This is a genomic window from Natronobacterium texcoconense (assembly GCF_900104065.1).
Taxonomy (GTDB): domain Archaea; phylum Halobacteriota; class Halobacteria; order Halobacteriales; family Natrialbaceae; genus Natronobacterium; species Natronobacterium texcoconense.
This window is the reverse complement of sequence record NZ_FNLC01000005.1, coordinates 55,302-110,824: the sequence shown is the minus strand read 5'-3', so window position 1 is coordinate 110,824 and position 55,523 is coordinate 55,302. Positions and strand designations below refer to the sequence as shown.

Sequence of the window (55,523 nt, the reverse complement as noted above, 5' to 3'; positions counted from 1 at the left end):
TCTACCTCATCGAGGAACCCGCCAACCCCGTCTTCGAGAAAATCGTCGTCGGCGCCGTCGAATACTCCGGCAAGAAGGACAAACTCGGCGTCGAGTTCCACGAACGCGACCCCACCGAACTCGGCCCCGACGAACTCGAGGCTGCCGAAGAAGCCGTCGACGCGAAAAACGACTTCCTGCTCGAGGCAACCGGCCGGGACGCCAAGGCCCGTCGGGACTCGATGAAGCGATCGGTCGAGGACGATCCGGACCACGACGTCGAGACGTAATCGCCGTTCTCTCCCTCGTTCGGGGCATTGCAGTACGTGACGCCGTAGCCGAGCGTCCGTCACTCGCTACGGCCGAACCGGGGGCCACTGTCGCTTCGAAACCGCTATTATCGCGACGTGAGATCGTCCGATTATGGATCTCGCTGCGTTCTTCCTCGCGACGCTGGTAGCGCACGTCGGGTTCGCCATCTTCGTCACCGCTCACGCGTTCCTGACGGACGAAGACGCCGGCAACTGGCCCTACATCACGCTCGCACTCGGACTCGCGGGCGTTGCGGGGTACTTCTTCTACGACGAACTGTCGGAGTCCGGCAGAATCTGACTCGAGAAAATAGATCGGCTGTTCAGGCCAGGAAGACGTGTCGTGGCCGGTCGGCGAGGATGTCGCGGCCGTAGTCGACCGTCTCGGAGAACTCGTCGCTGCGGAAGAACTGCATGGCGTCTTCGCGGGAGTCCCAGCGGCTGGCGATGAACATGTCGTTCTCGTCTTCGCGGTTGGCCAGCAGGTCGGTCTTGCGGTGGCCGTCCATATCGGCGAGAATCCCGGCGACGTCGCCGAACGTCCCGACGAAGTCTTCGCGGTGTTCGGGTTCGACGGTGTAGAACATCCCCATCGTCCCCCAGGAGTCGTCCTCGTCATCGCCTGCCTGCCGCACGACTTCGGGGAGGTCCGCGAGGAAGCCGGCGGCCGTGTCCGCGGCGCTTTCGGTCTCCCAGAGGCTGACGACGGCCGACTCGGCGTCCTCGTCACCGGATTCGGATTCGTACACCGCCGTCTTCACGTGGGTGTCGTAGTGGTCGAAGTTCGTCCGGAGGCCGTCGACCTCCTCGAACAGTTCGTCGGCGTCGGCTTCGGAGTAGAGCACGACCGCGTAGACGTCCTCGCCGTGGGGCTGGCCGGCGTAGACGCCGATTTCCTCGAGTTCGTCGCGGACGTCGTCCTCGTCGCTACCCGGCGGGCTGCCGGCGTCGCCGCCGTGTGGGTGGCCACCTTCGCTTCCGGAGTGAGCCTCGCCGTGTGGGTGACCGCTCGCGTCGTCTTCCGCCGGGACGGTCTCGCCGGCCATGTAGGCGTCCAGGTCGTGGGGTTCGAACCGGCGGCCGACGTAGAACCGGCCGAACTCGGCGTACTTCGACGTCGAGGGGTCGAAGCGCATCTCGGCGAGCAGGTTCTTGATGTTCGCGGGGTCGTCGGCGAACAGCGAGACGCTCCACTCGGAGTCGTCGAACCCGATGCTGCCGGCGGTGATCTGGCTGACCTTGCCGCCGTAGCTGCGGCCGATGTCGCCGTGAGAGCTCATGTGCTCCGATCGGTCCTCGAACGGCAGGTCGTACCAGTTGTACTCCGGATCGCGCCGTTTCTCCATCGGGTAGAAGTTGACGTACTCGGCGTCCGGAATCTGCGGGTAGAGTTTCTGCTCGAGATAGCGCGAGAGACCCGTGCTCTCGACCTCCTCGTCTTCCTCGAAGTAGGCGTCGGTCACGTAGTCCGACACCTCGGCGACCGAGACGTACGAGTCGGCGCGTTCGGTGAACTCGGCGAACGCCGTCTGATCGAACTGGCGGCCGAGCTGTTCGACGTCGGCCATCGTCGGTCGAATGTGCATGAAGAGCAGATCCGTCTCGTGACCGAGCATGGCGAACGTCGCGGAGTCACCCTCCTCGGCGTCGGCGACGTGCTCGCAGTCGGCGAGGAACTCTTTGCCCTCCTCGAGTGCGCGCTCGCGGACGTGATCGGGAGCGTCTCGCCACGCGTCCCAGTCGACGGTCCGGAAGTCGTGCAGGATGTACCAGCCCTCCTTGGTACGCGGTGGTGTCCGTCGTTCCATAGCGGGAGTTGGGAAGCGACCGATAAGAAGGGACTGCTTCGTTCCCAGTTTCGATCAACTGGACGGGTTGCTGGTGACCGAAACCCTTTACGTACGTCCGTTTGAATCACGGGTTATATGCGGAAAAGTGGGCCGCCGAAAGGACTCATCGCCTACCTCGTGCTCGAGTTACTCGAGGAGAAACCCAGGTACGGGTACGAGATACTCAAGGAGATCAAGGAGATCAGCGGCGGTCACTGGGAACCGTCCTACGGTTCGGTGTACCCGATCCTCTACAAGTTCGAGGAGAAAGGGTGGGCCGAACGGATCGAGCGGGAGGACGAACCCGATCGGAAGTACTTCGAACTCACCGACGACGGCCGCGAAGAACTCGAGGAGCGCAGGGAAGAGAGCGCGGAGAAAGGACGGGACTTCGCCGACGTCATCCTTGGATTCTTCCACGTGTACGCGGCGTTCTCGACCGACGAGCGGTTCGAGATTCCCGAACTCGAGGGCGAGTGGCGGTTCGACGAGGAGTTCAGTAGCTGGGTCGTCGAACAGGTCGTCCGTCACCACGAACACTACTTCGATACGGAGTTCGAACGGATCGAGGACAGACCCGAGGAGTTCTACGAGCGACACGGGATCGACCGCGAGGACTAATCGGATTGCTGTACCGATGTCTCGGCGCAACCGTCGCTCGAGTCGCGGCTGTGCCGAATGACTTACAGTAAACCGGGTGACCCGATACGCCGACGTCAGTCCCCGGACTCGACCGTCTTCTCCCGCTCTATCTGTCCGTCGGGACTGACTCGCTCGTCGGTCGCCTCCTGGCGCTCGAGTCGCTTCCGGACACGCCCCGTGAGATTTTTCGAGAGGACTCGCGCCGCGAACGGCACCGATCGACGCTGGTCCCGGTAGTAGAAGTCACCGAGTCGTTCGTCGGGGACGGACTCGGGTTCGAACGTCGGATCCCCCAGTCTGGTGACTCCCTCGGTCAGGAGCCGAATCTGTACCGTTGCGAGCCGATCGAACACGTCCCAGAGCGTGTAACACCCCTCGAGTGACACCTCGTCGTAAGTAACGATTTCGCCGCCATCGATCGATTCGTCTAACCGCTGGAGCGTCGAGCCAGCCCGATCCTGCCCGTCGTGGAAGATCGCCGGCGGCCCCATCCCTCGATACTTGCGGATGTCCGCGGGATGGAAGCTAATGACGCCGTGTTTCGGTGCCGTCAGGACGTCACCGCGAACGAGACCGAAGCCGAATCGGACGACGACGTCACAGCGGTCGGCGAGTTCGTCGACGACGTCGTCGGGAAGTTCGTTCCAGCCGTCTTCCGTCCGTGGTTCACACTCGAGGTGGTCGACGTTGGCCAGCGCATCGACGTTCTCGGTCGAGTGACGGTGCCAGAGCGGTTGTTCGTCTCCGAGCAGTCTACCGATGGTTCGTTCGGCGAGAACGAACGTCCAGGCTCGTTCCTGCCGGAACACGTCGAAAAACTCGAGGACGTCCTCGAGTGTAATTCGGTCCTTCGAGTTCCACGACTCGGCTTCGTGGTCTTCGTTCCCGGCGTTCTGGACGACGAGCGAGAGTTCGACCCCCGGTTCGTCACGCAATCGTTCTATCGCACGGACTTGCCACTCGTAGAGAAACGACTCCGTCAGGATCCCGACCGTCGTTGGATTGGCAGCGGACATCCGGTCGTCTAGCTACGTATCTCTCGTTCCTTAGTTAGCCAGCCACCTTCGTTTCCACAGCCCCGGTATCGAGCAGTTACAGTCGTCCGCCCGACCGGGGTCCCGTTGGAGCGTCGTGGATCACGATTCGTTCGGTGGCGACGAGAAACCACCGGTAATAATCCCGTACAGATTTCGTTCGGACCGATTTCGAACGAGCGGAGTCCTACCCAGCGAGCAGTCCCGGTGCGAACAGCATCACGAGGAAGCTAAACAGCATGGTCAGCCCGACGGAAGTCGTCACCATTCGGACCATCCGACGAGTGCTCTCGATTGGCAGTCGGGAGACGACCGCTTCCGTACTGGTCCGGAGAATGTGTCCACCGTCGAGTGGGAACGCCGGGATGCAGTTGAAGAAGCCGAGCTGGACGTTGATCCAGCCGGTCCAGAACAGCAGGTTCGCCAGGATAAACACCGTCGAGTCGCCGACGGAAGCGAGTGCTCCCTGGACCTGATAGAAGTTCTCGATACCACCCGTGAAGCCGGCGAAGTTGAACGGAAGCTGGCCGATGACGCCGATGATCGGTAACAGAATCGCGATACCGATTTTGCCGAGGAAGCTGTCGGCGAACGCACCGAAGCTACTCTCGCCGTCCCCGCCGAGGACTGCCAGGTACTCTTCGGCCGGATAGAGCTGGACGCCGAGCGGTTCGGCCGAGAAGCCGGAGACGCCCTGTAGGGCGTGGAAGCCGACGGTTCCGCCGCCGGTCACCTGGCTCCGATCGCCGAGGGTCACCTCGTACTCGACGCGGTCGCCGTCGAGATATCCCGCGACGGTGGCCTCGTCGCCGGGATGGGTCGTTGCGAGTCGCTCGTTCAGGATCTCCTGTGAGTGGACTCGCTCCCCGTCGAACTCGGTGATGATGAACTGCTCGCCGCCCGGCGCACCGGCGTTGGCGAGCGGTCCGTCGTCGGCGATTCCGACGAGCACACCGATCGGTATCTCGCGTTCGTCGGTCTCGCCGTCGTTGCCTGTATCGACCTCGAGCGTTGCGATTTCCTCGTCGCCGACCGCTTCGATCAACTCGCCTTCGGTCGCGACCTCTTGCCCTTCGACGGCGGCGATCGCATCGCCGGCCTCGAGGTCGATCGCGTCGGTCTCGATGGCTGTGCTGACGAGCAAGGATCGTTCGGCGTCGACCGTTCGTTCGCCGTTTAACTCGACCGAGACGCGGTCACTATCGGTCGCCTCGATCCGTTCGGCGAGTTCCTCGTTGTTCTCGACGGCGACTCCTTCGACCGCGGTGATGCGGTCGCCGGGTTCGATGCCCGCCTCCGCTGCAGGTGTCCCTGGCTCGACGCCGCCGACGGCGGCACCGGGTGCGACGGCGATCGAACCCGCAATCGGGCCGAAGAGCAGGGCGAAGGCCACGAGCGTGATCGCGAAGTTGTTCGTGACGCCAGCGGCGAACATCCGCGTTTGTCCGCCTCTCGAGGCGTCCTTGCTGCTTTTCTGGTCGGGTTCGACGAACGCGCCGAACGGGATGATCGCGAGCATCGCGATCCCCATCGACTCGATGTTGATATCTTCGACCCGACAGAGCAGGCCGTGGCCACCTTCGTGGACGACCAGTCCGACGAGGAGGCCGAAGACGATGCCGGGCGTGGCCGACAGCGGCAGGAAGTCGTTGACGCCGGGAATGACGAGGACGTTTCGCGGTTGCTGGACTGACGTCGGCTGTGGTGCAGAGAGTGCGCTGATGGCCGCAAGTAGGAGGAAGCCGAACATCGCGACCATCACGACCAGCGAGATGCCGATGCCGATATTGGCCCAGGCTCGCCAGAATCGTTTCGGCCCAGAGAGCCAGTCGAGAAACTCGCGGCCGCGCGTGGTGTGGAAGGTCAGAATGGGCCCTTGCGTGCCGACGAAGTCGGGGAGCAGATCGGCCTGCTTGAGCGCGATGATCGCGCCCCAGTAGAGAGCCAGGCCGACGACGACCCACGTCAGGAGTTCCGAACCGAAGAGTTCGGGCGGTGAGATGGCAGCAACGAGACCGTAATCCATTATGCTACCTGAAGGGGGGCGTTCTCAAATGGCTTTTGTTGGGCTACCGTTCGCGGCGCAGTCGGGCGACGACGAACTCCCGGTCGACCTTCGCGAGGAACGGACCGAGTTTCGGCCCCTGGTCCTCGTCGAAGAACAGGCGGTAGCCCGCCGAGAAGAACTCGCCGACGTCGACGTCGTGGCGCTTTGCCGTCTCGTAGATCTCGCCCTGGATCTCCTCGGGGCCGTGGCCCGCCTCGACGAAGTCAGCCAGTTCCTCGAGTGCGTCCTCCGTCGCTGTGTCGAACTCGTGGTCGGGAATCTCGCTGCGCTTGAGTTCGTAGTCGAACTCGTTGCCCGTGCGTCGCGCCCAGTTGCGTGCGCGTTCGACGCGGGCAAGCGCGCCCTCGACGGCCCACTCGGGCGCATCGTCGGGGATGTGACCTTCCTTGCGAGCGACGTCCTCGCGCAGGTCGGGGTCGTCGAACATTCCGAGTACCGCAGCGAAGGTGTAGGGGAGGCGAACGCGCTCCTCTCGCGGTTCCTCCACTACGAGCGGGATGACGCGTTCGGCAAACGCCTGCTCGTCCTCGTCGGCTTCGACCTCGCCGAAGTAGATCCGCTCGAGGCGGTCGAACTCGTCGACTAGCTGGTCGAGGCGTTCGATGCTGAAGTCACGAGCCTTCGAGGGGTCTTTCGCGAAGAAGTACCGCAGGACCTCGGGCTCGAGCAACTCGAGGACGTCCGAGACGAGGATGACGTTGCCCTTCGAAGAGGAGAACGGCTCGCCCTCGAGCGTGAACCACTCGTAGACCATCGGGACGGGTGGCTCAGTCTCGAAGACGTTGCGCGAGACGTCCTCGCCGCTGGGCCACGATCCTTCGGCGTGGTCCTTCCCGAACGGCTCGAAGTCGACGCCGAGTTCTTTCCACTGGGCGGGCCACTCGAACCGCCAGGGCATCTTGCCCTCGCGGAGCGTGGCGGTCCCCTCGTGGCCGCAGCCGTCGATCGTCTGATCGCCGGCGTCCATGTCGGTGCACTCGTAGTCGACTGTGGGCTCGTCGCCCTTGAGGTCCACGCTCGTGACCGTCTCCGTAACCTTCCCACACTCCTCGCAGATCGGGTTGAAGGGGACGTAGTCCCCGTTCGCGTCCACCTTGTCCTGGTACTTCGAGAGGACCTCGCGTGCTCGATCCCGGTGCTCGAGGACGAACCGGGTAACGTCCTCCAGGTCGCCGTTTTCGTACAGTTCGGTGTTCGAGAGCAGGTCGATCGGGACGTCGACGGCGTCGGCGCTGTCGGCGATGATCTGCGAGAAGTGGTCGCCGTAGGAGTTACAGCAGCCGAAGGGATCCGGAATGTCGGTGTACGGCGCGCCGAGATTCCGGCCGAGCGCACCAGCGTCGACTTCGCCCAGGTCGACGAGGTTCCCTTCGAGGTCACAGAGGGTCCGTGGAAGCCCGCGAAGCGGGTCGCGGTCGTCTGCGGTGAACACCTGGCGGACCTCGTGGCCGCGTTCTCGAAGGACCTCGGCGACGAAGTAACCGCGCATGATTTCGTTGACGTTGCCGAGGTGGGGAACGCCGGAGGGAGAGATGCCGCCCTTGATGACGATCGGCTCCTCGGGGTCGCGGGATTCGATGTGGTCTGCGACCGTATCCGCCCAGAACGCGTGTCGTGTCTCGAGGTCGTCGCGCTGGAGAGTGTACGGGCTGATCGCCGCGTCCGTGGCGTGGTCGTCGTCGGTCATTCCTCGAGATCGTCTTCGTCTCCGGCCCAGTAAGTCGGCTCCTCGCCGACGCCGTCCGGAATCACGTCGGTTCCCTCGTGATCGCCGTGGCGAACTGCGCGGGCGATCCGGTCGGGGTCGGTACCGTCGAGGACGATCGTTCGCATCCCCGAGCGCTCGATGATCTTCGCGGCGAGCAGGTCGACGGGTGCGGACGCGCCAGCGTTCATCTCGAGGCCGGCGATGGCGTCGACGAGGTCGCTCGCCGAGAGTTCTTCGTACTTCGTGGCGTCGTCGGACTCGTTGGGGTCGTCGCTGTAGACGCCGGGGACGCTCGTCGCGTAGACGAGCAGGTCGGCGTCGATGTACTCCGCGAGCGCGGCGCCGACGGCGTCGGTCGTCTGGGCCGGTGCGACCCCACCCATGACCGAGACGTCGCCGCGGCGAAGCGACTCGCCGGCCTCGTCGTAGTCCTCCGCGGGCGCGGTGACGGCGTCCTCGCCTAGTGCCGCGATGAGCAGGCGAGCGTTGAGCCGCGTGACGTCGATCCCCAACTGATCGAGTTCGATCTCGTTTGCCCCGAGATCACGGGCTGCTCCGATGTACTCGCGTGCGACGCCACCCCCGCCGACGACGGCGCCGACCCGACAGCCGTCCTCTACGAGGTCCTCGATGACGGCAGCGTGTTCGGCCACCCGATCCGCGCCCGGTTCGGGCACGAGTACGCTCCCGCCGATAGAAACGACCACTTTCATACTATCCCGGTGTAGCCGGGTTGCAATCTTAAGGGTTGCCAACTGACGGGCGAGCGTGTCGGATCCACACGATGTTACGCTCGCTCGAGCGACAGCACCAGCGTCTCTTTTTCACGGTTGAACTCGGTTCCGAACGGTTCGGATAGCTCTCGCATCCGCTCGCGGGACCACTCGGCGGCGTCGGAACCTGCCTCGTGGACGACACAGTTCTCGATTTCGGTCGGGTGGAGTCGTAGCTCTCGAGGCGTTCCGTCCGGCGAGACCGTCAGGACGAACAGGAAACTCCGGTCGTTTCGTAGCTCCGGATCGACCCGGTAGTCGTCGACGAAGTCGCCCGCGTCGTAGAGTATCGAACGCCCCTCGTGGACTTCGATCCCCTGGAAGACGTGGGCGCTGTGGCCGTGAACGACGTCGACCCCCTCCTCGACCAGCCAGCGACCGAACTCGCGGAACGAGTCGGGCGGCTCCTCGACCATGTTCGGCCCCCAGTGTAACGAAGCGACGAGCAGGTCGGGATCGGTCGCCTGGGCGCGCTCGAGGGCCTCGCGCGTTCGTTCGATCGTCCGGTCATCCTCTACGTCTATCTTGATCCAGGCGGTCCCCGGCGACTCCTCGTCGGCCGCGTACTCCCGCGTATTGTCCGTCAGCGAGACGACCGCAACCTCGAGCCCGTCGACCGAACGAACCGCTGGCTCGAGCGCCTCGTCGACCGTCTCGCCAGCACCCGTGTGTTCGATCCCCGCCCCGTCGAGATGCTCGAGCGTGTCCCGCAGCGCGACCTCCTCGTAGTCCAGCACGTGGTTGTTCGCCAGCGCGCAGACGTCGACGCCGGCCTCCTCGAGCGCCGGAATCGCCCAGTCGGGGTCGGCACGGAAGTGGAAGGGACGATTCGTCCGTCGCCACTTCCGTCCGCGCGTCGAGAGACAGCACTCGAGGTTGATCACGAGCGCGTCGAGGTCCTGAAGGCGCTCGAGGACGGTTCCCCACACCGCGTCGGGCGATCGACCCTGGTGTCGCTCGTCGACCAGCCGACCGAGCATGACGTCACCGGTGAAACCGATCCGGAACTCGCGTGCCATATGTGAACGTCCGACGACGAACGACAAAACGGTCGAGGATCGTTTCGGAAAGGTTGCTGTACGATTCGTCGGCACGGTCGAGACGATCGACGGCCGTGCCGACAGCGGCTTGCAGTAGGCCGTCTCGTCCCGGCGGCGATAGCTACAAACCCCGTCCTCACCATTGTTCAGGCAGCATGCACGTACTCGGTGTTACCGACCACGACGCGAGCGACGACGCCGTCGAGCGGGTCGTCGATCGGGTCGTCGACCGCCTCTCTCGAGCGGGACGCGTCGGGGTCGTCAGATACGACGCGACGATCGCCGACGGAACTCACGCTCCCTATCCTCGCGAGTCGATCGCACTCGGCGGCGACGTCACCTACGACCTCGGGGCCGACGGCGACTGGACGGCGACGGGGACGGGGATGAACGTCGGGGACGCGCTCGACCGGCTCGCGGTCACCTGTGAGTACGCCGTCGTCGTCGGCGTCTCGGAACTGCGCTATCCCTCGATCGCCGTCGGCTCGAAGGCTGCAGACCTCCCAGACGACGACTCGCTGCTCGCGGCCGTCGAATCGCCCGGCGAACTCGCCGTCGACGAGACCGAACGAGATCTCGTCGACACCCTCGAGGCGACCGAACCCTACGAAACGCTCGAGTCGCTCGTCGACCGCGTCAAACGCTCGCCGAAGGCCGACCGGTCGGGCGCGATTGCGACCTTTACCGGCCGCGTCCGGGCGAAAGACGGCGAGGACGACGCCCGCACGGAGTACCTCGAGTTCGAAAAGTACGAGGGCGTCGCCGACGAGCGGATGGCGACCATCGAGACAGAACTCGAGGACCGTGAGGGTGTTCTCGAGGTCGAACTCTACCACCGCACGGGCGTCGTCGAGGACGGTGAGGACATCGTCTTCGTCGTCGTCCTCGCTGGACACCGAGAAGAGGCGTTTCGGACGGTCGAAGACGGTATCAACCGGCTAAAAGACGAGGTGCCGCTGTTCAAGAAGGAAGTGACGGTCGAAGACGAGTTCTGGGTCCACGACCGGCCCTGACCGAGTTTCGTCCGAGAGCTTTCTCATAGAATTATCTTATAGTAGTGAGAATAGAACAATTAATTAGTCGTGGCTATTTCTCCCGAGATAATGATTTAGATCTGGTTTTAAAACGTCTCGAAGGATCTAAAGGGCGAATAAAACATTTCGTAAACCCGAATAAAAGCTCCATTATCGCCGAAATCGCTGAACACGGGCGAAATGCTACTAATCGTCCTGCCTTTATAACATATCCCCACCACAAGCCGCTGATGTCGATGAGCACGACATCACAACCCTCCACGGAAACCAAGGAACGCCGCCTGAAACGCTACCTTCGCGAACGCGCCGAGGACGGAGAGATGTACTTCAAAGGGAAGTTTATCGCCGACGACGTCGATCTCTCCCCCAAGGAGATCGGTGCGCTGATGGTCAAACTCTCCGACTCGGCGACCGACCTCGAGATCGAGAAGTGGTCGTACACGAGCGCCACGACGTGGCGCGTCGAACCCGCCTGATAGCGTCCGTCCCCGAACGCCCTGAACGACCCACACAGTCCCCAACTGCCGCCCGAACTCCGACAGGGGCTTCCTACCGGTGTATGCTGACGCTACCGGTACGAAATTCCTGCTCACTCGTGCCTTTTTGCAGCCAGCAACACCGACAGCAGTCGATTTATACCCGGCCGTCGGTAATCACGGACGATGGACGACGTCGACCGGCCCGGGTTCGAAACGTCTTCTATAACGGATTCCGATCTCGAAGCAGGGCCATCCCTCGAGCGGATCGAGTCGGTGTTTGCCGTCTACGAGCGCCAGGTCGAAGGTGAGACGCTCGTCTACTACGGCGATCCGCTCGTCCAGCCCGAACAGATACTCCGGGAACTGTGGCCCGTCTTCCGCGAGGACGGGTACGACCTCGAGGTCGGGACGCGCCACGGGGAGTACGTCCTCGTCGCCGAACCCACGAGCGTCGGCATCGACGGAATCCCGTGGACGAACATCCTGTTGCTCGGGCTGACGGTCGTTTCGACGCTGTTTGCCGGATCGATGTGGTACTACATCGACCCGTTTTCGAATCCGGAAGAGATCTGGCGTGCCTGGCCGTTCACGGTGGCTATCCTGGGCGTTCTCGGCGTCCACGAGATGGGACACTACGTCATGAGTCGGTACCACCAGGTCGACGCCTCACTCCCGTACTTCATTCCGATCCCGACGCTGATCGGGACGATGGGTGCGGTGATCAAGATGAAAGGCCACATGCCCAACCGCAAGGCGCTCTTCGACATCGGCGTCGCCGGCCCGCTCGCGGGCCTCGCCGCCACGGTCGTCGTTACGGTCGTCGGCCTCCACCTCCCACCGGTCACTGCACCGGAAACGATCGTCCAGAACGCCGAAGCCCAGATTCAACTGGGGTATCCGCCGCTGCTCGAGATGCTCGCGTCGGCGTTCGATCAGCCGCTGTACCGTGACGATCCGGCAACTGCGGTGAACCCGGTAGTCATCGGCGGCTGGGTCGGCATGTTCGTCACCTTCCTCAACCTGATTCCGGTCGGCCAGCTCGACGGTGGTCACATCCTGCGGGCGATGGCCGGCAACACCCAGGAGACGATCGCCGCGCTCGTCCCCGGTGCCCTGTTCGGTCTCGCCGCCTACCTCTACTACGTGGCCGGTTACGGGATCAACTCCGTGCTCATCTGGGGTATCTGGGGACTGTTCACCGCGGTACTCGCATCCGTCGGCCCGGCACGGCCGATCGAGGACGAGTCGCTCGACTGGGGTCGATTCGTCCTCGGAATCGTCACCTTCGGACTCGGGATGCTCTGTTTCATGCAGGTCCCGATCGTGGTCATCCAGTAGTCAGCCGTGGGTGTAGCCGCTATCGGCGAGCGACTCGCCATCGAGCGTAATTCCGTCGTCGCGCTCGAGAACGGTACCGATCACCGAAATCGAGACGTTCGTCGCGTCGCGAACGGCCTCGATCGATTCCTCGGGGACGGTCGCGACGAGTTCGAAGTCCTCGCCGAACGTCGTCGCGAGTTCGAGCGCCTCCGCGTCGTCGGCTGCGACCTCGAGGACGGCGTCGTCGATCGGAACCCGCTCGGAGTCGAGCGCGAACCCGCAGTCGCTCGATTCTGCAAGCTGGTGGAGCGACCGGGCGAGCCCGTCACTCGAGTCCATCATCGCGGTCGCGTGGGGAGCGAGCGCACGGCCGGCCGCGACGCGTGGAGAAAACTGGAAGAGGTCGTTGGCGCGTTCTTGGAGTTGGGTCGCCTCCTGTCCGTCCGCCGAAGCAGCGCGTTCGAACAACTCGAGTGCCGCCGCAGTTCGACCGAGGGTCCCCGTCACGCAAACCCGATCACCGGGGCGTGCGCCGCTGCGCGGGACCGGAGCGTCCGTACGACCGATCGCCGTCGTCGCGACGGTAAACTCCTGGTGTTCGTCCAGATCGCCGCCGACGTACTGAGCATCGACGGCCGCACAGACATCGCTCGCGCCACGAACGAACGCGAGCAGTTCCGCCTCGTCGAACGCAGGAGCGGCGTAGGCGGCGACCGCGGCCGTCGCCTCGGCACCCATCGCCGCGACGTCCGACAGCGACGCCCCGACCGATCGCCAGCCCGCCGTGTACCGGGTCGTCCCGTCGGGAAAGTCCGTCCGGTCGTGGAGCATGTCGGTCGTCACGACGAGGCCGTCTATTACGGCGGCGTCGTCACCGACGGCCTCGAGTTCGCTATCCAGAAGCGCCAGTGCCCCGCGTTCGTCCATACCCCTCGTTTCGACTCGAGCGCGAAAAACGGTCCGGGACGTGCCGAGACGCGGATCGGATACGATGGTCTTAAATGCCGCCGAAGGGAACCCAACGCCAATGGCTACGATGTACGACGTTCCGGCGGACGACCTCATCGAGGCGCTCGCCGAGGACCTCGAGGAACGGCTCGACGAACCCGACTGGGCGCAGTTCGCCAAGACCGGCCCCGACCGCGAACTCCCACCCGAACAGGAGGACTTCTGGGCAGTCCGTGCCGCGAGTCTCCTGCGCAAGGTCGCCGACCGCGGTCCCATCGGCGTCGAACGACTGTCGACCGAGTACGGCGGCGCAAAGGGCGGCTCCACCCGCTACCGTGTCGCGCCCGCCCACCGGACGGACGGCTCCAAGAACATGATCCGGACCATCCTCCAGCAGCTCGAGGAAGAAGACCTCGTCGAGACCGCAGAAGGTGAAGGACGACGCATCACCGCCGACGGTCAGAGTCTGCTGGACGACACCGCCGGGAACGTGCTCGAGGAACTCGACCGACCGGAACTCGAACGCTACGCGTAGAGAGCGGGTTTTGCTTCCGGCAGTCTCCCGTGACCCCGAGAGCGTGGCGTCTGTCGGCCGTCTCCGTAATCATTTTCCCGGCTGCAAAAGTATACACGAGTACTCATGAGTGAACGCCCGGACGAGGAGAAACTCGAGGAGTTGCGACAGAAGAAAATGGAACAGTTGCAGGAACGCGCCGACGGCCAGGATGCGGAGGCTCAGGAAGCCGCCCAGCAACAGGCCGAAGCCCAGAAGAAGGCTGTCCTCCGACAGCACCTGACCGACGACGCCCGCAAGCGACTCAACACGGTCAAGATGAGCAAGCCCCAGTTCGGCGAACAGGTCGAACGGCAGGTCATCTCGCTGGCCCGCAGCGGGCGCATCCAGGGCAAGATCGACGACGACAAGATGAAACAGCTCCTCAAGGAGCTGAAGCCGGATTCGAAGAGCTTCGACATCCAGCGACGGTAAATGGAACTGGGACTACTCTACAGCGGCGGGAAAGATTCGACGCTCGCGGCGCTTCTCCTCGACGAGTTCTACGACGTGACGCTGACCACCGCACACTTCGGACTCAGCGACGACTGGAAGCACGCCCGCGAGACGGCCGGCGACCTCGGGTTCGAGTTCGAGCGCCTGGAACTCGACCCTGACGTCGCCTACGAAGCAGCCGACCGCATCCGGGAGGACGGCTTCCCGAGAAACGGCATCCAGCACGTCCACCAGCACGCCCTCGAGGAACTCGCGGCCGCCGGTTTCGACGCCATCGCGGATGGCACCCGACGCGACGACCGCGTCCCGACGGTCTCGAGGGCACAGGCCCAGAGCCTCGAGGACCGACACGGGGTCGACTACATCGCTCCGCTCTCTGGATTCGGCCGGAACGCGGTCGATCGGCTGGTCGACGCCAACCTCGAGGTGACTGTCGGTCCCAGCGAGGAGATCGAGCGGGCCGACTACGAGGCCGAACTGCGCGCAATTATCGTCGAAGAGGAGGGCCGCGAGGCAGTTCGGGACTTCTTCCCCGATCACGAGCAGACGTACGTGACCGGGATTCGATAACGAGTCCGTTGTACTGAGGTCACTTCGCGAGCCTCCCGGAAACTCGGGACGAGGCCAATATTGGAGTTATGCCCGGTTTCCAGCCGGTTCATGTTCCGGCTACACGTCGTGAATCGAAACGATCGTCCCGTCTTCGAGGTCGACTCGGACGGCGTACACGGGAGTCCCTTCGTCGGCGTCACGGATTTCGACGATTGCTCTGTCGGTCCGATACGAACCGTCTCGAGTGACGACGATCGAATCGTTGGATTCTGTCACCTCGAAATCGATCCTCTCGGCGTCGCCGGTCTCGTTCAGGGAGAGCTGTACCCGTTCGACCGGTGAGACGGAAATCTCGTAGTCGTCGCGTTCGTGAAGATACTGTTGGACAGTATCGTTGCTCGTTGCGGTTTCGATTGCTCGGTCGCGGTCGTCGTCGCGTATCGGTTCTCGCTTTTCGGTCGTGATCGTATACTCGCCATCGGTCTCGGCGATTTCTACGGTCGTTACGTTCGACAAATCGTCACTGACGGTGTACGATTCTCCGTCCTGGGACAGCGACACGTTCTCATTCGTGACCGAAATCTCGGTGCTATCCCCACTCGAACTGGCGATTGTAAGTGCCGTCCCCGTCCCGACGAGTGTCACTACTAGAATCGCCACTCCGAGGACGGTAGCGCGAGTGGGCTCGATCATACCGACGTGTCGACCGGAAAAGTCAATGAACGTTTCGAGAAACGAGTATGGAACTAGTTGGAAACTAGTTGTAGAATCGTTTCACGAAGACTATTAGAGGGACTTGATCGATACGAAAGTCTATGAGGAATATCTCTGGTCGGCAACTACTTGCTGCTGTCATATTTCTAGCGGCGACGCTCGTTCTCACGGTGCAACTCATCAATCCGACACCCGTCGTCGTCTCGGTCGGCGACAACGGATCTGACGTCGTCGAAGCAGGTGAGCAGTTTCGCTACACCGAAGTCGGAATCATCACGGTCGCTGCATGGGTGATGGGAGCGAGTATGCTGTATCTCGTCGTCAGTGTGGAACGCGGATCGGTACTGACGGAACCGTCGACCACCACCTCATCGGCGGAGTCGTCCGTACAGACCGACGGCACAGAGCGCCCCGTCCACCTCGAGTTTACGGACGACGTGAACTCGCTAGTCGAGAGACATCGAACCCAGTTCGACGAAACGACCGATCGACTCGACGATACTGAACGGGAGATTTATTCCATGGTTCTCGATGCCGACGGCAAAATCCAACAGCGAGAGATCGTCGCTGACACCGATTTCTCGAAAGCGACGGTCACGCGGACGCTCGACTCGCTCGAGACGAAGGGGTTGCTCGAACGGAAACGACAGGGTGTCGGGAACGTCGTCGTCCTCCAGGAGTCCGCCTCGCCGTAAGCGTCGTCGTACATCTGGATCGGAGCGTCCTCTCACCGAGACCATCACATTTCTACCGTATACCGATCCAAAACGTCGTATATACGGGCGTGAAACTGTTTTCTAACTAGTTCGTTCTTGTTACCAATCAATACTTATCATATCTTTCAGTCAACAACCTCTCGAGAGCGATTCGGTAGAGTCCCCGCACAGTGACTTCGGCTGATACGGTCTGCTGGCGTTACGTACCGCCGGTCGGCGATCCCATCGGACGATCGGGGTAAACGGTGACAGCAAACCGGGTGACGACACAGTAGGCCCTCCACGGATCGCTCTCGCGACACACTAGAGATAATATGAGAAACGCAACGACGCTCACATTGGCGCTTATGACGCTGCTCGCAGTCGCTGTGGGCGGTGTAATGGCAGCAGAACAGGCAGACGAATCACAGACAACCGATTTCGATGACATCGAAATCGAGATCGTGGAACCGGACGTAGACTCGAGCGAGACGGAGTCGGGCGAGACGACGACGATCGATCTGGACGAGTGGAACGTCGATAGTGACGACGCGCACTCGTCCGATGCAAGCACGAACGAGTCACAGACGGTCTCGATCGGCGAGTTCGACCTCGATCTGGTCGAGGCAGACGAAGACTCCTCCGAGCCGGCCGAACCCACGACGATCGACCTGGACGAGTGGGATACTGCGGAGAAACCGATCGAGGCGATCGGTCCCGACTCGTTCAGCTTCTCGGACGAAGCCGAACCGGACGAAGCAAACCTTCACGGTTCGTTCACGTGGAGTGAAGGGGAAAGCGTCGAAATCCCAATCCAGTGGACGCCAGCTGACCAAGACATCGTCGTCGGAATTGTCGACCTCGATCGAGGCGAAGGCCCCGGTGAAGTCGTCAGCAATGGAGCCGACACGGCCGAATTGACGGTCCCCGAAGACAGCGACGAGTGGACAGTTATGATCGGTAACCCCGCCGAGAACACCGATACGGTGTTCTACAGCGGCAGCGTCGAGGCATAACGAGGTCCCGTCCCCGTTGACGCGCTTCGAGACGGCAGGGCCATACCGGCCACTGTCGGTTGAGTTCCGATTCCTCGGCCTTTCCGAAGGCTCGCCTCTATAGTAACAACTGAACTGTTTTCACTGGGCACACGGCTGTCGTGCGATCAGGTGCGCATCGACTTACAGTGAGGGAGCCATAGAACAGTTCGCATACTCACCCACCGGTTGCTCGCCGAACGGGGGATACAGGGGAAGAGATACCAACCACGAAATCATATATTGGAAATATGACTTCTACAAGAGCGATATTTTTTGATCTGGACGGAACACTGCTTGAGCTTCGTCATGAGTATCAAAATATCATAGCTGAGACGTTCAACGCAATAGAAGGTGAGGTGCAGGATAATTGGATAACGCAGTATAATGAGGAATTTTTTAAATTATTCAAGACTTGTGAACCAGATCCAGCTAAACAAGCGTTTGCCAGTATAGAACCCTGTTCAGAGCCAGAGTCGCTCGCTGAAGAGCTCCGAAAGCGAGAGACAGCTTCATGTCGGCCTCAGAACGGAGTTCATGACGACCTTGAGCGGTTAACAGAGAACTATGCACTCGGTGTTCTCACAAACGGCTTTCCAGAGTGGCAAAGAGGGAAACTCCGCAAATATAATCTCGATCAGTACTTCGATACAATTGTCACCTCCTACGAGGCGGGGGCTCACAAGCCAGACGAGGCTCCGTACAGAATCGCCGAAAAACGGCTTCCAGCGGAGACTTATGCGATGATAGGAGATTCAGACGCGGATATTCTTGGAGCTAAAAACGCTGGGTGGACTGCATATCGGCATTCTGGATCTGGGTTTAGTGAGATTCCTGCTGAACTTGATTGGGGATAATTGGTCGTTATTACGCAGGTATAGTGAACGGATAGTGCAGTCTAAATGGAACGGAAGAAACGCCATGAGGTGCGTTCTGTGACATCCTCTTGCAGTAGCTACTATAGATCTCGTCCGTTTCGTATCGGCCGGTCCAGAGGAAAGGATAGAAGTCCGCGGTCGGCCAACCCATTCCCATGTACGACCGAATCAAGGGCTTCCGTGACTTCTATCCCGGGGAGATGACCGCCCGGCGGGAGACCATCGATACCATCGAGGATACCGCCCGCCGGTACGGATTCCGCGAGATCGGAACGCCCGCCCTGGAGCGCGCGGAGATGTGGACAGACAAGAGCGGCGACGAGATCGTCGAGGAACTCTACTCGTTCGAGGACCAGGGTGGTCGCCACGTCACGCTGACCCCCGAACTCACGCCGACCGTCGCGCGGATGGTCGTCGCGAAACAGCAAGAACTCTCGAAGCCGATCAAGTGGTTCTCGACGCGACCGTTCTGGCGCTACGAACAGGTCCAGCAGGGTCGCCAGCGCGAGTTCTACCAGACTAACGTCGACATCTTCGGCTCTTCGGAGCCAGAAGCCGACGCCGAGATTCTGGCGTGGGCCGCCGACGCGCTGACCGACCTCGGACTCACCGGCGAACAGTTCGAGTTCCGGGTCTCCCACCGCGACATCCTCGGTGGCGTCCTCGAGACCTACGAGGAAGCTGTCGACGTCGACGACGCCATCCGCGCGGTCGACAAGTCCGACAAGATATCGACCGCGGAGTACCACGACCTGCTGGTCGACGCCGGTCTCGACTACGACCAGGCCGCCGAGTTCGACGACCTGATCGCCGGCGGTGACCTCGAGGCGGTCGAGGAGTTCGCCGACACCGAGCGCGTCACCGACGCCGTCTCCAACCTCCAGAACGTACTCGAGGCCGCCGAGGACTTCGGCGCTCGAGAGTACTGTACGATCTCGCTCGAGACGGCTCGCGGCCTCGATTACTATACGGGCGTCGTCTTCGAGTGTTTCGACTCGACGGGCGAGGTCTCGCGGTCGATCTTCGGCGGCGGCCGGTACGACGGCCTCATCGAGAGTTTCGGCGGTCAGCCGACGCCAGCGGTCGGCGTCGCACCCGGGCACGCCACCCTCTCCCTGCTCTGCCAGCGCGCTGGCGTCTGGCCCGAAGAGGAAGTGACCACCGACTACTACGTGCTCCAGGTCGGCGACACTCGCACGGAGGCCGCCCGCATCTCCCGCGAACTTCGCGAGCGCGGTCACATCGTCGAGACCGACGTCGCCGGGCGTTCCTTCGGCGCGCAACTGGACTACGCCGACTCGATCAACGCCGAGACGGTCGTCATCGTCGGCGAACAGGACCTCGAAAACGACGAAGTGACGATCAAGGACATGGAATCGGGCGACCAGACACAGGTTCCGGTTGCGGAGTTCCCCGGTGATCTCGAGCGGCCGACGTACGACGACCTGGCCTGAAACCGGCAGTCGAAGGCCGTCCTCGAGTCGGACCGCGAACGACGTTCCGGATAGTTGTCTGTCCCGGGCCAGTGTCGAGGCTGTGGCGAACTGGAATCCGCTCTCCGAGAGCAGGTCACTGCCAGAGCGTCTGCAGGCCTACTGTACTGGAAGAGATAGCCGACAGTCAGCGTAAGTACACCATTTACCTGCCGAATTCGTCCGAAGGCTTACTCCCTCCCTTCCCATACGGTGTGGGCATGGGTCCGCCACACATCGTCCTCGTCCACTGCCACGACCTGGGGAAGTACGTCGGTTGTTACGGTGCAGCCGTCGACACGCCTCGGATCGACGCCCTCGCGGACGAAGGGATGCGCTTCGACCGCCACTTCGTGACGGCACCCCAGTGTTCGCCCAGTCGTGCGAGCCTGATGACTGGACGACACCCCCACCAGAACGGCATGCTCGGACTCGCTCACGGGAACTGGGAACTCGGACCGGACGAACGAGTGCTCCCCGAGTTGCTGGCCGACGCCGGCTACGAGACCCACCTCTTCGGGTTGCAACACGTCACCGAGCGCCCCGACCGTCTCGGGTACGATCGAATCCACAGCGACGAGAGCCTGACGACGGACGTGCCGCCGGCGGTCCACGAGACCGCCCGCGCTCGAGACGTCGCCGACGACTTCGCGACCATGCTCGAGGACGGCGATCACGACTCTCCGTTCTTCGCCTCCGTCGGCTTCTTCGAACTCCACCGCGTCGAGGAAGACGACCGCTTCGGCTTCGAGGCCGACCGGTACGGCGCACCCGACCCCGACGACGTCGAACCGCTCGAGTTCCTCCCCGACCGTCCCGGAATCCGGTCGGATATCGCGGAGATGCACGGGATGCTCGACGCGATCGACGACGGCGTCGGGACGATCCTCGATTCCATAGAGGAGGCCGGCCTCACCGAGGAGACCCTCGTCGTGTTCACCACCGAACACGGGCTGGCGATGCCGCGGGCGAAAGGCACCTGTTTCGACCCCGGGATAGAGGCCACCCTGCTGATGCGCCAGCCCGGTACCCTCGAGGCGGGCCGTGTCGTCGACGACCTCGTGAGCAACGTCGACGTCTTCGCGACGCTACTCGAGATAGCGGGGACGTCGGTCTCGGACGTCGAGACGGACTCCATTGCCGGGCAGAGCTTCGCTCCACTGCTGGACGGCGATACCGACTCGTACGACTCGCGCGACCGCGTCTTCTCCGGGATGACCTGGCACGATCGGTACAATCCGATCCGGGCGATTCGAACGGAACGCTGGAAGTACATCCGGAACTTCTGGCACCTGCCGGCGGTCTACATGACGACCGATATCTACTGCACCCGGGCCGGACGCGAAGTCAGCGAGGAGTACTACGGCGAGCAACGTCCCTACGAAGAACTGTACGACCTCGAGGCCGACCCGCGCGAGCAAGAGAACCTCGCGGCGTCGGACCAGCCGGACGATCCGGCGACCGTGGCCGTTCGAGACCGCCTTCGCGAGGAGTTGCTCGAGTGGATGGAGACGACGATCGATCCGCTGCTCGAGGGGCCGGTCCTGCCGAACGACTGGGAGACGGTCCACCCGAGACTGGAAGACAGCCGCGACGACATCTGGAGCTGACTCGCACGCCTCGTTCGAATCGCAGGCTAAAGCTACTTCCAGCCATCCCTGCTCGGCTACGACAGATACCGTGCCACCAAATACCAATCAAGGAGCGTACGTCTTCGATGCACCGGGCGAATCGGACGGGAAACGGCGAGTCGAGGCGGGAGAGAAACGGCACTTCGAGTATCCGGTCGGCGAGAGCTATCTGGACCAGCCCATCGAACTGCCGGTAACGATCGTCAACGGCGACCACCCCGGACCTCGTCTGTTCCTGACTGCCGCGGTCCACGGCGACGAGATAAACGGGGTGAAGGTACTCCAGCGGGTGGCAAACGAGTACGAGCCGACCGACCTCCACGGAACGCTCGTCTGTGTCCACGTGGTCAACGTACCGGGGTACCGGGCCGAACAGCGGTACCTGCCGATCTACGATCGAGACCTGAACCGCTCGTTTCCGGGTCTGGCCGACGGTTCGGAGGCGTCACGGATGGCGAAGACGATTTACGACCAGTTCGTCGGCCAGTGCGACGTCGGCCTCGACTTTCACACGTCGACGCGGAACAAGCTGACGCTCATGCACGCACGGGCCGACACGGACGACGACGACGTGGCTCGTCTCGCCGAGGCGTTCGGCGCCGAACTGGTACTTTCCGGTGACGGGAGCGAGGGCTCGTTACGGCGGGAAGCCACCGAGGACGGCGTTCCGACCGCGACGATCGAGATGGGGGAAGCCGATCGGTTCCAGCCCGTGCTGATCGAGCGGGGAGTGACCGGCGTCGAGAACGTTATGGCGGCCTACGACCTGTTGCCGGAGACCGATCCGCAGCCACCGACGTTCGGGAAAGTCCTCGAGAGCGAGAGCGAGAAGACGTGGCTGCGTGCGGAGACGGGTGGACTGGTGGAGATGGCGTGGGGGCCACATCCGGTCGTCGACGAGGGCGAACGGGTGTGCGTGATCTCGGATTACTTCGGAGCGGAGAACCACGTCGTGGAAGCGCCGTTCACGGGCCTTCTGATCGGCATTTCGGCGAACCCTCGGGTCCTTCCCGGTCGGCCGCTGATCCACCTGATCGAACTGTCCGACGACGAACGCGACGCGGCCGAGTCGGCGTTCGAAGAGGTCGGCTTTCGAGCCCAGCGAACGTTCCACTGGATGGGTGAGTTGAGCGACGATATCGTCGAATCGACGCTCGATACCGACGACGATTCCGAAGACGGCGGGGAAGCGAAGCGGGAGTGACGGCCGGGAGACGAAGCAGCGTCGTGAGACCGCAAGAGCAGTCCTCCCCCATCACCCACCTACAGGGCCGACCATTAACTGCCGGCCCGGTGTACGCTCCCCGATGGCCGACGCCGACACCCGCCCGAACGTTCTGCTCGTACTCACCGATCAGGAACGGTACGACTGTACTGCGCCCGACGGCCCGCCAGTCGAGACACCGACGATGGATCGGCTCTCGAGCGAGGGACTGCGCTTTTCCCGCGCGTTCACGCCGATCAGTATCTGCTCGAGTGCGCGCGCGTCGCTTTTGACCGGGCAGTTTCCCCACGGGCACGGCATGCTGAACAACTGCCACGAGGACGACGCGATCCAGCCGAATCTGCCGACCGGGATTCCGACCTTCTCGGAGATTCTCGACGCGAACGGCTACGACTGCACCTACACCGGGAAGTGGCACGTCGGCCGCGACCAGACGCCGGAGACGTTCGGCTTCGCCTATCTCGGCGGCAGCGACAAGCACCACGACGACATCGACGACGCGTTCCGCGAGTACCGCGAGGAACGCGGCGTTCCCCTCGGAGAGGTCGACCTCGAGGAGGAACTGTACACGGGCGACGACCCCCGCGATTCGAGCGAGGGGACGTTCGTCTCGGCGACGACATCGATCGACGTCGAGGAGACCCGCGCCTGGTTCCTGGCCGAACGGACGATCGAGGCCATCGACCGTCACGCCGACGGCGATGGCAGCCCGTTCTTCCACCGGGCCGACTTCTACGGTCCCCACCATCCCTACGTCGTCCCCGAACCGTACGCCTCGATGTACGATCCCGACGAGATCGAACCGCCGGACAGCTACGCCGAGACCTACGACGGGAAACCGCAGGTCCACGAGAACTACCTTCACTACCGCGGCGTCGACGGCTTCGACTGGGACCTGTGGGCCGAGGCGATCGCGAAGTACTGGGGGTTCGTGACGCTGATCGACGACCAGTTCGAGCGCGTACTCGAGGCCCTCGAGGAACACGGTTTCGACGACGAGACGGCCGTCGTTCACGCCTCCGATCACGGCGACTTCGTCGGTGCTCACCGCCAGTTCAACAAGGGACCACTAGCGTACGACGACACCTACCACATTCCCATGCAGGTTCGCTGGCCCGGCGTGACCGAACCGGGATCGGTCTGCGAACAGCCCGTCCACCTGCACGACCTCGCACCGACGTTCCTCGAGATGGCAGACGCCGAGATTCCCGAAACGTTCGACGCGCGCAGTCTCGTTCCCGTTATCGAGAACGGTGGCGACGTTCCCGACGGCCTCGAGTGGCCCGACTCGATCTTCGCCCAGTACCACGGCGACGAGTTCGGTCTCTACAGCCAGCGGATGGTCCGGACGGATCGGTACAAGTACGTCTACAACAGCCCCGGTATCGACGAACTGTACGACCTCGCGGCCGATCCCGCGGAGCTACAGAACCTGATCGACCACCCCGACTACGCGGGCGTTCGCAGGGAGATGCGGGAGCGACTCGTCGACTGGATGGACCGAACTGACGATCCTAACCGCGAGTGGGTGCCCGACGTCCTCGCCGATTCGTGAGTCGAGGAAGAACTGTACCCTTACAGTGTCCCGGCGGGTACTCTCATTCATGACCGTCGACGCTATCGAACCGGAGGGTGACCGATGACAGATATTGCAGGCGACGACCTCGATCCAGACGAACTTCGGGCGATAGCCGAAGAGTCCGAGGAGATCGCCGTCGCGCTCGAGGACCTCGTCGTGGAACTGCGGGACGAACCGGTCAGAGAGACGCGACTCGAGGGGCTGTTCGACGAGGCGACGACGAGCAACCCCGGGATCTGGAACATCGTGACGGCCTTTATCGACGTCGAGGACGGTGAGGCGATCGTCACTGACGAGTCGAAACTCGCACAGGGAAAGTGGGCACCGGAGATCGTCGAGGACTGCGACGCGATGGTCACGATCGACGTCCAGCGCGGACTGATGCCCGACGACTTCGCGTACCTCGTCGGGACGAAACTCGAGGACGAGATCGACGAACACCGCGAGCGGGCGGCGAAGGCTCGACAGAAAGCCCACGAGCGAGAGGAAGGAGACGAGTAGACCGAGTCAGTCCGCTCGCGAATCGGCCGGCGGCCGGACCCGCGAGCCCTGGGTTTCGAGCGCGTCGAACGGAACCGCGACCTCTGCCGGCGGGCCGACGTCGCTCGGTCCCGGCTGGACGATCGGCGCGAGTGCCTCTAACGTGTCCACGAGCCGTGGCCCCGGTCGGTTGAGGTAGTGGTCGCCGTCCATCGCCCAGACGCGACCGTCCTGGACGGCAGTCAACTCCTCCCACCCCTCGCGGTCGGTGAGGTCGGACCGGTTTTCGGCCGTCTGCGCAAGGTCGAACCCGCAGGGGGCGACAACGATCAGTTCGGGATCGTACGCCCGAATCTCCTCCCACTCGCGCGGCCGGGATCGTTCTCCGGTATCGGCCAGTCCGTACTCCCCGCCGGCCCACTCGACGAGTTCGGCCGTCCAGTGACCCGCGATCATCGCGGGATCGGTCCAGTCGAAGACGGCGACGCGGGGACGATCCTCTTCCTCGAGGCCGAGTTCCGACGTCCGGTTCTGGACGGCATCGATCCGCTCCTCGAGTTCCGTTCGGACCGCACGGGCGCGTTCCTCGCGTCCCGTCGCTTCTCCGATCCGGGAGACGTCGGCGAGAACGTCCGCGACGCTGTGTGGGTCCGTCGTCAGCACCTGGGGATCGGCGTCGATTTCGTCGACGGCGTCGGCGACGACCGCCTCGTCGACCGCACAGACGTCGCACATTCCCTGGGTGACGATCAGATCGGGTTCGAGAGCCTCGAGCGTCTCGCAGTCGACCTCGTAGACGCCGTCGTCGTCGGTCGTCGACTCGAGGACCTGGCGGTCGATCTCCTCGCTGGTGGTGTTCGTCTCGATTCGTGACTCCGTGACCGGCGGGAGCGACTCGACCTCCGGCGGGAAGTCACACTCGTGGGAGACGCCGACGGGTTCGATCCCGAGCGCGGCGACGATTTCGGTCGCCGACGGAAGCGTGGTAACGACGCGCATATTCGGCGCTTCCACGTCGAGGGGTAAATGTATTCCCATACTGAAATAAATCCAGTTGTCAGTTACCGTTCGCCGCCGGTATCGAACTGGTCGGGGTCCGGATCTGAGTTGGGGTGTGCGTCCGCCTGTTCGTCGACGTCGAACGCGTCGGTCTCGAGTTCTTCCCCGTCGACGCTGACGCTTCCGTCGTCGATTTCGATCACGACGCCGTCGTGCTCCGGCGACCGGCCGAGAAACTGGTTCGCCGAGGACTCGACCTCGCGGTTGACCGCCCAGGCGAACCGCAGTACCGACTCGAGTTCGGTACCGGCCTGTCGCACCCCGCGTTCGGGCGAGAGCGTGCCGAGGCTGCGGGCACCCTCGGGGTGGAGATACTGTACCGGGTGGTCGTTGGGGACCTCCCGTAGATCGACCTCGAACGACCAGAGATACGGCAGGGCCTGAAGTGCGTACCCCTTCGGTTTCGGTGCTCGACGGCCTGCCAGGGAGAAGACGGTCGCGACCGCCGTCGTCCCCGCATCGGTGTCGTAGTAGACGCCGGGTACTCCCGGGATTGAAACTCGCATATCCGGTCAGAGTCACTGGCCACGGGTGAATACACACCTGGCACTGCCACGGTCCTTTTACGTCCCAGTCTGTGGTTTTTCGCTCGAGGACGTGTTCGGTCGTTGTCTCGTGTCGTTTTCTCGAGTCAGATCGGAGTGACAGGCGTCCGTCGCTGCGAATACCTCGAAAGCCCTCGCTGCTGTCGCGGTCGCTCAGCGGCATATCCGCTCAATCGCGGATAGGGGTCGCTGAGGCGACTCACTAAACGCGACAGCGGCTCGCCCTTTCAGTCCACCAGGTAGAGGCCTGCCTTTCCCCGAGTCGCTCGAGCCCGCGCGTGGTGCGCGGCCTCGAACTCTCGGCCGTGGCGCGCTGGTGAGCCGTTCGAGCGGATGCGAGGACGGCTCACTGATCCGCGAGGGGCGAGCGAACGGAGTGAGCGAGCCGGCTGGGGAGGGTGAGGGCCTGTGGGTGGGACTGAAAGGGGTCGGGCCGGTCGATCCATCCCCGACGACGCAAGCACCGCAACGAGCGGTGCGAGTGAGGCGCGCAGCGAGCATGCGGTTCGAACGCAGTGAGAACCGCGGGAAAGCGAACGGCGAACGGGGTGAGCCGTAAGCGAGTCGCGGATGGTCGAGCGGTCCGAAGGCTTTCTACCTAGTCTTCTCTCTCAAAGCGGTATTCACGGCACCAACCAGTCAGCATCCTAACGTTCTTTAGGATAGATTCCGTAACATACAGACGCGCACGAAAGTGCGCCGAGCCGGAGTGCAAGGTTGGAGCCATACGCTCCGGCTCACACACAGCCCCCGCGTAGCGGGAGCAATCCACCATTGACGTTGGCGAAATAAAGACCTGCCGACGTCCTGCGACCCAGCCACAACGTGTCTGGCGCACTCGAGGGATTGTTTTCCGCCGTGTCAGGGCATGAACACGGAGATAGACATGGTCTCGAGAATCACCATCCACTGCGACTGTGGTACAGCCGTTCGAATCGCGAGGACGACTGACTCAACGAGCTGTCCCGACTGCGAAACAGCATTCGAACTCTCGCTCGTCGAACACCCCGAAGATCATGCATCCAGCACTCGCCACGGCACTCGAGCGTATCGCGGACTGTGAGGACTGCGACCCGGCGGCCCTGCCGCCGCTGTACGAAGCCATCGACCCCGAGGCGCTGGCGACGTTGCTCGAGTCGCCCGCGGCCGTCACCGTCCGGTTCGAGTATGCGGGCTACGAGGTCGTGATCGGCTCCGAGCCGCTCGAGGTTACGGTACTCGAGGTGGATCGATGACGGGGACAGTCGGGAGTGCCGACTAGAAGGTGTCCGCGAACTTGTCCCGGCGGTAGAGATCGAGTTCGGTCACGCTCGAGCCCTCTCGAGTTGCGGCGAAGGCGATTGCGTCGGCGACCTCCTCGGGTTCGGTTACCTCGCCTTCGTCGAAGGTTTCGGCGAAGGTCGTCCCGTCGGTCGTCTCGAACTCCGAACGGACTTCGGAGGGGTTGACGATCGTGACGCCGACGCCGTCGTCGCCGACCTGTGCCGCGACGCTCTTGGCGAAGCCGCGGACCCACCACTTGGAGCCGGCGTAGACGGGGTTGAACGGCCGCGGGAACTGGCCGGCGAAACTCCCGACGAAGATCAGGTGTCCGTCACGGTCGCGAACGTGGGGGATCGCCGCCCGCGTCGCGTAGAAGACGCCGTCGACGTTGGTCTCCTGGATCGTCTCGTACTCCTCCGTCGTCATCTCGTCGACGTCGCTTCCCCTCGCGAGGCCGGCGTTGTTCACCAGCACGTCGATCCCGCCGAAGGCGTCGACGGTCTCGTCGATCAGTGCGTCGACGTCGTCCTCCTCGCGGACGTTCGTCGGCACGACGAGCGTCTCGACGCCGTGGTCGGCCTCGAGTTCGTCCGCCAGATCCGCCAGTCGGTCCTCGCTGCGGGACGCGAGGACGACGGTCGCTCCCGCGGCCGCGAATCGGCGACAGGTCGCCGCCCCGATGCCCGTACTCGCGCCGGTGACGATCGCAACCTGGCTCTCGAGTGCGTTCTCGTCGGTGACAGTCATCGGATACGTGCGACTACTGCGCGGTCCTAATCGGTTTCGGCGACGGCAATGGAAACGCGTCGAAATGGACGCGTCGGCCGCTTACTCGTCGTCGCTAGCAGGAAGGGCAATGACGGGACGTTCCGATCGAGTGACGAGTTTCAGCGAGAGGTCGCCGGAGAGGAACTGCAGGAGACGGTTGCCGCCGCGGGACTGGTAGGCGATTGCGCTGGCGTCGACGTCGTCTGCGACCTCGAAGATCGCGTCGACGACGTTTCTGGCGTAGGCCGTATGTTCGTCGGCGTCCGGGAAGACCTCGCGAACGGCCGCGTACGATTCCGCAGCCATCTCTTCGGACTGCTCGACGGGCGTCTTGTCGGGGACACCGCCGCCCTTCTCGACGACGTGTACCGCCGCAACGTGCTCCGGATCGTAGGAAGCAAGCGCGCGGGCCGTTTTTCGGGCGTCGTCCGGGTGTGCAACCGGAACGAGAACGTGCTCGAGTATGTCGCGGTCCTGAGTCTGGGCCATATCGGTACAAGACGAATCTGCGACATAAGGGTTTGCGCTCGAGCGTGGACCGCCTGCGTCAGTAGTCGTCGAGGTCGTACAGTTCGCCGTACTTCGACTCGACGTATTCGAGGAAGTAGTCGGCGGTGAGCGGCTCGCCGGTCGCGACCTCGATCAGTTCTTCTGTGGGGTACCGTTGCCCGTATCGGTGGACGTGCTCGGTTAGCCACTCCCAGATCGGTTCGAACTCGCCCTCGCGGACGAGGCCGTCGACGTCCAGGTCCTCCCGGATCGTAGCGTCGATCTGTGCGGCAAGTACGCTACCGATGGTGTAGCCGTGGAAAGCCGCGAACCGTGCGGACCAGTGGGTGTCCTGCAGGCAGCCTTCGGCGTCGGTCTCGGGGCGAACGCCGAGGTACTCGTCCATCTTCTCGTTCCAGACCTCGGGAATCTCCGAGACCTCGAGGTCGCCCTCGACGAACGCCCGACCGATCTCACATCGGAGGATGATGTGGAGGTGGTAGGTGAGTTCGTCCGCCTCGACGCGGATGACGTTCTCGGGGTAGATCCGGTTGACCGCAGCGTAGGCCTCGTCGACGGTGACGTCCTCCAGGTGCGGGAACTGCTCTTTCACCCGCGGCAGGAACAGCTCCCAGAAGGGCTTCGTGCGGCCGACGTGGTTCTCCCAGAACCGTGACTGGGACTCGTGGACGCCCGAGGAGCGGGATTCACCGAGGGGGTTTCCGTACTCCTCCTTTGGCAGCCCGAGCTGGTAGCTCGCGTGGCCGAACTCGTGGATCGTCGCCGTCAGCGCGTCGATCGGATCGTCCTCCTTGAACCGGGTGGTGATCCGGGCGTCGAACTGGTTGCCCGACATGAACGGGTGTGGCGCAGTGTCGAGTCGACCGTGTTCCTCGGGGTAGCCGAGCAGGTCGACGACCTCCTGGGAGAGTGCCATCTGGTCGTCCTCGTCGTAGGTGTACTCCGGATCACGGAACACCGACGGCAGTTCCCGGCCGTCCTCCTCGATCGCCTCGATCAGCGGCACGAGTCCGTCGCGAAGCTCGTCGAAGATGTCCTCGACGGTCTCGAGCGGCAGGTACGGCTGTGCGTCCTGGTAGAGCACCCGATAGGGGTTCGTGTCGGGGTCGATAGCCCGCGCCCGCTGTCGGTGCAGGTCCGCCAGTTCCTCGAGTGCAGGCGCGAAGTGCCCGAAGTCGTCGTCGGCTTTCGCCTCCTGCCAGACCTGCTGGGATTCGGCCTGGTGTGCCGCAAGCCGCTCGATCAGGTCCGCGGGCACGTCCGCCGATCGCTCGTACTCGCGTCGGATCTCCCGGACGACGGCGGCTTGTTCGTCGGACAGCTCGGCTGAACTCAGTTCCGCGAGCCACTCTCCGACCTCGTCGTCGACGAGGAGGTCGTGGCTCACACCCGAAATCGTCGAGAGCTGGCCCGCTCGAGCGGGCGTCCCACCCTCGGGCATCATCACGCGCTGGTCCCACCCCAGCGACATCGACGCCATCCGGAGGTTCGTCAGTTTCTCGGATCGCTCGAGGAGGTCGCGGTACGCGTCGGGCGCACTCTCCGCATCGTGAGCCTCGTCAGCAGTTGCCATATTTCGTCCCGAAACACCAGGCAATCGATACTAAATCCTCGGGAAGGGGCGAACGACGAAAAACGGGCCGCGTTCGAGCGAGACTACTCGAGGTCGTACAGTTCGCCGTACTTCTCGTCGACGTACTCGAGGAAGTAGTCGGCGGTGAACGCCTCGCCGGTAGCCCGCTCGATCAGTTCGGGCGTGGTGTACTGCTTGCCGTGCTGGTGGACGTTCTCGCGGAGCCAGCCGTTGAGTTCGTCGAACTCGCCCTCGCGGACGTCCTCCGAGAGGTCGCCTCGCGGCTCGTCGCCGCTCGGCTCTTCCGAGGCGCGTGGCGCCTCGCTCCCCAGTTCCTCTTCGGCAGCGGCGTACAGCTGGGCCGCGAGCACCGATCCCAGCGAGTACGTCGGGAAGTAGCCAAAGGAGCCGTGCGACCAGTGGATGTCCTGCAGACAGCCCTCCGCGTCGGTCTCGGGGCGGACGCCCAGATACTCCTCGTACTTGTCGTTCCAGACCTCCGGTACGTCGGAGACTTCGAGGTCACCCGAGATGAGTTCGCGTTCGATCTCGAACCGGATGACGATGTGGAGGTGGTAGGTGAGTTCGTCCGCCTCGACGCGGATGAGGTTGTCGTCGTAGACCTGGTTCGCCGCCTCGTACGCTTCTTCGGGACTGACGTCCTCGAGTTCGGGGAAGCGTTCCCGGGCGATCGGCAGGAAGTGCTCCCAGAACGGCCGGGAGCGACCGACGTGGTTCTCCCAGAGCCGCGACTGGGACTCGTGGACCGAGAGGTCGCGGGATTCACCCAGCGGCGTCCCGTAGCCGTCGTCGGGTAGGCCGAGCGTGTAGTTGGCGTGGCCGAACTCGTGGATCGTCGAGGTGATCGACCCGAGCAGGTCGTCCTCTTCGAACCGGGTCGTCACGCGCGCGTCGAACTGCGTCCCCGAGGAGAACGGGTGTGGCGCAGTGTCGAGGCGGCCGCGAGACCAGTCGTAGCCCAGCGAGTCGAGCACGTCGCGGGCCAGCGCCTCCTGATCGTCGTCGTCGAACTGGCCGCTGAAGGCGTCGGTCTCGAGGTCGGCGTCGCTCGCGTCGATCTCCTCGATCAGTGGTACGAGTTCGTCGCGCAGTCGCTCGAGGACGCGCTCTGCAGTCTCGAGGTCGAGATACGGTTCGTACTCCGCGAAGAGGACGGCGTAAGGATCCGCGTCGGGATCGACGTGGTGGGCGTACTCGCGTTTGAGTTCGACGAGTTTCTCGAGGGTCGGTGCGAACGTCTCGAAGTCATCGTTCTCCTTCGCTTCCTTCCACGTCGGATGGGCGTTGGCCGTCGTCTCCGAGATCTCCTCGACGAGTTCCTGCGGGACGCTGGTCTCGCGGTCGTACCGTCTGCGGACCTCGCGGACGACCGCCTCTTGCTCGTCGGTGAGATCGGCGTCCTCGAGTTCCTCGAGCAACTCGCCGGTTTCGTCGGCGGTCAGCAGTTCGTGGCTGATCGAGGACAGCGTCGAGAGCTGCTGTGCCCGGGCGGGCGTCCCCTCCTCGGGCATCACCACTTCCTGGTCCCAGCGCAGGATGCCGGCAGCGTTGCCGACGTTGGAGATGCGCTCGATTCGCGACTCGAACTCGGCGTACGTATCGTCAGCCCGTTCGCTCTGGGCCGGATCGGTTGCCATACCCGGGTGGTATGGGAGGGGCTGTCATCAACGTCTTGGTTTCGGAACTCTTCGAGAGAAACCTCGTAGCCGCAGCGACGTCGTCGTGAAACTGTGCGGAATCTGCAAGCCGTGACCTGTTCGTACTGGCCGACCGTTATTCGCTATGGTCCTTGCGTCAGCCATCGTCTTCGTCGCCAGCCTGCTGATCGGCGCGCTCGGGATTTACGTCGGCGCTCGCGTCATCGTCGGCGCGGGCGACTACGACCACGCCATCGTCACGGCGTTGATCGGCGCGATCGTCTGGGCAGTCGTCGGCTTCTTCGTCGGCTGGATCCCGCTACTGGGTCCGCTGCTGGCACTGCTCGCGTACGTCGCGGTGATCCAGGTCCGGTATCCCGGTGGCTGGACCGCCGCAGCGATGGTCGGTCTGCTCGCGTGGGTGACGGTTCTGATCGTCCTGTACGCCCTCGCCGCGGTCGGAATTACGGGGTTCAACGCGGTCGGTGTCCCCGGGCTCTAATCGCTTCGACAGTCACCGCGGCCACGTCTCCGCAATCGACCGATAGCTCTCCCGACACCGCTCGAGGACATTGATCGAAACGCTCTCGGTATCCGTGTGGGCCTCTCCGGGTTCGGCGGGCCCACAGACGACACACTCCGTGCCGGCGGCGGCGAGCCAGCCAGCATCGGTCGCGTGGGGTTTCGTGACGAGTTCCGGCGTTGCCGATTGAGCGCCGTCTGCGGCCTCGAGCACCGCCGCAGCGAAGTCCTCGTCGTCACACCGCATCGGCGGCAGATCCTGGTCGACCGTCCACTCGACGCCCTCGAGGTCCTCGACGCGGTCGAGCGGCGCTCGCTTTCCGGGAACCGTCCGTTCGTCGACCGTGATCTCACAGCGATCGGGAACGACGTTCATCGCCGTCCCACCGTCGATTTCGGTGACGACGACGCTGCCCTCGAGCGTCTCGCCTGTCACCTCGACTGCGGGTGGCTCGAGGTTCCGGACGAGCGAAACGGCCTCGGTCGCCCGGTAGATCGCGTTCTCGCCCGCGTCGGCTTCGCTGGCGTGGGCGGCCTCCCCGTGAGCAGTGATCGTACTCCCCCGTCGTCCCTTGTGAGCCACGGCGACGTCGGTGACGCCGGGACTCGAGTAGCCCGTCGACCCCTCGCCGACGACGGCGTACTCGGGAGCGAATCCCTCGTCGATGGCGTGACGAGCGCCAACGCCGCCGACCTCCTCGCCGACGAAACTCGCGAAGACGAGTTCGCCGGCGGGGTCGCTGTCCCGGAAGGCGAGCATGGCCGCCGCGACCGCACCCTTCATGTCGGCGGTACCGCGACCGTAGAGACGGCCGTCGCGTTCTTCGGCGACGTACTCCTCACCTGCCACCTGAGACGATGCTGGTTCGACGACGTCGTGGTGGCCGACCAGTGCAAGCGAGTCGGCCGTCGAATCACCCTTGCGAGCGATCACGTTACCGACCTCGTCGCGCGTGACGTCGGCGTCGGTCTCCCGGCGCAGCCACTCCGCTATGAAGTCACCCGCAGCCGTCTCGTCCTCGAAACTCGGGATCGAAACGAGGTCGCGGGTCAGTTCGACGACGCTCATGCAGCGAGGTTCGGTCGCCGGCGTGTTGATTGCATCGCCGCCAGTCGTTTACCGCGTCGGTTCGGGCACCAGCGACGTCTCGACCGGATCGGAGTCGGTCAGGTTCGACACGGCGTCGCTCACCGTCCGAAGACTCGCGGTCTGTTGTTCGCTCGCCGCCGCGACCGACTCGGCTGCCGCCGCAACCCGGTCGGCACTCTCCGCGAGTCGGTCGACCGACTCCGCGGTCGCCTCGATGCTGTGGGCCTGCTGGTCGGCTGCCACAGCGAGGTCGTCCATTCCCGCGGCCGTCGACCGGGCGGCCTCGTGGATTTCCTCGAACGACTCGACGGTCTCCCTGACGCGCTCCGCACCGGCGTCGACCCGCTCGTCCGTCTCCGCGACCCGCTCGACCGCCTTCTCGGTGCCCTCCGTGACCCCTTCGAGCGACTCCTCGATGGCCTCCAGATCGGCCTTCGTCTGCTCCGAGAACGACCGTACCTCGTCGGCGATGATCGCGAGCGCGTCGTCGTCCGCACTCGAGCGCGAGGACTCGATCTTCGCGGTCGAGGCCAGCATCGCCGTTCGCTGGGCGAGCGTGTCGAGACGCTCGAGCGTCTCGTCGATCTCGTCGGTCCGGGACTCGAGATCCTCGACGGCTTCCGTCACGCGATCGGTCGCCTCCTCGATCGCGTCCAGTTCCACGAGCGCGCCGGTCGCCGAGTCGACGCCGTCGGCTGCGAGCCGTTCCGTCCGTTCGCTCTCCTCGCGGGTTCGGGCGGCGACGGTCGCGACCTCCTCGGCGGCCGCGCTGATCTCGTCGATTTCGGTCGCGGCGTCCTCGACGCTGTCCGCCTGGCGCTCCGTGTGCTGGCTGATAGCCTCTGCACGTCGGGCGATCCCTTCGCTCGCCTCCTCGAGTTCCGCGAGCGGTCGTTCGACGTCCGCCTCGACGTCCCTTGCGAGCCGTTCGTGGCGATCGACCGCTGCCTCGAGGTCTCGATCGTAGGAGTCGGCGTAGGCCTCGGTCGCGGCCTGTACGTCCAGGGTAACGACCCGCAGCAGTGAGCGAACGTCGTTCAGTCCCTCGTCGACGGCCTCGCGGACGGCCGTCTCGAGTCCGTCCGCGTCGGTGCCGTCGTCGCCGAGTCCGACCGCGCCGGCGAGTCGTCCCAGTCCGCCGTCGGTGCGGCGGTCGAACCACGACTCGATCTCGGCGACGACCTGCCGTTTGACGCGTTCGCCGATTCGATTCACGACGCGATCGCAGTAGACGCCGTACTGACCGACGTATCGCGGCAGCGAGACGTCGTGGACGGCATGCAGTTTACCGACCCGGGCGCGTTTCTCGAAGTACTCGCGGCCGTACCCACCCGTCGCAGTCGAGAACGGAGCGATTCGCTGGCTTCGTTTCAGCGTCGAGCGGGTCGCCGACGACTGCTCGAGGTCCTCGCAGGATCGTTCGTCTTCCGGCGAGCCGTAGAACTCCTCGACGACCGCCTCGTGAGTCTCTTCCAGCAGTGACTCGAGGTCGGCCAGCCGTCGCTCGTCGACTGCGTCGAAGCCGAGAAGCCGCTTTCGTCGCTCGATGTCGTCCTCGTCGAGACCGACGGCGAGATCTAGTCCGTCGCTCCCGAGCGACTGTTCCGAACTCATGACCGAAATTTCCGCTCTCGAAGGTTAAGTTTTGTCGTGATCGAGGTGAGGGATAGTGCCCACTGAACGTCAGTTCACGTCAGATCGCACGACAGCGGTCGATCGGTGTGCGAACAGTTTCGGTCAGTACTGGACCGCTCGACGAGTCGTCAGCGATCCGTTCACACACTCCGAGCGAGCAGGGCGAACCACTCCACTCGGGTGGAACACCCTTATAGGCGTACGTGAACCAGTTATCGTATGAACGTCGTGCCGGATACGAGCGTGGTCATCGACGGCCGCGTTTCGGCGACGATTGAAGACGGGCAGTTCGAGGGAGCGACGATTTCGGTACCCGAAGCCGTCGTCGCAGAACTCGAGGCGCAGGCCAACGACGGCATCGAGACCGGCTGGGACGGTCTCGAAGAGCTCCAGCAACTCGCCGACCTCGCCGACGACGGCGTGATCGACCTCGAGTACGTCGGCGAGCGACCGAACGCAATCGAGCGCGGTCACGCCTCCGAGGGCGAGATCGACGCGCTCATTCGCGACCTCGCGGAGGAACTCGAGGCGACCTTCCTCACGAGCGACGTCGTCCAGGCCGAGGTCGCCGAGGCGAAAGGGCTCGACGTCGAGCACGTCGCCCCGGAGACCCGCGAGGTCGACGTCGGCACGCTCACCGTCGAGAGCTACTTCGACGACGCGACGATGAGCGTCCACCTCAAGACGGGGATGGTCCCGATGGCCAAGCGCGGCGAACTCGGCGACATGCACTACCAGGAGATCGCCGACGAACCACTCGACGAGGAGACGATGGACGAGTACGCCCGCGAGGTCGTCGACGCCGCCAAGGAGTCCCCCGAGGGCTTCCTCGAGCTCTCCGAACCTGGAATGAAGATCGTCCAGTTCCGGGACTACCGGATCGCGATCGGTCGACCCCCGTTCTCGGACGGCATCGAGATCACGGCCGTCCGGCCGATCGCCCAGACCGACATCGAGGACTACGAGAACGCCGACGAACTGAAAGAACGGCTGCTCGAGCGTCAGCGCGGCGTCCTCATCTCGGGTGCGCCCGGCGCAGGGAAGTCGACCTTCGCACAGGCTGTCGCCCGGTTCATCTCGGATCACGACTACGCGGTCAAGACGATGGAGAAACCGCGTGACCTGCAGGTCGGCCCCGAGATCACCCAGTACACCGAACTCGGCGGCGAGATGGCAAAGACGGCGGACGCCCTGCTAATGGTCCGTCCCGACTACACCATCTACGACGAGGTCCGCAAGACCGACGACTTCGAGGTCTTCGCGGACATGCGACTGGCGGGCGTCGGCATGATCGGCGTCGTCCACGCGACCCGACCGATCGACGCCCTCCAGCGACTCGTCGGCCGCGTCGAACTCGGGATGATCCCGCAGGTCGTCGACACCGTCGTCTACATCGAGGCCGGCCGCGTCGAGACCGTCTACGACGTCCGGACCGAGGTCAAGGTCCCCGCCGGGCTCACCGAAGAGGACCTCGCTCGCCCGGTCATTCAGGTCACCAACTTCGAGACCGGCGAACCCGAGTACGAGATCTACACCTTCAACCGCCAGGTCGTCACCGTCCCCCTCAAAGAAGAGGAAGGCGGCCCCGGCAACGAGTCCGGCGTCGACCGCATCGCCAAACAGGAGATCGAACGCGAGATCCGCTCGGTCGCCCGCGGCTACGTCGACGTCCAGCTCAAGAGCCAAGACAAGGCCATCGTCTACGTCGAGGAAAGCGACATCTCGAGCGTCATCGGCAAAGGTGGCGGTCGGATCACCGACATCGAGAACCGGCTTGGCATCAACATCGACGTTCGCACGCACGACGAGAACCCCGACTACGGGTCGGCTGCCGGCGGCAGCGGTGGTGCCACCAGCGACGGCGGCGCGAGCGGACAGGGCGGCCAGATGGTTGCCCCCGAAGTCACCTCGAGACACATCGTCATCCCCGTCGACGGCAACCACGGCGAAACCGTCGAAGTGCAGGCCGGCGGCGACTACCTCTTCACCGCCACCGTGAGTCGTGGCGGGGAAATCCAGGTGTCACGCGGGAGCGCGATCGCGGACGAACTCGAGCAAGCAGTCGACAGGAAAGATCCGATCACGGTCGTGCCGTCCTCGTAGGACAGCAAGCGGCACGGTTCGAAGATCACAGGAAGTGAGAGGCGCGAACGCGAACGGCTTTTTGGTATCTTCTCGAGCGAACCGACCGAAGAACCAGCGAGACAACGCTCTCGAGAAGAGGTTACTGCCGGGCCGTACTCCAGCCCGAAATTTCTCGAGTGAGAAGCACGTGTGCGGCCAGATACAGGATCACGGCGAGCAATCCACCGACGGCAGCGTCCCCGACGAGTGTGCTCGGGATCGCCTCGAGGCGATACGCGAGAAGCGTCGAGGCGAGAAATGTCAGGAGGACGATCGCGCGACCGACGACGCCGATACGCCGGAACCACTCTTCGATGCGTCGTCCAGCTGTCGTCGTGGCTGCCGGACCGAGTGCGACGGCAAACGCCAGAAAGCCGACGAGCAGCGCGGGGGCTGACGGCGAATCGACGTATATGCGGGGAGCGATCGCGACGAGGACGAGTACGCCAAGCACGACTTCCGTCCACGTCGGCGGCCGATCCGGGAAGTACGCAGCGACTCCGGTACGGACGTCCATACCGAGACAATTGGTCGCCAGCCACTGAGTAGTACCGGTTCCACGGTTTATCCGTCCTCGAGCGACCGAACCGATCGACGCTCAGCGGAACCGCTACGTCCCCTCGAGCGGCGTCTCACAGAATCGGCAGACGTCCCTGTCGGCCTCTTCCATGGCGTGGCAGTTGGGACACTCGAGCAGTTCGGGCGGCTGGACGGAAGCCGCGCTAGCGTCGCCGACTCGATCGCGGCCGAGATTGACGTAGAGGAGCAGACCAACGATTCCGCCGAAAAAGACCGTCAATCCCCACAGCAGGGCGTTATGGGAACTGTTCGTCTTCGCATCGTAGCCGGCCCAGATGCCGACACACAGCCACAGGAAGGTAACGACGATCAGGAGGGCAACGATCATGCGTCGAATAGCTAACTAGACGAACAAATAGCTTGAGGATAGGAATCGAACCGCCATTCGCCGATTTATTGCTCGTCCCGCCGGTCCTGGAACCGTCGTGCGAGCAGCACGAACAGTCCCGAGAGCACGAGATGGAACTGCCAGCCGCTGTCGGCGACCGGGAAGAGTCGTTCGACTGGTTCGTCCGGATCACCCTCGACCGCCGCGGTGGGTTCGACGGGGTTGTCGACGTGCGTATCCGCGGTCGTCCCCGTCGCGCCGACGTCCATGGCTGTCCCCTCGACGTCGTCGGTCGGGAACTCGACGAACGTCTGGACGAACCCCTCGGTCGTCGAGTAGTAGAGTTCGCCCTCGAGTCGGACGAACTGATCGACGACGGGGTAGAAGACGTTGATCCCCTCGAGATGGGCGTAATCCAGCAGCATGTGCGCGAAGACGTGGACGAACAGGCCGACCCAGGCGACCTGGACGCCCCACCCGCCCCAGCGATCGCGAAGCCACGATCGTTCGCGGTGGCAGGTATCCCAGTACAGGAGCAGACCGGCGACGATGGGGATGGTCAGGTTGTGCAACAGGGCTCGATGTGCGCCGTCCATCCACAGGCCTGCGATCGTATCCGCTTCGGGGACGACGACGATCACGAGCAAGACGGCGAGCGCGCGCCGGTCGAGCGTTCCCTTCCACAGCCCCGCGGCGAGCAACAGGGCGAACCCGGCGTGGACGATCGTCGACGGCATCAGTTCTCACCCTCCAGGCGGAACCGTGCCGCGAGCGCTGCGATCGACGCGGCGACGACGACCAGTTGCCACCCCGACTCGACGAGCGTGAATCGGCGTTCGACGCCGGTCTCGAGGCCCGTCCCCGGCGTCGGATTGATCCAGGATTCGACGTGATGGTCGGCTGTCGTGCCGGGCGACGTAAACCACAGGAGATGGTCGCCGCGGTCGACGAACGTCAGGATCAGTCCCTCGTGGGTCGACAACCGGAATCGGCCGACGACGGCGTAGAACCGATCGTGGAAGGGATAGAGGAGGTTTACGCCCTCGGGTCGGAAGAGGTCGACCCCGATTCCGGCGACGACGTAGACCGCGAGCGCGACCCAGGCGACACGAACCCCGTACCATCCCCAGCGGTCGCGGAGCCACGACGACTCACGACGGCAGGTGTCCCAGTACAGCGCCGCGAACGCGACGCCGGGGAGCAACAGCGTGTGGAAGACGGCGTTTGTCGCCCCGTGGACGACCAGACTCACGACCGCGTCGAGGTCCGGAATCGCAGCCACGAGCGCGACGAGGAGGATAGAGCGCCGATCGAACGCGACACCTAGCAGGGCAAGCCCGACGAGCACGCCGACGGCCACGTTCACGAGCGTCGGTGCCATAGCTGTGACTCCGATCGGGACGAAATAAACGTATCGCCGATCGCATCAGTCAGCGGGGCGTGTGAAAAGACGGACGAGAGACAACCTCTTTGGGGACCAGGCCAGTAGAACACGCGACCGAATAATGCTCGAGGAAGACGCGAACGCGGGCTACCGGCGACTGTTCGACGACGACGGACTCACGTTCGGTGCTGGCTTTCCGCTCACGGGGACGAATCGGTCGACGCCCCCCATCGAGGAAGAGTTACGGCTGGCGAGCCACGCCGAATCGGTCGGCTTCGACGGCCTCTGGGCTCGAGACGTCCCCACCTACTGGCCGAAGTTCGGCGACGCGGGCCAGACGTTCGACCCCTGGGTATGGCTCTCGCAGGTCGCTGCCCACACCGACGAGGTCGCGCTCGGCACCGCGAGCATCGTCCTCACGCTACGTCATCCAATCCACGTCGCGAAGTCGGCCGCCTCGATCGACCGGCTCTCGGACGGACGACTCGTCCTCGGCGTCGCCTCCGGCGACCGGGACCCCGAGTTTCCGGCCTTCGACGTCGACCGCAACGAGCGCGGCCAGCAGTTCCGCGAGCGATTCGAGGCCATCCAAGCCCTCTGGCGCGAGGAGTACCCCGAACTCGAGGGCGAGTGGGGACGACTCGAGGGGGACCTCGACATCGTCCCGAAACCGACCGCGGAGACGATTCCCATGCTACCGACGGGGCAGGCCCGCCAGTCCAGAGAGTGGATCGCCGAGCACGGCGACGGCTGGCTCTTCTATCACCTCCCGGAGCGCACGCTCGAGGATTACGTGGCCGACTGGCGCGACGACGCGGGCGAAAAGCCGTACGCGATGGCGATCCGGGTCGACCTGGCCGACGACCCCACCGCTGAACCGGAACCGATGCACCTGGGGTATCGGGCCGGCGTCGAGTGGTATCGGGACTACTTCCGGCGACTCGAGGAGTACGGCGTCGACCACGTGATCGTCGGCCTCGAGAGCGAGGATCCAGAAGAGGCGCTCTCGAGGTTCGGAGACGAGATTATCGAAGTGTGAACTCGGAGGTCGCGTCGACGCAGGTGAACGTTGACCGGCAGTCAAACGCTTCGATACACGATCCGTTCCTTCCCCGGCAGTGATTGACCAGGAGTCAATCGGACTCGGGGGAGTCGCTACCGACGATTGGGTTCATTTTGACTGGGGTCAATGTCTACTGAACTCCCCACCAGTATAGACAGCAGGTAGTTGACCGAATACAACCGAAACCCGACTTCAGTTCCACAGACGTATTACAATAACTCTCCTGGATGACCGATTTCTTGCGATCCCTACAGGGGGTCGGACGAGTGGGGCGGTCGACAGGCGGCTACTCATCCGCAATGGGGGATCCAGCCATCAACGGATATCGACCAGAGCGGTGTGAGCCCTGATCGTCCCCTCGGGAAGCAAAAGATCACTTTCGATAATGAACCGACGCAAGTTCATCGCAGGCGCGGGAGGTATCGGGGCAGCAACTATCGGACTCGCGGCCTTCACTGGCAGCGCAGCCGCCCAAGTCAAAGCGGACGGCACGTTCGCCATCGACGACGAATCGTTCGACACCCATAACGGCGAGTTCGAGGAACTGGCCGTCTCGAACGTCACCCTCGCCGCCGCGTGGGAAGGCTTCGACAACGACGCCGAACACATCGAGTGGAACGTCGAAGTCGAACACGACGGCGAGACGAAGCAGGCGTACGACCCTGGTGAGATCGAGGAGGAACTCGACTCTGACCAGCAGACCTCGCACCGTCCTGGCGACGATCCTGTGACAACGGAGGCTTCGGACATCGACCTCCTCGACCTGTTCGGCGAGGACGCCTTCGATGTACCGTGGGAAGTCAGCAACGTCGGGCTTGACGACACCGTGACCGGTTACGACCACAACATGGAGAACGAGAGTAACGACAGGCCATACTTCGAGGTCTCCGAGGGCGACGGCGGCTACGGTATCGACATCACGTTCTACAACCCGACTAACCACTACTTCTCGTTCGACATCATTGCCGACGACGCCGAAGGCGAACCAGACGAGTGGACTGGTGAGGACCTTCTGGAGCACGGCGAGCGGTACGACGACGACGGACTCGGAACCGAGTTCGGGAAGCGGTACCACGAGGTCTCCCTTGACGGCCGCGACGCCGACGGCACCATCGAAGAGACGGAGACGGTATTCCCGACCGAGTCGCTCGCGGTGAAACTCGAACGCGGGGCCGAACAAGACTGGTATATCGGCAAGACGCCAGTCGAGTTCGACCTCGACCACACGGACTCGTTCGACTTCGACTTCACCGTCCACGCCACCGTCACCGACACCGAAGGCGTCGAGCACACGGACAATGACGCCGACGGCGACGGGTCGCTCACCATCGAAAACATCGGCCCCGGAACTACCGCGGGCGGTGATGGCGAGTTCACCGCCGAGGACGGCGAGTAACCGATGTCGCGCACCCGCCGTCAGGTCATCGTCGTCGGCGGGGCCGCTGTACTCGCCGGCTGTTCGTCGCTCGCCCCCGACTCCGACGAAGACGAGGAGGAACCCGACCCGGAACCATACTCGGACGAAGACGACGAAGAAATGCCGCCGGACGAGGAGGAACCTGACGGCCCACCGGATGATGACCCCAAAGACGACAAAGAAAAAGAGGACGACGAAAACGATGATGACGAGGACGACGATGAGGTGACGCCATCGCCGACGCCGGGACCGTCTCCCGGTCCGTCGCCCGATCCGGACCCTGATCCGTCAGTAACAGCGGGTGGAACGGGGTCGTTCAATGCGACGGACGCCGATGACGGGTAGACGTCGGCGAAAACACGACAGTAAGGACTGTCACTGACGACGATTGACTCTCTTCCTTTTAATACCAGAATCGGTGTCCCTTCAGTCTCACCCTCCAGAACAGCTGCTCTGGCGTTTGCAACTAGTTACCATCAGGATGAGAAACTACTCCTCGAGTTCTGAAAACCGAACCTCGACCGATTCCACCGGCCGTGACTCCACGTCCTCGAGCGAGGTATCCGGATCGACTTCGAGGACAGGAACGCCCGACTCGTCGTTCGCAGTCAGTTCGCTCTCGTCGTCCGCTGTCGACTCTCGTTCGAGTTCGGCGTCGACGCTGTCCGCCGTCGTGAGAGCGGACTCGAACGTCTGTTCGGAGTTCGTTTGCGACGGATCGTCACTGGAACCGGAATCGGCCTGCGAACTCGAGTGGCGAGAGAAGAGATGATCTTCCTCCGGAAACGACAGTCGAAGTTCGGGAACCAGCCCACTCGAGACGTCGATTTCGTCGACCGACGTACGACTGTCGCCGGAACAGTCGACGATCTCGAGGTGGAGCGAAAGATCCCCGTCTTCGGTTCGTCGCTTCCGGAGGACGAGCGTGCCGTCCCACCCCGGGAACGAACACAGGTCCACGACGAGTAATACTCCCGGAAGGAGCGTGAGCGTTCGTTCGGCGTCGACGTGTGTCCGTTCTCCGTCGGCTTCGATCTCGAGTGCAGTCGTGATCGTCTCCTCGTCGACCGGAAGCGAGGAGCGACTATCGAGGTCGATCGTGACGCCGACTTTCTCTCCACTACCGAGATCAGGCTCGGTGAGGTGTCGCTCGTCGCCGGTCTCGATCGACGTGAACCGGACACGTTCGTCCTCGAGGGCGAGCGAGACGTCGATCGGTTCGGTGAGCTGGTTGACGACGTCGAACGTCGCGAGCGGGTACCGCGCGCCATCCTCGAAGAGGAGGCCACCTGTTTCGACGTCGTCGTCGACTAACCCGAGATACGCGTTCGCGTCGCTCACTACGTCGACCGATACGTCTCGCTCGAGTTCCGCACTCGAGTGGCCGAGCGTGTCGACGGCGAGCAATCCGCTCGAGCCCGCGATCATCACGAGCGTCGCGCGTCTCGTTCGGTCCATATCAGTGTCGGCGGTCGGGAACGGCGTTTCGGCGCGCTACGAGGGGTGGATCGAACAGGGCGACCCACGGTTATCGGTCGCTGTCCGACGAGTACTCGAGTTCGACACCGGGTGGATCCTCCGTGATCCCCAGGCGATTCCGGCGAGCGTAGTATCGGTGTGCGATCGCCGAAACGCCGAACGAGACGACGACGAAGACGCCCCAGGCGTACGGAGAGAGTGCCGCGAACGGTCCGAGGCTGGCCGCGGACACCGCGAGCAACAGGGCGGACACCGCCGTCAGGCCGATGTAGTAGTCGCTCCAGGGGATCTCGCGTCCGTGAACGATGTCCATGTATATCTCGACGTCCTCGAGTGCGGGCATCGGTTCGACGAACCCACGGTCCTTGTTGAACGCGAGGACGCCCGCCTCGTCCATCTTCGGCAGGTGAGACTGGTGAAGCGCCGTATAGACGCGCTTTCGGTCGGTACTCGAGACTTCGTGGATATCGATGCCGTCCTCGGAAGCGGCGATTTCTTCGGAGAGCGTTCCGACGTCGATTCGGTCACCCTCTCGCATGAGCTGGTGGAGGATGTGGCGTCGACGCCGGTTCGACAGCATTTCGAAGAGTTCGTCTTCGGTGAGAGTGGCGTCCGTCGGTTCGGTATCGGGCGAACCCCCGTCGGCGTCGGTCCCCGGTACGTCTGCATCGGCAGATTGTGCTGCGTGAGTTGTCCCCATCGGGTAGCCGGTATCACACCTCTTGCAAAAAAGGTTGTGTGCTCAATAAGTAATTGAATCCAACTAATTCAAGGTTTAACAAATCAGGAATATCGTTGACCGCCCGGGAGAGTGATTGGGAGCCAGGTCCTGTACGAAAGGACTGCGAGGGCCGTTCGATCGGCTATAGGGAGATTCAGACCAACGTTGAGGAAGGTAAACGTCACTGATACCCTTCCAGAAGAGGATCTGAAAGAGGAAATTTGGGAACACTACATCCCGGACGGCGTTCCAAGTTGAAGTTCGCGTTCGTTCCAGGGAGGTGGCAGTTCACCGAGGATTTCGACGACGGAGTCAGCAGGCGGTTGACTATCCATCATTGCATTCTGAAATTAACTCCACAGGTGTATTACAATATCCCTTGTTGGAGACGCTCGACCTGTAATCCCTGAAGCGGGGATTGGGCGACGACAGCCATCGCAGAGGGGGCGTGTTGTCGCCTGCGATCACGATGGAGAGATCAACCATGCAACGACGAAAATTCGTCATCGGACTGGGAGCACTGGCATCGGGAACAGCCGCGGCCGTGGGAACGGGCGCGTTCACGTCGGTCGAAGCCGACCGTGACGCGAGCATCGAAGTCACGAGTGACTCGAGCGCGTACCTCCAGATCAGCGCCGCTGATACCGACAACGGCGACGAGTACGCCGGCGAAGCGGACGACGGTACGTTCGAAATTACGATCGACGAACTGAATCCCGAAGCAGAGACGGTGATCGACGACGTCTTCGTCGTCGAAAACCAGGGTAGCCAGTCCGTCGGTGTCCAGGCCGACGTACAGGGCGACAACGCCGACGCGGTCACCCTGGATCCCGATCTCGAAGACGGCTGGGAGACGCTCGGTGTCGGCGAGTCAACCACCGTCGGACTGACGATCGACACTAGCGGTCTCAGTGACGGTGACGAAGTCGCCGACACGATCGCGTTCGAAGCCGACGCAAGCGAGGCGTAACGGGGTGGCTGAATAATGGATCGTCGTAGCGTCCTCGTCGGACTGGGTGCATTCGCCACTGGTAGCGTGGTTATCGGTACCGGTGCGTTCACCCAGGTAAGCGGCGAGCGAAACGCTGATATCGCCGTCAAGCGTGAGGATGAAGCCCTGCTCCAACTCGAGGCGCTCGATTCCGTCGACTACCCGAATGCGGACATCGCCGATAATACGGGGGGTGGCGCGACCCTCGAACTCGACTTCAACCAGGTGCTGGAAGGCGAGGGACACGGCCCGAATGTCGATGCAGTAGTGACGTTCGACGACGTATTCGCCGTCAAGAACACCGGGTCACAGGACGTGTTCTTCTGGGCGGAGTTCCCGGAAGCACCGGTGTACGACGAGATGGGGTTCTACGTCGACAACCCGGAACCGCTCCTCGACGGTGATGCTGGAGCAGCGACACTCCCGGTCGGAGAGCAAGTTCTCGTCGGCGTTAAAATCGACAGCGACCGCATAGCCGAAGAGCGGGACGACGAATTGATCGACGTAACGATAAAAGCAACCGCGACCGATCCGACAGCGGATCACAGCTGATCCATCAGCTGTTTTCGAGAACACTTACAATTATGAATAGACGAACATTTGTACTCGGAACTGGAGCACTGGTAAGCGGAGGTATCGCTGCAGTTGGGACAGGCGCGTTCACATCGCTGACCGCAGACCGCGACGCTGACGTACGCGTTACGAATGATTCGGAAGCGTACCTCCGTTTGGAGGCGACGGACGATTACTTCGATCAGGACTGGATGCCGTACGCCACGACGGATACGTCGTCGGGAGCCATCGAATTCTCGTTCGATGATGCAGTCGAGGGCGTCGACGGCGACGGCGTCGCGATCGAGAGCACGTACGAGTTCCTCGGCCGTCCAGCCGGATCGGATGCGGAGGGGAACTACACCTCGATGTTTGTCGCCCAGAATCAGGGAACGAGTGACGTCCTCATTCAGCAGCCCGACGACGTCGATTCGGACGCGGAAGTACGGGTTATCGTCGAAGAATTAGATCCCGATACATTCGAACCAACTGGTGAAATCAACGATCTAGTCGAGGACCAGTCGGTCTTCGTTCCCAAAGGCGAAGCAGTCGGGCTCGGCATCCGCATCGATACGACCGACGTCGACGAACCGTTCGGAGAAACAGTCGAAATCCCGGTTCGGGCCGAAGAGACCGATTTCGACGGGTTTTCTACCGAATCAGATAGTGCTGACTCGGTTCGCGGGCCGAAACCGATCGAGCCAGAATAATCACTCGTTCTTTGTTCGTCGTAGTTTTCTCACAGTTTAACGCTCTCTGAACAGGTTGGCGAGTTTATGAACTCTTCTTCCCGCCACCTGCTCGTTCCTCAAACTCTTATCTAGCCAGTGCCGAATCCGTCGTTGACTCCCGTCGAAGTCCGGTCAACAGCCGTATTACAATGGGCTCCGCTTGCCTGCGTCCAGACGGGGAACGTGACGTCGCCTGACGAACTCGCACGCCTCGTCGTCGGGGGACGGCGTGGTCGTGCGAGAGACGGTACGTCGCGACGGGAACGTCGCGGCTGCCGGATCTGCCCCACACCACACCCGATCACCCGCCTTCGGTGACGTCCCGTTGTCCCCCGTCGCTGTCTCAGTGTCGACCGCAAGATTCGGGCGACGACCACCAACTGGGGAGGGGGTGGAGAGACGAGGCGGCGACAGCGCGAAAGTGAGGGAGTGCACTCGCATCGGCTCCGGTTCCACTCCCCTGATTCGGCGCTGGAACTGGACGCCACAGCTATCGATCTGACTCGTCGGGGAACTATCGGCGAGACGACGGCGAACCGCGGCCAAATCACGGAGAGAGACAGTCATGGAACCCACACAGGACCGAGATCGTGAATCGGACGAACGGAAATGGACGCACAAACGAGCTTTCGAACAGCAAGACAGCCGGCTCGAGCCGGCTATCGAACCGACGAGCGACCGCATTTCGCTGTATATTTTCGAGTCGGGATCGGAGGAACTCCTCGATGCGGTCTACGACGCTGATGGACTCGCGCTTCCTGCCGTCGGTGATCGGCTCTCGATCACGCGAGCCAGTGCCGACGGCGACCTCGAGACGGACACGATCAGCTACCGCGAGCAAGACGAGTCCCGGACCTACGTCGTCGAGCGTCGGGATCTCACCTACCTCTACGTCGACTACGACGTCGACGGCCTGGACCAGGAACGCGATCTCGTCTCCGAACTGCGGGTGTGGGTGACGGCTGTCGACGGGGAGGACCACGCCGAGTAAGGCGATCTGGGGCCGAACGTGGATTCGAGCGGCCGACCACGGTAACGCGTCGAGGATAGCGAACGTGGCCGGTATCCCAACTCGAGGGAGTGGTTCGTTCGGGTGGTTCACTCCGGACGATCCTGCGTTCCCGCGACCAGTACAGAGTCGGCTTTCCGTGGTCTCGTTACGATGACCGATCGGGACGTTTGGCGAACACGTTCGATCGATTCTCGGACTGATCACTCTCCACAACTTACAAATAATGGAACATGGTTGGGCCACGTGGTAACGAATGATCCGGCAGGGGGTGGGGAAGGGGGTCCAGGGACTCCTCCTCGTCGTGCTCGTCGCGCTGGTCGCCGGCCAGCTTCTGGGACAGCCGATTCTGCTCGGGTTCGTCGAGACGGGCAGCATGGAGCCGACGATCGAGACGGGTGACGGGTTCGTGGCAATCCCCAGTGAACTGACTGGACCGCCCGAGAGCGGCGACGTCGTCGTCTTCGAGGCCGAAGAGATCGAGGGTGGCGGGTTGACTACCCACCGGATCGTCGACGAGACGGGACAGGGGTACGTGACCCGGGGTGACGCGAACCCGTTCACGGACCAGGACGGGGACGAGCCACCTGTCCAGGACGGTCAGATCGTCGCGACTGCCCTGCAGGTAAACAACGAGGTCGTCACGATTCCGAGTCTCGGAACCGCGGTGATGACCGTCGGCGAGACACTCGAGGGCGTCCAGCGCTGGCTCGCGGCCACGCTCGGTTTCCGTGTGTTTCTCGGGACGTCGGGAGTCGCCTACCTGCTCCTTGCAGTGTCGCTTCTCCTCTATGGTCTCGAGACGGTTCGGGAGCGACGTCAGCCGTCCCGACGGTCGTCGATCGAAGACGACCGCGACGACGGTATCGATCCGCGCGTGCTCGCGGGAACGTTCGCCCTGGTCGTGGTCGTCGCTGCGTCGGCGGCGATGCTCGCGCCCGCCGGCACTCACTCCTACGATGTCGTCAGCGCGGAGTTCGACTCCGATCAGTCGCTGATAATCGAGCAGGGTACGACTGCCGAGACGCCCCATCCGATACCCAACGGTGGAGTCGTCCCGGTCGTCGCCTACGTCGAATCGGAAAGCGAGACCGTCGACGGGGGCGTCGGGCCGGTGACCGTCGGCCCACGGGAGACCGAAGACGTGACGCTCACCGTCACGGCACCCGAAGAAACCGGCTACTATCCGGCCTACGTCACCGAGTATCGATTCCTGTATCTCCTGCCGTTGCCGGTGCTGGATGCACTGTACGACCTCCACCCTTGGACGCCGTTCGTGGCCATCGTCTCGCTGCTCGGGGGCGGGTTCTACTGGCTCGGACGGCGACTGCTCGGACCGGCGGATCCGCGCACCCGAACGAAGAGGGTCCGAAATCGGCGGAAGAAGACGCGATCGAATCTTCGGAGGCGAAACTGACCATGGACTCGATCGACACGACCGATACGGGGCGAGGGGGATCGGCCGTAAAGCGACAGCTGCAACTCCGTGCGCTGCTCGCGGAGTACCGGACGGAACTGCTCGTCGGGTTCGTCCTTCTCGTCGTACTCGGTGGCTGGTTGAGTTACGGCGCCTACGCCGCACCTCCCGAGGAGACGGATCAGCGACTGGAGGACGCATGGACCGCGACAGGCACGCTGTCACACGAGGCGACGGTGACCGAACTGACGGCGGTCTACGCGAACGGCACCGTTCTCGAGGACGAACCGCTGTACTATACGTCGATCGCGCCGGAGCTAGACGGCGAGTTCACCGGCGGGTACGAGGCCGACAGCGCCCGGAACGTAGACGTGGACGTCTCCGTCGACCTCGCGTATCGAGCCGTCGAACCCGGTGACGGGGACGGGACCGTCTACTGGAGCCAGCGAGAGTCGCTCGCGTCGGTCAGCGAGGCGAACGTCGATCCGGACGAACGCGTCACCGCAGCCTTCACCGTCGACGTCACCGAGGTCGCGGCGGCGATCGACGAGATCGAAGCCGACCTCGGGGCCAGCCCCGGCGAGACCGAGATCGTCCTCGAGATCGAACGCGAGATCGAAGGAGAGATCGACGGGGACTACCGAACCGCGGCCGACCAGTACCGGGTGCCGATCGAGTACAGCGGAAGCACCTACGCGGTCGACGACGCGGGAGCAGGCGCATACGACGAAAGCCACGACGAGGAGTACGAAACGGTAACTTCGACCGCACCCGTCGGACCGGTTCGGTCCGTCGGTGGCCCGTTGCTCCTCGTGGTCGGACTGGGTGGTGTCATCGGCCTGGTCGTCGCCTCGAGACGACTCTCGGACCCGTCGCCGGCGGAACGCGAGTGGCTGACCTACCAGGAGGACCGCGAGCGGTTCGACGAGGTGATTACGACTGCCCGACTCCCCGTATCGGAACTCGAGTTCGGCGAAGGCGAGAGCGACGGGGAAAAGAGTGCGAACGAGGACGAAGCAGGCGAGGAAGACGGAAAACCGACCGCCGAGTACGCAACCGTCGACACGCTCGCCGATCTCGCAGGGTTCGGGATCGACGTCGGCACCGGGATCGTCTTCGATCGTCGGACCGAGCGATACGTCGTCCGCCACGAGGGAACGGCGTACGTCTACGACCCGCCGACGCTCGAGTCGGTGCTCGAGGACGACGGGGCCGACGACACCGAGTTCCGGTTCTTCCAGTCGGCCGGTGCCCTGCGATCCGGCGGTGAGACGGTGGATGAGGCGGATTTCGGCGACCGTTTGGACGAACTCCGGTCGGTGGTCGATTCGTGGCTCGAGCACGTCGGAGTCGGACCGGACAGCGAGCGAGGACCCGACGAAGATACACGGACAGCGGAATCCAGCGACCGGGAAGAGACGGACGACTCGAGTGTAGAGTCTTCCGACAGCGAACGGGACGAGGAAGTGGAACTCTTCTAGAACCGGTCCAGCGAGAACGGCTCGATCTCGTGGTCCGTTTCGCCGTCGACGGCCAGGTCGGCGATGATTTCGCCGACGACGCTGGCGAACGCGAAACCGCGACCCGAGAATCCGGCGCCGACCACGACCTGTGAGTCGTCCGGCAGCGTATCGAGGACGAACTGCTCGTCCGGTGTGTTCGTATACAGGCAGGTGTCCATGTGTAGTGTCGGTCCCGTCCCGGCGGGGAGGTACTCCTCGGCGAACTCGCGCAGGAACCGTTCGTCCGCCTGGGTGGGTTCTCGTTCGAACGCGTCGGGGTCGACGGTTTCCTCGCGGTGGTGGTGACGGCCGAACTCGAGGCCAGGGACGCGGTGAACGGGACCGCCGTAGAACCGGCCGTCAGGCGTCTCGAGGTTCCAGACGGGGAACTGATTCGGTTCGAACCGAGCGGGTTCGTCGGGCTGGAATCGGGCGACGACCTGCCGTTCCGGTACCGCGATTCCCTCGAGCGCGTCGACGAACCGGGCTGTCCACGCGCCCGCGGTGATCACGAGGTGATCGGACTCGTAGGCGTCGTAGTCGGTTTCGACGCGGACGCCGTCTCCCGTCGGCGACCAGTCGACGACTCGCTCGCGGGCACGAATCGTGGCTCCCTCGCGGTGTGCGCGCTCGACGTGAGCGACGAGACACGCTTCCGGGTCCAGAAAGCCGCCATCGGGCTGGTAGATCGCCTCGTACTCGGGCGGGAGGTCGTATTCCGGATACCGATCGGATAGTTCCGTACTCGAGAGACGTTCGTACTCGCGGCCGAGGTCCTCGCAGGCGGCTACCGCGTTCTCGAGAAGAGAGCCATCGGCTGGACCGGCGTCGATCGAACCGGTCCGGTAGAACAACTGCCGGGCGTGGTCGTCCTCGAGGGCCGTCCAGAGTTGTTCGGCTCGCTGGAGCAGCGGGACAGCAGCCGGGTCGTCGGCGTCGGTGAACGTGAAACGGCGCGTGTAGCCGTGTGACGAGCCGTGGTCGTGTGGGACGTCGTAGCGCTCGAGACCGAGCACGTCGACGCCACGGGCGGCGAGGTGGGCGACGGTCGCACTTCCCATGCCGCCGACGCCGAGGACGATGGCGTCGTACCGGTCGGTCATGTGCGGTGATACGTGAAGGGAAGCGAAAATACTTCTCACTCGGCTCAACGAGCGGATTACTCTTCGACGGGCGAGTCCGACGCCGCATCGCCGTCGGCGCGCTCGCGCAGTCGGCGTTTCTGCTGGCGTTCGGTTACGTGATCGAGGCCGTCCGCCAGTTCCTCCCGGACCGCGTCCTCGAATGCGACGACGTCGTCCATGAACTCCGTCGAGAACTCCTCGACGAGTTCGAACGTCCACTGATCGCTGATCGCCCCCGCCGGCAGGTGGTCGTTCTGGAGGCTGTCGGCCCACTCCTCGTGGCCGGCCGCCCGGAGTTCGTCCTCGGCGTCGCTCATCCGATCCATCGCGTGTCCGAGCTGGTGGTGGAACTCGAGCAACGAGCCGTACGCCCGGTGAACGTACTCGATTCCCAGTTGCATGTGGTGGAGCGCGTCGGCTTCCTCGTCGCTCAACTCGAGGTCGTCGGGATCGGTCGTCATAGCCGTCGGACCACGAACTGGTGAAAAGTCGTTGGCGGCGCGGCAATGGCTGCCGGTTTCGGGGCGAGTGGTCGGGTGACGATTGGAACGCACTACCGGCGACTCGCTTCGATATCGACGGACTCCCCCTCTGTTTCACCCCACCGTTGTGCACGCCGTTTGATCTCGCGGAGCATCTTCCGTTCCATGACGAAGTGTGCTGGCTCCCAGAACAGGTAGCCGACGACGGCCTCGAGTCGCGACGACGGCGCCGGTGAACTGATTCGAGCGACGAGTCGCGTCGTTCCGTCGTCGGTCTCCCGGCAGACGAACGCCCACACCCAGGTCTCTCCCTCGACCGGTGGGCGGAGGACGAGCGCGCGTTCCTCCTCGAGGCGAACGACCTCCGGTGCGGAATCGGGTCGTGAGACGGGGTAGTCCTCGGGAGCCAGCCTGACCACGTCGCCCTCCGACAGGTTCTGGTACTCGGGGACGATCCGGTCGACGGTGTGGATGTCCGCACCGACCAGGTTCTCGAGGACGTCGTAACTGTAGAAACCGCCACGGTTCTGGCCGATCTGGACGAGCCACTGCCACACGGCACCGGGCGTCGCGTCGATCTCGACCGCGTGTGTGACCCGATCCGCAGGCTCCGAGAGGAATTCGTCGCCGGGAAGCGTACCCACGGCTTCTCGAGGCGTCGTTCCCCAGCGGCGATGCCACGGCCGAAGGCGGGTGTGGTAGACGGCGAACAGCGAGAGGGTGAAAAGGAGCCACGGCCATCGCCGCAACGAATCGTCCTCCGACTCTCGTTCGGTTTCATCGGTCGTGTCGCTTGCCGATTCGGTACGGTCGCGTCGCGAGAAGTGATGAAGGAGCGGTCCCAGCATGGTCCACCGAACTACGACGGCGACGCCTATAGAGGAAGCAAGTGCTACGGAGCCACCCCACTCAGGCGTCCGTCCGAATCAACGTCGCGAACTGCCGTGCGAACGACTCGACTTCGTCCCAGTCGGTGTACTCGTAGTCCCGTGAGGTATCGGTATCGCCACTCGCCCTGCCACCGATCCAGCGCATCACGAACCGTTTGAAGAAGCCGTACTCGCTGTACTTGAGCGCGCCTGCGACCGCCAGCGTCCCGTCCGGGTTCCAGCCGGTCTCCTCGAGAAACTCCTCGAGCAGGTCGTCGGCGGTCGCCTGCGCCTCGGCGTCCTCGGAAGCCGCAGAGAGGCTGAGCGAGAAAAACGCCGACGGACATCGGTTCAGCGTCGAGCGGTGGTCGCGAACGAAGTCGGCGACGTACTGCTGGTGTGAGCCCGCGTGAATCGACGCGCCGACGACGATGCTGTCGACCGTTGCCGGTTCGAAGGCACCAGAGCGACGTTTCAGGTCGACGAGCGTCGCGTCGAGACCCTCCGTCTCGAGAACCTCGACGATCCGTTCGGCGACCGTCTCGGTCTGACCCTCGCTCGAGCCGTAGGCGACGAGGACCGTCGCCATCAGGGACCACCCCTGACGGGCGTCGATTCGAACGGCAACTGCCTGAAGCCAGCGGCTCGTAGGGTGGCGAGACCGATCCGGACTGGGTGCTCGAGCGACGACATACGAATCGTTCGCGGTCGAGCCCTATCAAAGCGACAGGGGGTCAGGTCCGTCGGCGGGCTAGCGCGATGCCGGCGAATGCGACGACTGCGAACTGGACGCCCGTACCGATGGACGAACCGATCAGGGCTACCGTGCCGAGGACCGGATCCGCGTAGTTCGGCTCGAGCGACCAGTCGATCAGGCCCGTGGTGACGAGCGAGACGACGGCCGCGACGGCGCCGGTCAGGAGTGATATCGTCACATCGTCGACAGTCGTCGTGGAACGGGTCCCGACCAGATACGCGAGGCCGAACAGCAGTCCGTAGACGGCCACGAACGCTGCGAACCGGCCGCCGAGGAGGACCTGGAAATCGGTGGACGGTCCCGTCGAGGTCAGTTCGAGGAGGAGGTTGGTCGATCGCCGCTGGACGCCGGCGACGAGTGCGACGAAGACGCTACAGAGTGGGAGGACGTACGGATTCATGCTATCGATCCGATCGATACACGACAGAAACTTAACCATTTGGGTCGTGCGGTGGCCGCTACACCTCGAGTCGCTCCCCCAGTTCCGGTGCGCTCGCGTCGAATCCGTCGGCCCGTAACTCCTCGGCGAACGCCTCGCATCGATCGCCGTGGTTGACCAGCACCTCGCTGTCGTGGTAGGCGTCGAGAAAGTCGAGCAGTCCTTCTCGGTCGGCGTGAGCGGAGAAGTCGTACTGTTCGACCTGGGCGCTGACGCGCATCGAGCGGTCGTCGATCACCGCGCTACCGGTCTCGAGCAGTTCGCGGCCGGGCGTGCCCTCGACCTGGTAGCCCGTCATGGCAATCTTGTTGGCTGGATGGGAGCGAATTGCGGGTACGTAAGTCATCGCAGGGCCGCCGTGGAGCATTCCGCTGGTCGTGACGATCACCGTATTCTGCTCGGCGATGCGTTTCCGCTGCCCGTCGCGACCGTCGACGAATCGGGCGTTGCCCTTCGCTCGCCGCAGGAGGTCGGGATCGCGGAGAAACTCGCGGTTGCCTTCCCGTAGGAAGATTTCGGTGACGCGTTTGCCCATCCCGTCGACGTAACACTCGAGGTCGTGTTCCTCGCAGAGACAGAGTACTTCCTGGGTGCGGCCGATCGCGAACGCGGGGACGACGACGGTACCGCCGCCCCAGATCGTCTCCTCGATGCTCTCGACGAACTCGGCCTCGATCTCCTCGCGTGGCGGCCGACTGACGTCGGAGTAGGTGCTCTCACAGATCACGACGTCGGCGTCGGGGCGGGCGGTCGTTCCGGAGAGCAGTCGCTGCTCTTCGGTGTGGAAGTCGCCGGTGTAGAGCAAGCGGGTGTCGCCGTCGTCGATCAGAACGTGTGCGCTACCCGGCACGTGCCCTGCGTCGAAGAAGGTGACCTCGTAGCCGGCAGCCTCGAAGGGGTCGCGGTAGCCGTGGGTTTCCGAGACCTGGGCGAGGCGGGCGACCTCGGTCTCGGTGAACGGACAGTCGTAGGTGCCGCCGTGGAGTCGAAGCGTATCGCGAGCGAGTACCCCCGTGAGTTCGTTCGTCGGTCGCGTCCAGTGAATCGTCGGTCGAGCGTCACCCGACAGCAGCGTCGGGATCGAGCCGACGTGATCGAGGTGGCCGTGGCTAACGACCACGGCCTCTGGGTCGACCTCGTCGATCGGAAACGACGGTGGATTCCCCGAATCCATCCCGAAATCCAGCAAGAGACTGTCGTCGACGAGGATCGCGCTTCGACCGATCTCGCGTGCACCCCCGAGAAACTCGACGTCCATAGCGGGCGTTACGACTCGAGGTGTTTGCCTCCGTTGATTCCGACTTCGCTATGTCCGGTCGGATCGAGAGAGGCGACGAACTCCTAGCGCTTCGTCCGATCGAGATCGCGCGAGCGGTCGATCCCGGATCGATCGGCGGTGTCGTCTCGCTCGAGCATTCGGTCCAGTTCGCGTTCGAACTCGGCTTCGGACAGCTCGCCTGCGACGTACTGGTCGCGCAATCGGGACTGCGGGTCCTTT

59 protein-coding genes (2 of these 59 cut by a window edge) are annotated in these 55,523 nt (G+C 63.5%); 30 read left to right on the top strand and 29 right to left on the bottom strand.

Annotated features, from left to right (window positions below):
• Together BLR35_RS17795 and BLR35_RS17790 are read left to right on the top strand one after the other, a co-directional pair.
• On the top strand, positions 1–269 hold the 3' portion of the coding sequence (locus tag BLR35_RS17795; protein WP_090385309.1) for a DUF5611 family protein. 121 nt of this gene lie to the left of the window's left edge; 269 of the gene's 390 nt are visible here — the last part of the coding sequence; its start codon lies beyond the left edge, outside the window; it ends in the stop codon at positions 267–269.
• Positions 270–402: 133 nt separating this feature from the next.
• Positions 403–591, top strand: coding sequence for a hypothetical protein (locus BLR35_RS17790; protein ID WP_090385044.1), 189 nt, complete (start codon positions 403–405; stop codon positions 589–591).
• 22 nt (positions 592–613) lie between these two features.
• On the opposite strand, the gene BLR35_RS17785 is transcribed toward BLR35_RS17790, so the two are convergent.
• Positions 614–2,098, bottom strand: coding sequence for a heme-binding protein (locus BLR35_RS17785; protein ID WP_090385042.1), 1,485 nt, complete (start codon positions 2,096–2,098; stop codon positions 614–616).
• A 117-nt stretch (positions 2,099–2,215) separates the two neighbouring features.
• Between BLR35_RS17785 and BLR35_RS17780 the strand changes: the two genes are divergently transcribed.
• Positions 2,216–2,740, top strand: coding sequence for a PadR family transcriptional regulator (locus BLR35_RS17780; RefSeq protein ID WP_090385038.1), 525 nt, complete (start codon positions 2,216–2,218; stop codon positions 2,738–2,740).
• 95 nt (positions 2,741–2,835) lie between these two features.
• On the opposite strand, the gene BLR35_RS17775 is transcribed toward BLR35_RS17780, so the two are convergent.
• The 5 genes from BLR35_RS17775 to BLR35_RS17755 all read right to left on the bottom strand — a co-directional run bounded on the left by BLR35_RS17775 (position 2,836) and on the right by BLR35_RS17755 (position 9,363).
• Entirely contained in the window at positions 2,836–3,777 is a 942-nt protein-coding gene (locus BLR35_RS17775; RefSeq protein ID WP_090385035.1) for a formyltransferase family protein, read from the bottom strand.
• Positions 3,778–3,982: 205 nt separating this feature from the next.
• On the bottom strand, positions 3,983–5,821 hold the full coding sequence (locus BLR35_RS17770; RefSeq protein ID WP_090385032.1) for a site-2 protease family protein: 1,839 nt from the start codon (positions 5,819–5,821) through the stop codon (positions 3,983–3,985).
• A 43-nt stretch (positions 5,822–5,864) separates the two neighbouring features.
• On the bottom strand, positions 5,865–7,550 hold the full coding sequence (lysS, locus tag BLR35_RS17765; protein ID WP_090385030.1) for a lysine--tRNA ligase: 1,686 nt from the start codon (positions 7,548–7,550) through the stop codon (positions 5,865–5,867).
• Positions 7,547–8,284 carry a UMP kinase gene (gene pyrH, locus BLR35_RS17760; protein ID WP_090385028.1) on the bottom strand — a complete coding sequence of 246 codons (738 nt, stop codon included), beginning with the start codon at positions 8,282–8,284 and terminating at the stop codon, positions 7,547–7,549. Before pyrH ends, lysS begins: the two co-directional genes overlap by 4 nt.
• 74 nt (positions 8,285–8,358) lie before the next feature.
• Positions 8,359–9,363 carry a CapA family protein gene (locus tag BLR35_RS17755; RefSeq protein WP_090385025.1) on the bottom strand — a complete coding sequence of 335 codons (1,005 nt, stop codon included), beginning with the start codon at positions 9,361–9,363 and terminating at the stop codon, positions 8,359–8,361.
• Between the two features lie 176 nt (positions 9,364–9,539).
• Here BLR35_RS17755 and BLR35_RS17750 point away from each other — a divergent pair, with 176 nt between their 5' ends.
• The 3 genes from BLR35_RS17750 (at position 9,540) to BLR35_RS17740 (ending at position 12,235) form a co-directional block, all read left to right on the top strand.
• Positions 9,540–10,397 carry a molybdopterin synthase gene (locus BLR35_RS17750; protein WP_090385023.1) on the top strand — a complete coding sequence of 286 codons (858 nt, stop codon included), beginning with the start codon at positions 9,540–9,542 and terminating at the stop codon, positions 10,395–10,397.
• A gap of 251 nt (positions 10,398–10,648) precedes the next feature.
• On the top strand, positions 10,649–10,894 hold the full coding sequence (locus BLR35_RS17745; RefSeq protein WP_090385021.1) for a DUF7123 family protein: 246 nt from the start codon (positions 10,649–10,651) through the stop codon (positions 10,892–10,894).
• Between the two features lie 186 nt (positions 10,895–11,080).
• Complete coding sequence (locus BLR35_RS17740; RefSeq protein WP_090385018.1) at positions 11,081–12,235, top strand: site-2 protease family protein; 1,155 nt, start codon at positions 11,081–11,083, stop codon at positions 12,233–12,235.
• Here BLR35_RS17740 and thiL read toward each other — a convergent pair whose 3' ends face one another.
• Positions 12,236–13,144, bottom strand: a complete 909-nt coding sequence (gene thiL, locus BLR35_RS17735) for a thiamine-phosphate kinase (RefSeq protein WP_090385016.1) — start codon at positions 13,142–13,144, stop codon at positions 12,236–12,238.
• A 100-nt stretch (positions 13,145–13,244) separates the two neighbouring features.
• Between thiL and BLR35_RS17730 the strand changes: the two genes are divergently transcribed.
• From BLR35_RS17730 to BLR35_RS17720, 3 genes are all read left to right on the top strand, one after another.
• Positions 13,245–13,700, top strand: a complete 456-nt coding sequence (locus BLR35_RS17730; RefSeq protein ID WP_090385014.1) for a 30S ribosomal protein S19e — start codon at positions 13,245–13,247, stop codon at positions 13,698–13,700.
• A 105-nt stretch (positions 13,701–13,805) separates the two neighbouring features.
• On the top strand, positions 13,806–14,153 hold the full coding sequence (locus BLR35_RS17725) for a DNA-binding protein (protein WP_090385011.1): 348 nt from the start codon (positions 13,806–13,808) through the stop codon (positions 14,151–14,153).
• A complete protein-coding gene (locus tag BLR35_RS17720; protein WP_090385009.1) occupies positions 14,154–14,744 on the top strand; it encodes a DUF7411 family protein in 591 nt (196 codons plus the stop codon).
• Between the two features lie 99 nt (positions 14,745–14,843).
• On the opposite strand, the gene BLR35_RS17715 is transcribed toward BLR35_RS17720, so the two are convergent.
• On the bottom strand, positions 14,844–15,419 hold the full coding sequence (locus BLR35_RS17715; RefSeq protein ID WP_090385007.1) for a hypothetical protein: 576 nt from the start codon (positions 15,417–15,419) through the stop codon (positions 14,844–14,846).
• 191 nt (positions 15,420–15,610) lie between these two features.
• On the opposite strand from BLR35_RS17715, the gene BLR35_RS17710 reads away from it, so the two are divergent.
• The 8 genes from BLR35_RS17710 to BLR35_RS17675 all read left to right on the top strand — a co-directional run bounded on the left by BLR35_RS17710 (position 15,611) and on the right by BLR35_RS17675 (position 24,455).
• A complete protein-coding gene (locus tag BLR35_RS17710; RefSeq protein ID WP_342027646.1) occupies positions 15,611–16,135 on the top strand; it encodes a helix-turn-helix transcriptional regulator in 525 nt (174 codons plus the stop codon).
• Positions 16,136–16,536: 401 nt separating this feature from the next.
• Entirely contained in the window at positions 16,537–17,151 is a 615-nt protein-coding gene (locus BLR35_RS17705) for a hypothetical protein (protein WP_244510277.1), read from the top strand.
• A 269-nt stretch (positions 17,152–17,420) separates the two neighbouring features.
• Positions 17,421–18,026: an HAD family hydrolase gene (locus tag BLR35_RS17700; RefSeq protein ID WP_090384998.1), complete on the top strand. Its 606-nt coding sequence runs from the start codon at positions 17,421–17,423 to the stop codon at positions 18,024–18,026.
• A 176-nt stretch (positions 18,027–18,202) separates the two neighbouring features.
• The gene (hisS, locus tag BLR35_RS17695; protein ID WP_090384996.1) at positions 18,203–19,501 is read left to right on the top strand and encodes a histidine--tRNA ligase; all 1,299 of its coding nucleotides are present in this window, start codon (positions 18,203–18,205) and stop codon (positions 19,499–19,501) included.
• 239 nt (positions 19,502–19,740) lie between these two features.
• On the top strand, positions 19,741–21,129 hold the full coding sequence (locus BLR35_RS17690) for a sulfatase family protein (protein WP_090384992.1): 1,389 nt from the start codon (positions 19,741–19,743) through the stop codon (positions 21,127–21,129).
• A 70-nt stretch (positions 21,130–21,199) separates the two neighbouring features.
• Positions 21,200–22,354, top strand: a complete 1,155-nt coding sequence (locus BLR35_RS17685; protein WP_090384989.1) for a succinylglutamate desuccinylase/aspartoacylase family protein — start codon at positions 21,200–21,202, stop codon at positions 22,352–22,354.
• A 103-nt stretch (positions 22,355–22,457) separates the two neighbouring features.
• On the top strand, positions 22,458–23,930 hold the full coding sequence (locus tag BLR35_RS17680; protein WP_090384987.1) for a sulfatase family protein: 1,473 nt from the start codon (positions 22,458–22,460) through the stop codon (positions 23,928–23,930).
• An 84-nt stretch (positions 23,931–24,014) separates the two neighbouring features.
• Positions 24,015–24,455, top strand: coding sequence for a hypothetical protein (locus tag BLR35_RS17675; RefSeq protein WP_090384986.1), 441 nt, complete (start codon positions 24,015–24,017; stop codon positions 24,453–24,455).
• Between the two features lie 6 nt (positions 24,456–24,461).
• Here BLR35_RS17675 and BLR35_RS17670 read toward each other — a convergent pair whose 3' ends face one another.
• Together BLR35_RS17670 and BLR35_RS17665 are read right to left on the bottom strand one after the other, a co-directional pair.
• Complete coding sequence (locus BLR35_RS17670) at positions 24,462–25,433, bottom strand: cobalamin-binding protein (RefSeq protein ID WP_090384985.1); 972 nt, start codon at positions 25,431–25,433, stop codon at positions 24,462–24,464.
• 62 nt (positions 25,434–25,495) lie between these two features.
• Positions 25,496–25,999 (bottom strand): hypothetical protein, encoded by a 504-nt coding sequence (locus BLR35_RS17665; protein ID WP_090384983.1) that lies wholly within the window; start codon positions 25,997–25,999, stop codon positions 25,496–25,498.
• 355 nt (positions 26,000–26,354) lie between these two features.
• On the opposite strand from BLR35_RS17665, the gene BLR35_RS20415 reads away from it, so the two are divergent.
• Both BLR35_RS20415 and BLR35_RS17655 read left to right on the top strand, forming a co-directional pair.
• Complete coding sequence (locus tag BLR35_RS20415) at positions 26,355–26,597, top strand: hypothetical protein (protein WP_139169323.1); 243 nt, start codon at positions 26,355–26,357, stop codon at positions 26,595–26,597.
• Positions 26,598–27,054: 457 nt separating this feature from the next.
• On the top strand, positions 27,055–27,273 hold the full coding sequence (locus tag BLR35_RS17655) for a HalOD1 output domain-containing protein (protein ID WP_090384977.1): 219 nt from the start codon (positions 27,055–27,057) through the stop codon (positions 27,271–27,273).
• Positions 27,274–27,295: 22 nt separating this feature from the next.
• Here BLR35_RS17655 and BLR35_RS17650 read toward each other — a convergent pair whose 3' ends face one another.
• The 4 genes from BLR35_RS17650 to BLR35_RS17635 form a co-directional block, all read right to left on the bottom strand.
• On the bottom strand, positions 27,296–28,048 hold the full coding sequence (locus BLR35_RS17650) for an SDR family oxidoreductase (protein ID WP_090384975.1): 753 nt from the start codon (positions 28,046–28,048) through the stop codon (positions 27,296–27,298).
• Between the two features lie 81 nt (positions 28,049–28,129).
• Positions 28,130–28,558, bottom strand: coding sequence for a universal stress protein (locus BLR35_RS17645; protein ID WP_090384972.1), 429 nt, complete (start codon positions 28,556–28,558; stop codon positions 28,130–28,132).
• 58 nt (positions 28,559–28,616) lie between these two features.
• Positions 28,617–30,152 carry a carboxypeptidase M32 gene (locus BLR35_RS17640; protein WP_090384970.1) on the bottom strand — a complete coding sequence of 512 codons (1,536 nt, stop codon included), beginning with the start codon at positions 30,150–30,152 and terminating at the stop codon, positions 28,617–28,619.
• Between the two features lie 83 nt (positions 30,153–30,235).
• On the bottom strand, positions 30,236–31,810 hold the full coding sequence (locus tag BLR35_RS17635) for a carboxypeptidase M32 (protein ID WP_090384967.1): 1,575 nt from the start codon (positions 31,808–31,810) through the stop codon (positions 30,236–30,238).
• Positions 31,811–31,955: 145 nt separating this feature from the next.
• Between BLR35_RS17635 and BLR35_RS17630 the strand changes: the two genes are divergently transcribed.
• Complete coding sequence (locus BLR35_RS17630; protein WP_090384965.1) at positions 31,956–32,312, top strand: hypothetical protein; 357 nt, start codon at positions 31,956–31,958, stop codon at positions 32,310–32,312.
• 12 nt (positions 32,313–32,324) lie between these two features.
• On the opposite strand, the gene BLR35_RS17625 is transcribed toward BLR35_RS17630, so the two are convergent.
• Together BLR35_RS17625 and BLR35_RS17620 are read right to left on the bottom strand one after the other, a co-directional pair.
• Positions 32,325–33,401 carry a M20 family metallopeptidase gene (locus tag BLR35_RS17625; protein ID WP_090384963.1) on the bottom strand — a complete coding sequence of 359 codons (1,077 nt, stop codon included), beginning with the start codon at positions 33,399–33,401 and terminating at the stop codon, positions 32,325–32,327.
• A 48-nt stretch (positions 33,402–33,449) separates the two neighbouring features.
• On the bottom strand, positions 33,450–35,036 hold the full coding sequence (locus tag BLR35_RS17620; RefSeq protein ID WP_090384961.1) for a globin-coupled sensor protein: 1,587 nt from the start codon (positions 35,034–35,036) through the stop codon (positions 33,450–33,452).
• Between the two features lie 240 nt (positions 35,037–35,276).
• On the opposite strand from BLR35_RS17620, the gene BLR35_RS17615 reads away from it, so the two are divergent.
• Positions 35,277–37,160 carry a PINc/VapC family ATPase gene (locus BLR35_RS17615; protein WP_090384958.1) on the top strand — a complete coding sequence of 628 codons (1,884 nt, stop codon included), beginning with the start codon at positions 35,277–35,279 and terminating at the stop codon, positions 37,158–37,160.
• A gap of 121 nt (positions 37,161–37,281) precedes the next feature.
• Here BLR35_RS17615 and BLR35_RS17610 read toward each other — a convergent pair whose 3' ends face one another.
• The 4 genes from BLR35_RS17610 to BLR35_RS17595 all read right to left on the bottom strand — a co-directional run bounded on the left by BLR35_RS17610 (position 37,282) and on the right by BLR35_RS17595 (position 39,469).
• Complete coding sequence (locus tag BLR35_RS17610) at positions 37,282–37,698, bottom strand: hypothetical protein (protein WP_090384956.1); 417 nt, start codon at positions 37,696–37,698, stop codon at positions 37,282–37,284.
• Between the two features lie 93 nt (positions 37,699–37,791).
• Positions 37,792–38,088 (bottom strand): hypothetical protein, encoded by a 297-nt coding sequence (locus BLR35_RS17605; RefSeq protein WP_090384953.1) that lies wholly within the window; start codon positions 38,086–38,088, stop codon positions 37,792–37,794.
• A 65-nt stretch (positions 38,089–38,153) separates the two neighbouring features.
• The gene (locus tag BLR35_RS17600) at positions 38,154–38,825 is read right to left on the bottom strand and encodes a metal-dependent hydrolase (protein WP_090384951.1); all 672 of its coding nucleotides are present in this window, start codon (positions 38,823–38,825) and stop codon (positions 38,154–38,156) included.
• Positions 38,825–39,469: a metal-dependent hydrolase gene (locus BLR35_RS17595; protein WP_090384949.1), complete on the bottom strand. Its 645-nt coding sequence runs from the start codon at positions 39,467–39,469 to the stop codon at positions 38,825–38,827. The genes BLR35_RS17600 and BLR35_RS17595 overlap by 1 nt, the downstream gene beginning before the upstream one ends.
• Positions 39,470–39,593: 124 nt before the next feature.
• Here BLR35_RS17595 and BLR35_RS17590 point away from each other — a divergent pair, with 124 nt between their 5' ends.
• From BLR35_RS17590 to BLR35_RS17580, 3 genes are all read left to right on the top strand, one after another.
• Positions 39,594–40,511 carry an LLM class oxidoreductase gene (locus BLR35_RS17590; RefSeq protein ID WP_090384946.1) on the top strand — a complete coding sequence of 306 codons (918 nt, stop codon included), beginning with the start codon at positions 39,594–39,596 and terminating at the stop codon, positions 40,509–40,511.
• Positions 40,512–40,920: 409 nt separating this feature from the next.
• Positions 40,921–41,931, top strand: coding sequence for a hypothetical protein (locus BLR35_RS17585; protein WP_090384944.1), 1,011 nt, complete (start codon positions 40,921–40,923; stop codon positions 41,929–41,931).
• A gap of 3 nt (positions 41,932–41,934) precedes the next feature.
• Positions 41,935–42,297, top strand: coding sequence for a hypothetical protein (locus BLR35_RS17580; protein WP_090384943.1), 363 nt, complete (start codon positions 41,935–41,937; stop codon positions 42,295–42,297).
• Between the two features lie 144 nt (positions 42,298–42,441).
• On the opposite strand, the gene BLR35_RS17575 is transcribed toward BLR35_RS17580, so the two are convergent.
• Both BLR35_RS17575 and BLR35_RS17570 read right to left on the bottom strand, forming a co-directional pair.
• On the bottom strand, positions 42,442–43,410 hold the full coding sequence (locus BLR35_RS17575) for a hypothetical protein (RefSeq protein WP_244510276.1): 969 nt from the start codon (positions 43,408–43,410) through the stop codon (positions 42,442–42,444).
• A 70-nt stretch (positions 43,411–43,480) separates the two neighbouring features.
• Positions 43,481–44,131 carry a DUF7344 domain-containing protein gene (locus BLR35_RS17570; RefSeq protein ID WP_090384940.1) on the bottom strand — a complete coding sequence of 217 codons (651 nt, stop codon included), beginning with the start codon at positions 44,129–44,131 and terminating at the stop codon, positions 43,481–43,483.
• 505 nt (positions 44,132–44,636) lie between these two features.
• Between BLR35_RS17570 and BLR35_RS17565 the strand changes: the two genes are divergently transcribed.
• The 6 genes from BLR35_RS17565 (at position 44,637) to BLR35_RS17540 (ending at position 50,333) form a co-directional block, all read left to right on the top strand.
• On the top strand, positions 44,637–45,122 hold the full coding sequence (locus tag BLR35_RS17565) for a hypothetical protein (RefSeq protein WP_090384938.1): 486 nt from the start codon (positions 44,637–44,639) through the stop codon (positions 45,120–45,122).
• Positions 45,123–45,137: 15 nt separating this feature from the next.
• Positions 45,138–45,695 (top strand): hypothetical protein, encoded by a 558-nt coding sequence (locus tag BLR35_RS17560; RefSeq protein ID WP_090384936.1) that lies wholly within the window; start codon positions 45,138–45,140, stop codon positions 45,693–45,695.
• Between the two features lie 176 nt (positions 45,696–45,871).
• Positions 45,872–46,405, top strand: a complete 534-nt coding sequence (locus BLR35_RS17555; RefSeq protein ID WP_090384934.1) for a hypothetical protein — start codon at positions 45,872–45,874, stop codon at positions 46,403–46,405.
• 586 nt (positions 46,406–46,991) lie between these two features.
• Positions 46,992–47,417, top strand: a complete 426-nt coding sequence (locus BLR35_RS17550) for a hypothetical protein (protein ID WP_244510275.1) — start codon at positions 46,992–46,994, stop codon at positions 47,415–47,417.
• A gap of 274 nt (positions 47,418–47,691) precedes the next feature.
• Positions 47,692–48,852, top strand: coding sequence for a S26 family signal peptidase (locus tag BLR35_RS17545; RefSeq protein WP_090384931.1), 1,161 nt, complete (start codon positions 47,692–47,694; stop codon positions 48,850–48,852).
• Between the two features lie 2 nt (positions 48,853–48,854).
• Positions 48,855–50,333: a DUF5305 family protein gene (locus BLR35_RS17540; protein ID WP_170831071.1), complete on the top strand. Its 1,479-nt coding sequence runs from the start codon at positions 48,855–48,857 to the stop codon at positions 50,331–50,333.
• On the opposite strand, the gene solA is transcribed toward BLR35_RS17540, so the two are convergent.
• The 7 genes from solA to BLR35_RS17505 form a co-directional block, all read right to left on the bottom strand.
• On the bottom strand, positions 50,330–51,457 hold the full coding sequence (gene solA / locus BLR35_RS17535) for an N-methyl-L-tryptophan oxidase (protein ID WP_090384929.1): 1,128 nt from the start codon (positions 51,455–51,457) through the stop codon (positions 50,330–50,332). The two genes, BLR35_RS17540 and solA, sit on opposite strands and share 4 nt — an antisense overlap.
• 56 nt (positions 51,458–51,513) lie before the next feature.
• On the bottom strand, positions 51,514–51,939 hold the full coding sequence (locus BLR35_RS17530; protein WP_090384926.1) for a BAR domain-containing protein: 426 nt from the start codon (positions 51,937–51,939) through the stop codon (positions 51,514–51,516).
• A gap of 92 nt (positions 51,940–52,031) precedes the next feature.
• Complete coding sequence (locus tag BLR35_RS17525; protein ID WP_090384924.1) at positions 52,032–52,808, bottom strand: hypothetical protein; 777 nt, start codon at positions 52,806–52,808, stop codon at positions 52,032–52,034.
• 61 nt (positions 52,809–52,869) lie between these two features.
• Positions 52,870–53,418, bottom strand: coding sequence for a flavodoxin domain-containing protein (locus BLR35_RS17520; protein WP_090384921.1), 549 nt, complete (start codon positions 53,416–53,418; stop codon positions 52,870–52,872).
• A 145-nt stretch (positions 53,419–53,563) separates the two neighbouring features.
• Positions 53,564–53,986 carry a hypothetical protein gene (locus tag BLR35_RS21040; protein ID WP_244510274.1) on the bottom strand — a complete coding sequence of 141 codons (423 nt, stop codon included), beginning with the start codon at positions 53,984–53,986 and terminating at the stop codon, positions 53,564–53,566.
• Between the two features lie 58 nt (positions 53,987–54,044).
• Entirely contained in the window at positions 54,045–55,283 is a 1,239-nt protein-coding gene (locus BLR35_RS17510) for an MBL fold metallo-hydrolase (protein WP_090384916.1), read from the bottom strand.
• Positions 55,284–55,366: 83 nt separating this feature from the next.
• A protein-coding gene (locus tag BLR35_RS17505) for an SHOCT domain-containing protein (RefSeq protein ID WP_090384913.1) crosses the window boundary here: on the bottom strand, positions 55,367–55,523 show its final stretch. The gene runs 251 nt beyond the window's last position; the window shows 157 of its 408 coding nt (coding positions 252–408); its start codon lies off the right edge, out of view — the gene reads right to left on this strand; its stop codon occupies positions 55,367–55,369.

Excerpts from the sequence above, each read along its gene's own strand:
- BLR35_RS17790 (WP_090385044.1), top strand. The coding sequence starts at position 403 with ATGGATCTCGCTGCGTTCTTCCTCGCGACGCTGGTAGCGCACGTCGGG.
- BLR35_RS17785 (WP_090385042.1), bottom strand. The coding sequence starts at position 2,098 with ATGGAACGACGGACACCACCGCGTACCAAGGAGGGCTGGTACATCCTG.
- BLR35_RS17780 (WP_090385038.1), top strand. The coding sequence starts at position 2,216 with ATGCGGAAAAGTGGGCCGCCGAAAGGACTCATCGCCTACCTCGTGCTC.
- BLR35_RS17775 (WP_090385035.1), bottom strand. The coding sequence starts at position 3,777 with ATGTCCGCTGCCAATCCAACGACGGTCGGGATCCTGACGGAGTCGTTT.
- BLR35_RS17770 (WP_090385032.1), bottom strand. The coding sequence starts at position 5,821 with ATGGATTACGGTCTCGTTGCTGCCATCTCACCGCCCGAACTCTTCGGT.
- lysS (WP_090385030.1), bottom strand. The coding sequence starts at position 7,550 with ATGACCGACGACGACCACGCCACGGACGCGGCGATCAGCCCGTACACT.
- pyrH (WP_090385028.1), bottom strand. The coding sequence starts at position 8,284 with ATGAAAGTGGTCGTTTCTATCGGCGGGAGCGTACTCGTGCCCGAACCG.
- BLR35_RS17755 (WP_090385025.1), bottom strand. The coding sequence starts at position 9,363 with ATGGCACGCGAGTTCCGGATCGGTTTCACCGGTGACGTCATGCTCGGT.
- BLR35_RS17750 (WP_090385023.1), top strand. The coding sequence starts at position 9,540 with ATGCACGTACTCGGTGTTACCGACCACGACGCGAGCGACGACGCCGTC.
- BLR35_RS17745 (WP_090385021.1), top strand. The coding sequence starts at position 10,649 with ATGTCGATGAGCACGACATCACAACCCTCCACGGAAACCAAGGAACGC.
- BLR35_RS17740 (WP_090385018.1), top strand. The coding sequence starts at position 11,081 with ATGGACGACGTCGACCGGCCCGGGTTCGAAACGTCTTCTATAACGGAT.
- thiL (WP_090385016.1), bottom strand. The coding sequence starts at position 13,144 with ATGGACGAACGCGGGGCACTGGCGCTTCTGGATAGCGAACTCGAGGCC.
- BLR35_RS17730 (WP_090385014.1), top strand. The coding sequence starts at position 13,245 with ATGGCTACGATGTACGACGTTCCGGCGGACGACCTCATCGAGGCGCTC.
- BLR35_RS17725 (WP_090385011.1), top strand. The coding sequence starts at position 13,806 with ATGAGTGAACGCCCGGACGAGGAGAAACTCGAGGAGTTGCGACAGAAG.
- BLR35_RS17720 (WP_090385009.1), top strand. The coding sequence starts at position 14,154 with ATGGAACTGGGACTACTCTACAGCGGCGGGAAAGATTCGACGCTCGCG.
- BLR35_RS17715 (WP_090385007.1), bottom strand. The coding sequence starts at position 15,419 with ATGATCGAGCCCACTCGCGCTACCGTCCTCGGAGTGGCGATTCTAGTA.
- BLR35_RS17705 (WP_244510277.1), top strand. The coding sequence starts at position 16,537 with ATGGCAGCAGAACAGGCAGACGAATCACAGACAACCGATTTCGATGAC.
- BLR35_RS17700 (WP_090384998.1), top strand. The coding sequence starts at position 17,421 with ATGACTTCTACAAGAGCGATATTTTTTGATCTGGACGGAACACTGCTT.
- hisS (WP_090384996.1), top strand. The coding sequence starts at position 18,203 with ATGTACGACCGAATCAAGGGCTTCCGTGACTTCTATCCCGGGGAGATG.
- BLR35_RS17690 (WP_090384992.1), top strand. The coding sequence starts at position 19,741 with ATGGGTCCGCCACACATCGTCCTCGTCCACTGCCACGACCTGGGGAAG.
- BLR35_RS17680 (WP_090384987.1), top strand. The coding sequence starts at position 22,458 with ATGGCCGACGCCGACACCCGCCCGAACGTTCTGCTCGTACTCACCGAT.
- BLR35_RS17675 (WP_090384986.1), top strand. The coding sequence starts at position 24,015 with ATGACAGATATTGCAGGCGACGACCTCGATCCAGACGAACTTCGGGCG.
- BLR35_RS17670 (WP_090384985.1), bottom strand. The coding sequence starts at position 25,433 with ATGCGCGTCGTTACCACGCTTCCGTCGGCGACCGAAATCGTCGCCGCG.
- BLR35_RS17665 (WP_090384983.1), bottom strand. The coding sequence starts at position 25,999 with ATGCGAGTTTCAATCCCGGGAGTACCCGGCGTCTACTACGACACCGAT.
- BLR35_RS17655 (WP_090384977.1), top strand. The coding sequence starts at position 27,055 with ATGCATCCAGCACTCGCCACGGCACTCGAGCGTATCGCGGACTGTGAG.
- BLR35_RS17650 (WP_090384975.1), bottom strand. The coding sequence starts at position 28,048 with ATGACTGTCACCGACGAGAACGCACTCGAGAGCCAGGTTGCGATCGTC.
- BLR35_RS17645 (WP_090384972.1), bottom strand. The coding sequence starts at position 28,558 with ATGGCCCAGACTCAGGACCGCGACATACTCGAGCACGTTCTCGTTCCG.
- BLR35_RS17640 (WP_090384970.1), bottom strand. The coding sequence starts at position 30,152 with ATGGCAACTGCTGACGAGGCTCACGATGCGGAGAGTGCGCCCGACGCG.
- BLR35_RS17635 (WP_090384967.1), bottom strand. The coding sequence starts at position 31,810 with ATGGCAACCGATCCGGCCCAGAGCGAACGGGCTGACGATACGTACGCC.
- BLR35_RS17630 (WP_090384965.1), top strand. The coding sequence starts at position 31,956 with ATGGTCCTTGCGTCAGCCATCGTCTTCGTCGCCAGCCTGCTGATCGGC.
- BLR35_RS17625 (WP_090384963.1), bottom strand. The coding sequence starts at position 33,401 with ATGAGCGTCGTCGAACTGACCCGCGACCTCGTTTCGATCCCGAGTTTC.
- BLR35_RS17620 (WP_090384961.1), bottom strand. The coding sequence starts at position 35,036 with ATGAGTTCGGAACAGTCGCTCGGGAGCGACGGACTAGATCTCGCCGTC.
- BLR35_RS17615 (WP_090384958.1), top strand. The coding sequence starts at position 35,277 with ATGAACGTCGTGCCGGATACGAGCGTGGTCATCGACGGCCGCGTTTCG.
- BLR35_RS17610 (WP_090384956.1), bottom strand. The coding sequence starts at position 37,698 with ATGGACGTCCGTACCGGAGTCGCTGCGTACTTCCCGGATCGGCCGCCG.
- BLR35_RS17605 (WP_090384953.1), bottom strand. The coding sequence starts at position 38,088 with ATGATCGTTGCCCTCCTGATCGTCGTTACCTTCCTGTGGCTGTGTGTC.
- BLR35_RS17600 (WP_090384951.1), bottom strand. The coding sequence starts at position 38,825 with ATGCCGTCGACGATCGTCCACGCCGGGTTCGCCCTGTTGCTCGCCGCG.
- BLR35_RS17595 (WP_090384949.1), bottom strand. The coding sequence starts at position 39,469 with ATGGCACCGACGCTCGTGAACGTGGCCGTCGGCGTGCTCGTCGGGCTT.
- BLR35_RS17590 (WP_090384946.1), top strand. The coding sequence starts at position 39,594 with ATGCTCGAGGAAGACGCGAACGCGGGCTACCGGCGACTGTTCGACGAC.
- BLR35_RS17585 (WP_090384944.1), top strand. The coding sequence starts at position 40,921 with ATGAACCGACGCAAGTTCATCGCAGGCGCGGGAGGTATCGGGGCAGCA.
- BLR35_RS17580 (WP_090384943.1), top strand. The coding sequence starts at position 41,935 with ATGTCGCGCACCCGCCGTCAGGTCATCGTCGTCGGCGGGGCCGCTGTA.
- BLR35_RS17575 (WP_244510276.1), bottom strand. The coding sequence starts at position 43,410 with ATGGACCGAACGAGACGCGCGACGCTCGTGATGATCGCGGGCTCGAGC.
- BLR35_RS17570 (WP_090384940.1), bottom strand. The coding sequence starts at position 44,131 with ATGGGGACAACTCACGCAGCACAATCTGCCGATGCAGACGTACCGGGG.
- BLR35_RS17565 (WP_090384938.1), top strand. The coding sequence starts at position 44,637 with ATGCAACGACGAAAATTCGTCATCGGACTGGGAGCACTGGCATCGGGA.
- BLR35_RS17560 (WP_090384936.1), top strand. The coding sequence starts at position 45,138 with ATGGATCGTCGTAGCGTCCTCGTCGGACTGGGTGCATTCGCCACTGGT.
- BLR35_RS17550 (WP_244510275.1), top strand. The coding sequence starts at position 46,992 with ATGGAACCCACACAGGACCGAGATCGTGAATCGGACGAACGGAAATGG.
- BLR35_RS17545 (WP_090384931.1), top strand. The coding sequence starts at position 47,692 with ATGATCCGGCAGGGGGTGGGGAAGGGGGTCCAGGGACTCCTCCTCGTC.
- BLR35_RS17540 (WP_170831071.1), top strand. The coding sequence starts at position 48,855 with ATGGACTCGATCGACACGACCGATACGGGGCGAGGGGGATCGGCCGTA.
- solA (WP_090384929.1), bottom strand. The coding sequence starts at position 51,457 with ATGACCGACCGGTACGACGCCATCGTCCTCGGCGTCGGCGGCATGGGA.
- BLR35_RS17530 (WP_090384926.1), bottom strand. The coding sequence starts at position 51,939 with ATGACGACCGATCCCGACGACCTCGAGTTGAGCGACGAGGAAGCCGAC.
- BLR35_RS17525 (WP_090384924.1), bottom strand. The coding sequence starts at position 52,808 with ATGCTGGGACCGCTCCTTCATCACTTCTCGCGACGCGACCGTACCGAA.
- BLR35_RS17520 (WP_090384921.1), bottom strand. The coding sequence starts at position 53,418 with ATGGCGACGGTCCTCGTCGCCTACGGCTCGAGCGAGGGTCAGACCGAG.
- BLR35_RS21040 (WP_244510274.1), bottom strand. The coding sequence starts at position 53,986 with ATGAATCCGTACGTCCTCCCACTCTGTAGCGTCTTCGTCGCACTCGTC.
- BLR35_RS17510 (WP_090384916.1), bottom strand. The coding sequence starts at position 55,283 with ATGGACGTCGAGTTTCTCGGGGGTGCACGCGAGATCGGTCGAAGCGCG.